This is a genomic window from Kribbella sp. NBC_00359 (genome assembly GCF_036097425.1).
Lineage (GTDB): Bacteria > Actinomycetota > Actinomycetes > Propionibacteriales > Kribbellaceae > Kribbella.
Genome location: NZ_CP107975.1, coordinates 2670831 through 2726223 on the forward strand (window position 1 = coordinate 2670831; position 55393 = coordinate 2726223).

The following is a 55393-nucleotide window of genomic DNA, read 5'->3' on the forward strand; positions in this document are numbered from 1 at the left end:
AAGCCCGCGAGCTGCTCCTTCGCCTCGCCGAACGGCCCGTCGGTGACGACTTGCGCGCCGTCGCGGATCTGCACGATCCGGCCCTCCTCGGGCGGCAGCAGGCCCTCGGAACTGACCAGCTCGCCGCTGGCCGCGAGCTCGCTCTCGAGCCGCATCAGCCGGCCGAGCGCCTGCTGGTCCTCGTCGGTCCAGGTGCGATCGATGCTCCGGAAGATCATCACGACGTACTTCATGGGCCTCACCGTAGCGACCCGGACCGACAGAAACCCCGTGGGCCGGAGTGGCCCACGGGGTTCTGGTGTCAGGTCGGACTAGGGGTGGATCAGTACCAGTGCCGGCGTCCGCCGACGGCCCGGCCTGTCGATCCGAGCAGGAAGAGCACCGCTCCGACCACCAGCAACACGATGCCGATGGTCCACAGGATCGGAATACTCAGCAAGAATCCCAGAATCAGCAGGATCAAACCGAGGATGAGCATGGAGCCTCCTTCTAAGAGCTGCCGGGCGGTCGCTCGCAGCCACAGAGCTCCGGTGCCCCGGACGCGCCGCTCCGAACCTCCAACAATCGTTTGATGTCACGACGCCACTGGCTCGAGCCGCGGTGAGCGCTTCCGATCGAGGAGGAGTGCGCAGCCTGCCAGACCCAGCGCGATGAACAACCACACCGCCATGAACGCAACCCGGTAGCCGTGGGTGAGCGCGGTCGCTGTGGCGCCCGTCGTATTGCCTGTGGCGACCGCGGAGAGTACGGCGATGCCGACTGCACCACCGATCTGGAAGCTGGCGTTCTGCAGGCCGGAGGCGACACCGGAGTCCGGTCCGGCCACGTCGCTGAGGGCGGCGATAGCCCCTGCGACCGTTCCGGCACCAAGTCCGGCGCCGAAGATCGTCAGACCCCAGAAGGCCAGCTCGAAATACCCGGAGTCCACGGTCAGCTGAGTCATCACGGTGGTTCCGACGCCGGCGAGCAGTAGCGAGACGAGCGCGACCCTGCGCATCCCCACTCGGGTGACGAGGTGCTGTCCGACCATGGAGCCGACCACTGCGGCAGCCGCGAGTACGGCGGACATGAGGCCGTAGCGGATCGCGGAGACGCCCAGCGCCAGTTGGGCGTACTGCGTGTAGATGAAGTTCAGCCCGAACGCCGCCAGCCCCCAAGCGATCGTGATCAGGTTGCCGCCGACCAGCGCGCGCGAGCGGAAGATCCGCAGCGGTACGAGCGGTGCGGCGGACCGCTTCTCCACGAGCACGAACAGTGCGAACAGACCGGCCGACAACAGCACCAGCAAGACGGTCCACCCGATCGCCGAGTCAGGCGCTTCGATGACGGCGTACACGAGCACGATGAGCGCACTGGTCACCGTGACAGCGCCGGCCACATCGAAACCGCGGCGGCCCGGTCCACGGCTGTCCAGCAGCAGAACGGGAGCCAGTACGGCGACCAGCAGGCAGACCGGCACGTTGATGAAGAAGATCCACTGCCAGCCGAGTCCGTCCGTGACGGGTCCTCCGATGAGGGACCCCGCCGTACCGCCGACTCCACTGGTCGCTCCCCAGATCCCGAGCGCCTTGTTGCGATCCGGACCCCCGGGGAACGTGGTCATCACGATCGACAGCGCACTCGGCGCCAGTACGGCGGCCGCCGCGCCCTGCAGCCCCCGCGCGAGGACCAGGGCGTCACCGCTCCACGCGAACCCGCAGAGCAGCGAAGACCCGGCGAACAGCAGCAGTCCGGTGATGAACACCCGCCGCCTACCCAGCAGGTCGGAGATGCGGCCCCCGAGCAGGAGCAGACCGCCGAACATCAGCGCGTAGCCGCTGGGCACCCACTGCACGCCACCGGTCGAGAAGGTCAGCTCACGCTCGATGGACGGTACGGCGACCAGCACGATCGACGCGTCCAGGATGATCATGAACCCGGTCAGGCAGAGCAGCGCCAGTGCGAACCAGCGCTTCGATTCGGTAACCATCTGACATCTCCAGTACGGCGGGGACGCCCGGGCTGAGCGTCACTCGGTGGAGACGTCGGGTTCACTGGGACCACTTCGACATTTCGGACTGTCGAACTTGGGCACCCCAGTTCCGACGTACCGGATGACAGGGGGTCACAGCGGCCTCCCCGAGGGACAGGATGGTGCCTGTGAAGTACATGCTGCTGATCTACAGCAACGCCGAGAGCTGGGCGAGCCTGTCCGCCGAGCAACGCGAGGGTCTGTCCCGGGCGCACGAATCGCTGTCGCGTGAGCTCACTGAGCAGGGCCTTCTGGTCAGTGCGGCCGGGCTGGCGGATCCCATCACCACGCGGACCGTGCAGGTGCGCGACGACACCGCGACGACCACGGACGGACCGTACGCCGAGGCCAAGGAGCACCTGGCCGGGTTCTATCTGGTCGAGTGCGACGACATCGACCAGGCGATCGGCTACGCGGCCCGGATGCCGGACGCGGAGTACGTCGCCGTGGAGGTGCGGCCGGTGATGGACGCGTCCGGGCTGGAGATGTGAGCGACCCCGCCGGCCGGTCCGAGTCCGGCGACTTCGAGCTGCTGCTGCGTGAGCAGGCGCCGCAGGTGCTGAGTGCGCTGGTCCGGCACTACGGGCATTTCGACCTGGCCGAGGAAGCGGTCCAGGAGGCGCTGCTCGCGGCGGCTCAGCAGTGGCCGAGTGAGGGTGTGCCGGACAACCCGCGCGGATGGCTGATCCGGGTCGGGTCGCGCCGGCTGACCGATCTGCTGCGCAGCGAGTCGGCCCGGCGACGGCGCGAGGAGAACGTGGCCCAGCTCGCCCCGCCCGAGGAATTCGTTGCCGCAGGCCCGGAAATCGACGATCCGGGTGGCAGGGACGACACGCTGACGCTGCTGTTCCTGTGCTGCCACCCGGCGCTGTCGCCGGCCTCGCAGATCGCGCTGACGCTGCGCGCGGTCGGTGGTCTCACCACCGCGCAGATCGCGGCCGCGTTCTTGGTGCCGGAGGCAACCATGGCGCAGCGGATCAGCCGGGCGAAACGCAGCATCAAGCAGGCGGGCAGTACGTTCGAGCTGCCGCCCGAGGCGGAGCGGGACGAGCGGATGGGCGCCGTACTGCACGTCCTCTACCTGATCTTCAACGAGGGCTACACCGCGTCGTCGGGTACGTCGTTACACAGCGCGGAGCTCACCACCGAGGCGATCCGGCTGGTGCGGGGCGTGCGCAAGCTGCTGCCCGATGACGGTGAGGTGGCGGGGTTGCTGGCGCTCATGCTGCTCACCGATGCGCGTCGGCCGGCGCGGACCGGTGCGGAAGGTTCGCTGATCCCGTTGGCCGAGCAGGACCGCTCCAAGTGGAACAAGGCGGTCATCGTCGAGGGTGAGGCGCTGGTGACAGATGCGCTGTCCCGTACGCAGCTCGGGCCGTATCAGGTGCAGGCCGCGATCGCCGCGGTACATGACACCGCCGAGCGGGCTGAGGACACCGACTGGCGGCAGATCGTCGCGTTGTACGACGTACTCGAGCAGATGGTCGACAACCCGATGGTGAAGCTCAACCACGCGGTCGCGGTGGCCATGGCCGTCGGTCCGAAGGAGGGGCTCGCCGTACTCGAACCACTCGAGTCCGACGATCGCATGACCGATCACCACCGGCTGGAGGCGGTCCGCGCGCACCTGCTGGAGATGTCGGGCGATCTGGCCGCCGCGCGCGAGAGTTACCTGCTGGCGGCCCGCCGTACGACGAGTGTCCCGGAACGCAACTACCTGCAGTCGAAGGCGGACCGGCTGACCTGACTCGCGGTGCTCCCGGACATGTGTCAGGTTTGAGCCGTGGATCTGACCAGGGCCTCACTCCTCCGGGAGATGCTGACCGGTACTGAGCTGGGCAGCCGGACGACCGAGTTCGCGCACTCACTGCGGCGGTTCACCACCCGGACCGGTGGGCTGATGCTGTTCGGCCCGGTCGACGACGAGCCATGGCACCTGACCGCGCACCTGGACGACGAACTGCACCGGGCCGGGGTCGACGACGTCCGGCCGTCGCTGGTCCGCTGGGCGCCGCCGCCGGACGCGCCGCCGCACCTGGCGATCGGACTGGACCGGTTGCGCGACGCCGGCCGGGGCGAGTCGCTGCTGGTGGTGGCCGAGGAGGATCCGGCGGAGACGCTGCTCGAGCGGATCAGCGACGTACGGCGCCGGGGTACGACGATCTTCAGCATCGGGAACGGGGACGAGGAGCTGACATCGCTCAGCCACGAGACGCTGGTGCCGGAGTTGCTGCTGCCGGACGGGTTCGGGTGGACGAGCCGGCGGATCGAGCTGGACCACGACGAGCCGCAGGCCGCTCTGACCGACGTGGAGCCACAGACCACGGAGGGGTTCGAGATGGCACAGCACCTGGTCAGCCTGGCCGCGGCCGACCAGGACGCCGGTCAGTCCGGGTGGCGCCGCCGGCTCCGCGCCGCCATCGAACGCCTGTCCGGCGAGCCCGCCTAACTCTCGAAACGCCCGCCCCGTGAGCCCGTCTAACCGCTACGCGTCGAGGTAGAGCGCGGCCAGCCGGGGCAGATGGGTCTCCAGGTCGTCCTCGTCGTCGAAGTCGATCTCCTTGCCGGCCGGCAGGTCCGGCGTGTCCGGCGCCTCCGCGTCGACCGCCTTCCAGTACGCCGCCTCGTCGCCGGTCACGTTCTTGTACGCGTGACTGCCGACATGCAGCAGGCCTTCACCGTCGAATCCCTCGAAGCCTTCCGGCCGGTCCTCGTCGACCACGTCGGCGAGCGAGTCCGGCTCGGCCAGCGCGGCCTCCCAGACCTCCCGCCCTTGCGCGACCAGCCAGCCCCGGAACGAGTCGAACCCGTCCTCCGAGGCCCCCGAGTTGATCAGGTACGCCGCCGCCCACAGATCCCACCGGAAAGACTCGACCTGCAACCGCGCGAGTTCGACCCCGAACCCCGCGATCTCGGCGGCCTCCAGCCCACCCAGCACCTTGGTCAGCGCGTCCGCAACCCCGTCCGGATCCGCCACGGTGTCGTCCACCCCACCGCGCGCATCCTCAACCAGCCCCCAGAATCCATCCCTGTCCACCCCCAAAGCGTCTCACCACCCCTAGGCCAAACGGGAGCGCTGATCGCAGGTGATTTACGACAGGTCGCGTTGGTACACCGTGACGGGGATGCCTTCGCCGAAGGTTTTGGACTGGGTTAGGTGCCACTTGGTCTTTTCGGGGGTTTCGGCGAAGAGGCGGCGGCCGGTGCCGAGGATGACGGGGAAGGTCATCAGGTGGATCTCGTCGACCAGGTCGGCGGCCAGGAGTGCTTGGACCAGACGGATGCTGCCGGGGACCTGGATCTCGCCGGTGACCTCGTTCTTGAGCTTGGTCACCTCCGCGACCACGTCGCCTGACAGCACTCGGGTGTTGTTCCAGGCGGGGTCGGTCAGCGTGGTGGAGACGACGTACTTCGGCATGCTGTTGTACTTGTCGGCCAGTTCGCCCTCGTAGTCCGGCCAGGCCGCCGCGAAGCCTTCGTACGTCGTCCGCCCGATCAGCAACGCCTCCGCGCCGAGCGCCTCGTCGTGCTTGAACCGCTCCCCGTCCTCACCACGGTCGAACGCGAAGCTCCACTCGGCGTACTTGAAATCTCCCCCGCCCGGCGCCTCGGCGACCCCGTCGAGCGAGATGAACGTGGTCACCACCAGAGTCCCCATGGCCGTCACGCCTCGTGTGCGAACTGGCGCAGGACGGGAGCGAGTACGGACGGCTCCGTGCTGTGGTTCTCACCCGGGACAGGCTTCAGCGTCGCAGTCCGGAGGTGAGCGGCCATTGCTTCCGCACCCGAGATCAGCCACGGTGCCGTCTTGTCGCCATGCATGACCAGGACGGGTACGTCGATCGCCGCCCAGCGGTCCGCGGGCAGTGGGTTGCCGGACATCGTGGTCCCCATGATGCGGCCGTCGTACGAGATCGTGGGCGCGATGTCCTCGATCGGCGCCCAGTACGGGCTCTGCCGGATTCCCGCGACGAACTCGGCCGGCATCCCGGCCGCGGCTGTCATGAACAGCTCCGCCGCCTTGTCCCGCTGACCGGCCGCGACGAACGCGTCGAGTTGCTCGACGTAGTCGGACGGCAGCGGCGGACGCGAGTCGTCGACCACCACCGGCGGCTCAAACAGAGCCAACGCGGAGATCGGCAGCCCGGCCGCCGCCGCGTCCAGAGCCAGAAGTGAACCGGAGGACCAGCCGAACACGATGGCCGGCTGCCCAGCGTCCCCGATCAGCGCGCCGATGTCCTCGATCTCCCGCTGGATCGCGTACGGCGCGGTGTCGGTGCTCTCACCGCGTCCGCGCCGGTCGTAGGCGTAGACCCGGAATTCGTCGCTCAGCAGCTTCGCCACCTCGGCATTCGCCGGGTTGACCGCGCGGTGGGCAGTGGCGCCGTCGACCAGGATCAGCGGCCGCCCCTCGCCCCACGCCTCGAAGGCGATCGTCGTGCCGTCGGCGGACTTCAGTGTGCTCATCGTCCTTCTCCTCTGTGGTCGTTGGGAACTGGACCGTACAGTACTCAGAAAAGAACTGGACTGTCTAGTATGATTTCCGTGACCGCAGAGGAGGACGTCGTGGAGTATCGACAGCGGGCCGCCGTCTGGCAGCCGGAGCAGGCCGTCACGATCGAGGGCGAGGGCCGGACGCCGCGCAAGCGCCGGGCGATCCTGGCCGCGGCGACCGAGGTCTTCCTCCAGCACGGGTACCTCGGCGCGAGCATGGACGAGGTCGCCGCGAAGGCCGGCGTCTCCAAGCAGACCGTCTACAAGCAGTTCGAGAACAAGGAACGCCTGTTCGCCGAGATCGTCCTCGGCACCAGCGATCAGCTGATGGACGGACTCGTCCAGGCGTACGCCGAGACCCTCGACGGGGCCGCGGACGCGCGTGAAGGCCTGCAGGCGCTGGCTCGCCGACTCCTCGACAGCCTCACCGCGGCCAGCGTCCTCCAGCTGCGCCGGCTCGTGATCGCCGAGGCCGATCGGTTCCCCGAGGTGTGCGGGGCGTGGTTCACCAGCGGTTTCGAGAAGTCACTGGAGGCGCTGGGCGAAGCGCTCACCCGACTTACCGACCGCGGCTTGCTGCGTGAACTCGAGGACCCGACGCTCGCGGCGTACCAGTTCGCGGGGCTGGTCATGTACAAGCCGATGAACCGGGCGATGTTCGCCGGCACCCGGGAGCGCCCGGCCCCCGGCGAGCTCGACAAGCTCGCGGACCAGGCGACCGAGGTGTTCCTCGCTGCCTACGGCGCTTGACCGCTACACGTCTTCCCCGGCGGGCGGGGGCGCCTCTGTTCTCGATGGATCGGTGACATGCCGGTGGATCCGCCAGCCCGCCCAGGCCAGCAGGCCCACCGGGATCGGCAGCCAGAAGGAGACGAGCCGGTACAGGAGCGTCCCGATGAGTGCGGTGTCCGCGCTGACTCCGATGAGGACGAGCAGCGCTGTCAGACCGGCGTCGACGAAGCCGAGACCGCCCGGCGTTATCGGGATCATCGCGAGGGCCTGAGCGACGACATAGGCCAGCAGCACCATGGAGGGGCGGGCATGCGCGTCGAGCGCCACCAGCGCGGCCACGAGCGCGGCGTAGTCGAACATGCGGTTCGCCGCCGCCGCTAAGGCAGCGGCCCACCAGCGGCCCTCGAACGCAGCGGCCACCCGGTCCCGCTGGGTGACCAGCAACGCAGCACAGCTGTCGGCGGTCACGCTGTGCTTCACGACGTGGATGATGCGACCGGTCGCACGACCGACCAGTACGACGAACCGCTTCCAGGTGAGTGCGGTGAGCCCGAGACCGACGATGACGATCGCCATGATCAGTGAGACCAGGAGGCCGAGCTCGAGCTGCCGAGCGGGTGGTGGACCGATCAGCACCGCGGGCACCGTGAGGACCGGCAGCAGCAAGAGCACGCCGGTGGTGATCAGGCCGATCGCGGTCAGGGCGGAGGCGACGACTGCGGCCGGCTGCCCGGCTTGGATCAGGAGCCTGGCCTGGAGGACCCCACCGGTGGCCGCGCCGCCGGGGACGACCTTGCTGGCCGCGTTCCCGGCCAGTTGCGCCGTCGCGATCGTGCCCCACCCCGCATGGACGGGTCGTGGCTCCTCGTCCGCGGCGTGCTGGGCCAACGCCAGTCTGGCGAGCCACCACAGTGCGGCGAAGCTGGCGAACTCCAGTACTACGAGGACCGGGAACCACCAGAACTCCACGTCCGCAAGGCGTGGCCAGGCTCCGAACAGGGACAGAATGCTCGGCGCCACGATGTACAGGCCGACGCCGGTAATCGCCAGGCCGACAGCACGGCCGCCCCATCGCCGCACCAAACCCCCGCCAGCGACGCGCATGTGTCACCTCGCCCAGTGGACCACTCGCCTCGCCACCATAGCGCGACCAGTGGAGTCCACCATCCGCCGCAAGCTCACACATCCCACCGGCCGGGGGATCAGAGGGTGCCGCGGGTCGAGGTCCGTACGACGAGCTCGGGGGTGAACGTGACCCGTTGGTGTTCGTGGTCCGGGTTGGATGACTCGTCCAGCAGCAGCTCCGCGGCGGTCCGGCCGAGTAGCTGCCGCGGCTGACGGACCGACGTCAGCGGTACGGCGGCCGCCTCGGCGAACTCGATGTCGTCGTACCCGACGATCGCGAGGTCCTCGGGAACGCGCAGGCCGAGGCTGACGCACTGCTGCAGCAGGCCGAGGGCGAGCAGGTCGTTCGCGCAGAACGCGGCGGTCGGGCGGCGGGCCGCCGGGAGCCCGGCGAGTCGTTGCCCTGCGCCCCTGCCTTCGGCGACGGTGAGGGCGCCGGTGGTCAGTTCGATCAGGTTCTCCGGCGGTCTGCCGGCCTTGCGTAGTGCGCTGCGGGCGCCGTCGCGGCGGTCGATGACCTGGCCGATCGTGTTCGGGCCGCCGACGTACGCGATCCGTTCGTGGCCGAGCTCGAGCAGGTGGGCGATGGCGAGCTCACCGCCGAGTACGTCGTTCACCGCGACCGAGCAGTGCTCGCCGTCGTCGATGGCGCGGTCCACCACGACCACCGGCGTACCGCGGGAGGGGAGTTTGCGCAGGCGGGAGGAGTTCTGGTCGATCGGGGTGATCAGGATGCCCTGCACGCGTTGCTGTTCGAGCAGGTCGAGGTAGTCGGCCTCGCGGTCGACGTCCTCGTTGCTGTTGCAGAGGAAGACCGACAGGCCGGCCGCGCGGGCCGCCTCCTCGACGCCCTTCGCGACGTCGGTGAAGAACGGGTTCCCGGCGTCGAGCATCAGGTAGGCGAGGATCCGGCTGCTGCCGGCGCGGAGCTGCCGCGCCGATTCGTTCCGCACGAACCCCAGCGAGGCCATCGCCGCCTCGACCTTCGCCCGCGTCAACGGACTGACCACCTCGGGCCGGTTGAGCACGTTGGACACAGTTCCCAGACTCACTCCCGCTGCCGCCGCCACTGCCTTGACGCCCGCGGCATGCCGCTTCGCGGCCCGCCGGCGCCGGCCTCCTATCCCGGAGGGGGAGGTCGTGGAGGAGGGGCCGGAGGCCTGCTCCGGCGCGCTGTCTGCCGGCATGCTCACCCTCCCCACGTCGAGAATCCTGCGACGGACCGGTTTGAAACGTCTTAGCTGGCGAAGCCTACCTGGTTGCGGGGTTGTTTCCGCAGTAATGGTCCGGGATCGGACGCCGACAGGTGGGCGAGGTCTTGACGGCTGGAGGGGCCCGCGCTTACGTTCGTGCAGTCCTCTTGAAACCTTTCAGCTACTGGCCGCCCCGAGTTGGAGGTGACTATGGCCGACGGGCTGTTGATCCGCCTCGGCGTGTCGGTCGACCCCGCCCGCGGCTCCCCGGTGTCGAGGATCGGCCCGAGTTCTCCGCCGCCGGCATCGACCAGTTCAACTTCTGAGGGCACCTTGTGAATCGCTACTGCTTCTGCCTCCAGGTCAGACCCGACCGCCTGGACGAGTACGCCGAACGCCACCGGAACGTCTGGCCGGACATGCAGGCCGCGCTGCGGGACTCCGGCTGGCACAACTACTCGCTGTTCCTCCGCGACGACGGCCTGCTGATCGGGTACGTCGAGTCCGCGGACCTGGAGGCGGCGCAGAAGGCGATGGCGGCGACCGAGGTCAACACCCGCTGGCAAGCCCAGATGACCGACTTCTTCACCGGCACAGACGGCCGGCCGCCGGACGAGTCGTTCCTGCTACTGCCTGAGATCTTCCACCTGACTGCGTTGGATATTGAAGGGGACTGAACCATGACGACCGAAGCCGTGAAGGCCGCCCTCAGCCGCCAGGAGATCGAACTGCCCTCGTGGGCGTTCGGGAACTCCGGCACCCGGTTCAAGGTGTTCAGCCAGCCGGGGGTGCCGCGCTCACCGGAGGAGAAGATCGCCGACGCCGCGGTCGTGCACAAGTACACCGGCGTCGCGCCGAGCGTCGCGCTGCACATCCCGTGGGACAAGGTGGACGACTACGCGCGGCTCTCGGCGTACGCGAAGGAGCAGGGCGTCCGGCTCGGCGCGATCAACAGCAACGTCTTCCAGGACGACGACTACAAGCTGGGCAGCGTCACCAATCCGGACCCCGCCGTACGGCGGAAGGCCACCGACCACCTGCTCGAGTGTGTCGACATTATGGACGCGACCGGGTCCCGTGACCTGAAGCTGTGGTTCTCGGACGGCACCAACTACCCCGGCCAGGACGACATCCAGGAGCGGCAGGACCGGCTCGCCACCGCGCTGAAGGAGGTGTACGACCGGCTCGGGGACGACCAGCGGATGCTGCTGGAGTACAAACTGTTCGAGCCCGCCTTCTACACCACGGACGTGCCGGACTGGGGTACGTCGTACGCGCACTGTCTCGAATTGGGGCCGAAGGCAACGGTCTGCATCGACACCGGGCACCACGCGCCGGGCACCAACATCGAGTTCATCGTCGCGTTCCTGCTGCGGGTCAAGAAGCTCGGCGCGTTCGACTTCAACAGCCGGTTCTACGCCGACGACGACCTGATGGTCGGGGCGGCGGACCCGTTCCAGCTGTTCCGGATCATGAACGAGATCGTCCGTGGCGACGCGCTCGACCCGGACCGCGGGATCGCGTTCATGCTCGACCAGTGCCACAACATCGAGGTGAAGATCCCGGCCATCATCCGCTCGGTGATGAATGTCCAGGAGGCCACCGCGAAGGCGCTGCTGGTCGACCGGGACGCGTTGCGCGCGGCCCAGCGATCAGGTGACGTGCTCGAGGCCAACGCCGCGCTGATGGATGCCTACAACACCGACGTCCGTCCGCTGCTCGCCGACCTGCGCGAGTCGCAGGGACTAGACCCGAACCCGGTCGCCGCCTACCAGCGCAGCGGGTACTTCGAGCAGATCGTGAAAGACCGCGCCGACGGCCAGCAAGCCGGATGGGGAGCCTGAAAAACCATGACCGACACTGCAGCCGAACTCGTTGCGCGCAGCAACCGACTCGGTGCCGATCCGCGCAACACCAACTACGCCGGCGGGAACACGTCGGCGAAGGGGACGGCGACCGACCCGGTGACGCAGCAACCGGTCGACCTGGTCTGGGTGAAGGGGTCCGGCGGCGACCTCGGCACGCTGACGGCGAAGGGTCTCGCCGTACTGCGGCTGGACCGGCTGAACTCGCTGGTCGACGTGTACCCCGGCGTCGACCGCGAGGACGAGATGGTTGCCGCGTTCGACTATTGCCTGCACGGCAAGGGCGGCGCGGCTCCGTCGATCGACACCGCGATGCACGGTCTGGTCGACGCTCCGCACGTCGACCACCTGCACCCGGACTCCGGGATCGCACTGGCGACCGCGGCCGACGGCGAGAAGCTGACCGCGGAGTGCTTCGGTGAGCGCGTGGTCTGGGTGCCGTGGCGGCGGCCCGGGTTCCAGCTCGGTCTCGACATCGCGGCCGTGAAGCGGGAGAACCCGGAGGCGATCGGCTGCATCCTCGGCGGTCACGGCATCACCGCGTGGGGCGCCACGTCGGCGGAGTGCGAGGCCAACTCGCTGGAGATCATCCGTACGGCGGAAGCCTTCCTGGCCGACCGTGGTGTCGCCGAACCCTTCGGCGCTGTGGTCGAAGGCTTCGAGGCACTACCTCCGGAAGAACGCCGTCAGCGCGCTGCGGCCCTCTCCCCGGTGATTCGCGGCCTGGCATCGACCGACAAGCCGCAGGTCGGTCACTACACCGACTCCGACGTCGTCCTGGAGTTCACCGCGCGGGAGAAGCTGGCCGAGCTGGCCGCGTTGGGCACCTCCTGCCCGGATCACTTCCTGCGCACGAAGGTCCGGCCGTTGGTGCTGGACCTGCCGGCAACGGCGCCGCTGGAGGATGCGGTGGCGCGGCTTCGCGAGTTGCACGCGGCCTACCGCGAGGACTACGCCGCCTACTACAACCGGCACGCGGAACCGGACAGCCCGGCGATGCGGGGTGCGGATCCGGCGATCGTACTGGTGCCCGGGGTCGGCATGTTCAGCTTCGGCAAGGACAAGCAGACCGCGCGGGTGGCCGGCGAGTTCTACGTGAACGCGATCAACGTGATGCGCGGCGCCGAGGCGGTGTCGACGTACGCGCCGATCGACGAGCGGGAGAAGTTCCGGATCGAGTACTGGGCGCTGGAAGAGGCAAAGCTGCAGCGGATGCCCAAGGCGAAGCCGCTGGCGACGCGGGTCGCGTTCGTCACCGGTGGCGGGTCGGGGATCGGGAAGGCGATCGCCCAGCGGCTGGCGGCCGAGGGCGCCTGCGTCGTGGTGGCGGACCTGGATCTGGCCGCGGCCGAGGCGGTGGCGAAGGAGATCGGGTCGTCCGACGTGGCCGTTGCCGTGGGCGCCGATGTCTCGTCGGGCGAGGCGGTGGAAGCGGCCCTGCGCGAGGCCGTACTCGCCTTCGGCGGCGTCGATCTGATTGTCAACAATGCCGGATTGTCGATCTCGAAGTCGTTGCTGGAGACCACCGAGCGCGACTGGGACCTGCAGCACGACGTGATGGCGAAGGGCTCGTTCCTGGTGTCCCGCGCCGCCGCGAAGGTGCTGATCGACCAAGGCCTCGGCGGCGACATCGTCTACATCTCCAGCAAGAACTCGGTGTTCGCCGGCCCGAACAACGTCGCGTACGGCGCGGCCAAGGCGGACCAGGCACACCAGGTTCGGCTGCTCGCGGCCGAGCTCGGCGGGTACGGGATCCGTGTCAACGGGGTGAACCCGGACGGCGTCGTCCGGGGATCCGGGATCTTCGCGAAGGGCTGGGGTGCGCAGCGCGCCGCGGTGTACGGCGTACCGGAGTCGGAGCTCGGCGCGTACTACGCGCAGCGGACACTGCTCAAGCGGGAGGTGCTGCCGGAACACGTGGCGGCCGCTGTGTTCGCGCTGACCGGTGGAGAGCTGACCCACACGACCGGTCTGCACGTGCCTGTCGATGCCGGCGTGGCCGCCGCGTTCCTGCGATAGGAGTCGCATGACCGAGTTGGATGTCCGCCGGGTGGCCCGATGAAGCGTGTTGCCGCAGTGGATCTGGGCGCGTCCAGCGGGCGGGTGATGCTGGGCGCGGTCGGCGACGGCCGCCTCCACCTGACGGAGGTCCATCGCTTCTGGAACGGCCCCGTCCGGGTGCGGGACACCTTGCACTGGGACGTCCTGCATCTCCACCGCTCGATGCTCGACGGCCTGCGCTCGACCGGTCCGGTGGACGGTGTCGGGATCGACTCGTGGGCAGTCGACTATGGCTTGCTCGACAATGCCAGTCGCCTCCTGGGCAACCCGGTCCACTACCGGGACGCCCGCACCGACGGCGTGATGGAACGCGTCCTGGAGTCTGTGCCGGCCGCCGACCTGTACGACATCACGGGCCTCCAGCAACTACCGTTCAACACGATCTACCAATTGGTGGTCGAGCCCTTTATCAGCCAGGCGAAAACCTTGCTGATGATCCCGGATCTCCTCGGGTACTGGCTGACCGGGGAGATCGGGGCCGAGCGGACGAACGCGTCCACCACGCAGTTGTACGACGTGCGCGCTCGGGAGTGGAGTGAGGAACTGGCGGCGCGGGTCGGGGTGCCGCTGGGGATTCTGCCGGAGTTGCGGGACCCGGGGGATGTGATCGGCACGTTGTTGCCGGCGGTGGCTGAGGAGACTGGGCTCGATCCCGCGACGCCGGTGATCGCGGTCGGGTCGCACGACACGGCCTCGGCCGTCGTGGCGGTGCCTGCGGAGGGCGAGCGGTTCGCGTACATCTCGTCGGGGACCTGGTCGTTGGTCGGTCTGGAGCTGGACCAGCCGGTACTGACGGACGAGGCCCGGGCGGCCAACTTCACGCACGAGGGCGGGGTCGACGGGCGGATCCGGTTCCTGCGGAACGTGATGGGCCTGTGGATCCTGCAGGAGTCCCTACGGGCCTGGGGCACCACCGAGTTGCCGCGGTTGCTGCGTGAGGCGGCTGAGCTGCCGCCGTTCGCCGTACTGATCGATCCGGACGCTCCCGAGTTCCTTGCCCCCGGCAACATGCCGCGGCGGATCGAGGAGCACTGCCGGGCGACCGGGCAGGAACCGCCGTCGTCGCGCGCCGCCCTCGTCCGTTGCGTGCTGGAGAGTCTCGCGCTCGCCTACCGCCGGACGTTGCGTCAGGCGCAGACGATCGCGGACCGGCAGGTCGACGTACTGCATGTCATCGGTGGCGGCTCGCAGAACGAACTGCTCTGCCAGTTGACCGCCGACGCGTGTGGGTTGCCTGTGCTGGCCGGGCCGGTCGAGGCCTCGGCGCTGGGCAACATTCTGGTTCAGGCTCGCGCGCTGGGCGAGCCGTTGCCGGACCTGGGCGCGATGCGCGCGCTGGTCCGGTCCACGCATCACCTGCGGCGCTACGAGCCGCAGGGCAAACCGGCCGACTGGGACGCCGCCGAGTCCCGGGTGTTCGGAACAGGGTGATCCGCATGACCGTCCTCCCCCAGGAATTCCGTCCCCTCGCTCGCCGGGTGCCACCCCGCGAGATCAGCCACGATGAACTGCAACTCCTCCGGCTGCTTGCCACCGGCCTTCCGGTCGACGGCGTGGCCCGGCGTCTCGATCTGTCCGAACGCACTGTCCGCCGCCGTACTCGCCTGATCTGCGACCGCCTGGGCTTCAGCACCGCCATCGAAGCCATCGTCTGGGCCGCCCGCCGCGGGCTGGTCTGACGCGTTAAGCCGCGGCGAGCCCGGGTACCGGGAGTTCTGGACATCGAGCCGAGGAGGAGCGATGGGTGGAATGACCATCCTGTGGATCGTCGTGGCGCTGGCGGTGCTGGTGATCGTGGTGGCGTTGGTTGCCGGGGCCATGTCGCGGGTGTCGACGCGGCGGGCCGAGCGGCAGCGGCAGGAAGCGCACGAGCACGAGCAACAGGCAAGGACATCGGCCATGCACGCCGAGAAGCAGCAGGCCGCGGCCGACGAGGTCGACGCGAGGGCGCGCAAGGCACAGGCTATTGCTGATGAGAAGGCGGCCGAGGCCCGTCGGCTCGCGGCCGGCGCCGACGAACGACGCGAGGCCGCGGCGGAGGCTCGGACGGAGTCCGACGAACACCTCACCCGGGCGCGGGACCTGCGGCCGGAGGAGACTCGTGCGCCGGAAGACGGGGCAGACGATTGGACGGATGGCAGCCATCCGCACGATCCCCGTCATCCGAGGCACTCGCCCCACTGAGGCGTTCAGATCAAGTAGCGGAACTCCGGTGAGTTGGGGTTGATGCGCTCGATGTCGAGCGGTGCGGCGTCCATGCGCGCCAGCAAACCCTCGAGGTCGTCCGGTCGGCTGATCTCGATGCCGACCAGGGCGACGCCGGTTTCGCGGTTGTTGCGTTTGACGTACTCGAAGAGCGTGATGTCGTCGTCGGGGCCGAGGGCCTCGTCGAGGAACTGGCGAAGGGCGCCGGGCTCCTGCGGGAACGTCACCAGGAAGTAGTGCTTCAGCCCTTCGTGGACGAGCGATCGCTCGAGGATCTCGCCGTACCGGCTGACGTCGTTGTTCCCACCGGACAGCAGGCAGACCACGGTCTCGCCGGGGCGCACGGTCAGACCGTTGCCCAAGGCACCTGGCGCCAGTGCGCCCGCCGGCTCGGCGATCAAACCGTCCGTCTGGTAGAGCTCGAGCATCTCCGAGCACACCAGACCCTCGGGCACCGACATCATCTCGACGCCGGTCCGCTCGACCAACGGCAGCGTCACCTCACCGACCCGCCGTACGGCGGCGCCGTCCACGAAGCTGTCCACATGCGGCAACGTCACCGGCTCACCCGCCGCCAACGCCGCGGCCATGCTCGCGGCGCCGGCCGGCTCGACACCGACGATGCGTACGCCGGGATGCCGCTGAGTCAGCCAGGTCGCGACACCTGCCACCAGGCCGCCACCGCCGACCGGAACCACCAGTACGTCGGGCGCCTGACCGAGCTGCTCGACCAGCTCGACGGCCACAGTCCCTTGCCCTGCAACGGTTCTGAGGTCGTCGAACGCCGGGACCATCGTCGCCCCGGTGGCCTCGCCTTCCGCGTGCGCCGCGGCGGCCGCGTCGTCGTACGTGTCGCCGGTGACGATCACCTTGATCTGCTTGCCGCCGAGGGCCGCGATCCGGTCCCGCTTCTGGCGCGGCGTCGTCCGCGGAACGTAGACCTTGCCCTGGACACCGAGGATGTGGCACGAGTACGCCAGCCCCTGGCCGTGGTTGCCCGCGCTCGCGCAGACGACACCGGCCGACTTGGCCGCGTCGTCGAGCTGGGCGATCAGGTTGTAAGCGCCGCGGAGCTTGTAGGAGCGGCCGATCTGCAGATCCTCGCGCTTCAGCCAGACCTGCGCGCGGGTGCGTTCGGAGAGCCGGAGGTTGCGCTGCAACGGCGTCCGTACGGCGACGCCGTCCAGTCGCTTGACTGCCGCCTCGATGGCTTCCGCGTCAAGGGATTGCGGGGTGGATCGAGCGACTGAACTACTGCCCTGCATGACGTTCCTTCCCGTGCATTTGCACGATCTTCGCAGTTTCGCTCGCAGCACAAGACAATCCGCGTCCACACTACGGACGCGCGGATACCTTTGCGCATCAGACTCTTGCACGATGCGTGAAACCGCTCTTCGATGGGGATTCTAGTTTTCATACGCTCACTCGGTGTAACGGCCAGGGGTCTGGACGGGATGAGCCGAGTAAAGCCGGTCAGAAGGACTGGAGGGGCAGGATGGAACTGATTCCGTTCAGTCTGTGGGGCGACGCCTTGTGGTGCGGTCAGGAAGTCGTGCGGGAGGCCCCGCACGAGCAGGCGATCCGTAGCCTGTTTCCCGACCCCATCCCGGCGCGCGGCGCAGACCTGGACACCGATGCGGACCTCGTCCCGGAACCGCACAACCGTTTCGATCCCCGATCAATCGCCGTACGGGTGCAGGGGAAGGTTGTCGGCTACTTGCCGAGGGACGACGCGCACCGGTACCACCCGGTGTTGTCAGAACTGGTGGCACAAGGCCTGCAACCGCAGGTTCCGTGCCACCTGTGGGTCAGTGAGTGGGAGCCGGCGGACTGGGACGGCAGGGGCGACCAGGGCACCGAGTTCCACGCCAGCGTGGCGGTCGCCCTCGGGCAGCCGCACATGCTCGTCCCGGTGAATCTGCCGCCACCCGGCAGCTATCACCTGCTACCGCCCGGCAGCGGCATCGTCGTACCGGGCAGTGAGGTTCACCCGGATGTCCTCGCGCCGTTCTTCCGGGCGGAAGGCGAGTGCTGGGCGTACGCCACCATGCACGCGATCGAGGAGGAGGACAGCTTCCAGGACCGGCACCGGATCGTGGTCGAGATCCGGCTGGACGACGAACCGGTCGGCCGGCTCAGTCCACGGCTGAGCGCCGAGTTCCTGCCCGCTCTCCACTACCTCACCGACATGCGTGCCGAGACCGCGGCCCGTGTCGCCGTTCGTGGCGACCGCATCGCATCGGAGGTGATCCTCTACGCGGCGCGAAGTCACGACCTCCCGGCAACCTGGCCGGACGGCCTGACCCGCTCCCCAGTCGCGTCCCCCCAATGGCACTACTGGGCTACGAAAGAGGCCAACTAGGCGGCTGCGCAGTACTCACCGGCCACACCCGGTCCCCTGGGTGGGTACTGCGGAGCTACTTGACCACCACCAGCCGAACGCCTCGGGCACTCACCACGATCCGCCAGGCTGCCGGCTCCCTCGACGCGGAGTGAAGCCGAGTACCTTGGCTGTATGGGAGCCGCTGTGATTGCGCCGGCCTGTCCGACCTGCGGGGATCGGGGAGTGCCGATCCTCTACGGTCTGCCTACTGCCAAGGCTCGGCGCGCGGCCTCGGCCGGACGCGTCAAGCTCGCGGGCTGCGTCATGTCGGCCCAACCCGACCAGTGGTGCTGCGCTGCCGCCCACCAGTGGCGAGCCGGTGACGAGCAGCTCCTGGTCGCCGCCATCGAAGCAGCCCTCGTCGGCTCCTGAGAGGTAGATCACGAGCTGGGAGGGTCACAGCGGCGCGGTAGTCCGTGTCCTGGGGTGCGTTGGCCTGCCCAGTGGGGGCGGCCTCAGCGCTCTGGAGAAGTGACGTGCGATACCTCATCACCCTGGTCGCCGCGGCCACGGCTGTCGGCGGGCTGGCCTTGCCCGCTCAGGCGGCCGATTGCGATGTCCAGTGCCAACTCGATCTGCAGCGGCAGAACGCCGTACCGCGGACGGCGTTCTACGATGCGCCGGTTCCGTTGCCCTGGGCCCCTGCGGGGGCGTTGATCCGGGAACAGGCGACGACTGACTACGCCGTCCCGGCGACCCGGATCCTGTATCACTCGCGAACGTCGGCCGGTCGCGACGTGGCTGCGTCGGCTGTCGTCATCGTCCCGGCGGGGAAGGCGCCGGCCGGGGGATGGCCGGTCGTGGTGGACGCGCACGGCGCAAGTGGGATCGGCCGGGACTGTGCGCCGTCGCTGATGCGCGACCTCTACCACGGGAACCAGATGCTGCGCTTCGTCGAGCGCGGGTTCGCGATCGTCGCGCCGGACTATGCGGGGCTCGGTACCGACGGTCGGCAGGAGATCGTGAACAAGACGGCCGAGTCCAACGACGTCATCTTTTCTCAGCGTGCTGCGCGGCGAGCCCGGCCGGATCTCTCTCCGCGGTGGGTCCTGTGGGCGCACTCGCAAGGTGGCGGGGCCGCGTTGGCGGTGGCTGAGCGGCAGCGCGTCGTACCGCAGCCCGGTTACCTCGGCACTGTCGTCACGTCCCCGGTCGCCGACTTGCCCACCCTCGCCGCCCACGTGGTCGACACTCCTGGGTACGGCGCCTTCGCGGCCTTGCTGGCACAGGGCGCGCACACCAGCGATCCGCGGATCCGACCGGACCGACTGCTCACTCCCGCGGCGTACTCCCGGTTGGGGATCACTGCCATCGGTTGTCTTGGAGCGGTGTCGGCGGCGTACGGCGATCTGACCGGATCGCAGTTGGTGAGTCCGGCGTACGCGACCGATCCCGCCTTTGTGCGGTATCTGCGGACCAACTCGACCGGCCACCTGCCGCTCGGCGGACCGGTCCTGCTGCTCCAGGGCGACGCGGACACCGTCGTACCGGTGAGCGTCACCGACCAGGTCGTCGCTTCACTGTGCCGGCTCGGCACGCGCCTGGAGTACCGGACCTACCCGGGCCTCGAGCACGACACCTACCCGTGGGTCCAAGGCATCGACGACGGCGCCATGCCCGACATCCTCGCCTGGACCACCGCCCGCTTCGCCAACCAACCCACCACCACAACCTGCTGAATTCCGTAGGCAGGGCAGAGGCCCAGGTCGGCTGGTGATCGATCTGGGCCTCGCTGCTTGTGTTACCGAAGAGGCGTTATGCGTGCCGCTCCGGAGTGGTTGGCCGGATGTTCTGGTTGAGCTGGAACAGGTTGGTCGGGTCGTAGGTGTTCTTGACCGCGACGAGCCGCTCGTAGGTCGCTGCCGGGTACGACGCCCGGACGATGTCCTCGTTCGTCTCGCCGGTGAAGTTCACGTACGACGCCGAGTTCGGTCCGAGCGCGGCCCCCGACGCCCGGGCCCACTGGACGGCGGTGTCGAAGCCATCCGCGTCGGGAGTCCGCGCGACCACGTTGAGAATGAACTCGCGGTCACGGGTCCCGAACGCGGTGGCGTCGGCCGGCACCCTGCCCATCGCACCCCCGAGGTGGTGGACATGGAGCTCGGACACACCGTTCGGCACCTGGGCGTGCGCCGAGACGATCGCGTCGACAGTCGCGGCATCGCCGAGGTCGTCGAAGAACGCCGAGCGGAAGTAGTTCCGCATCCCGCGCGGGAACAGCGGATCCAGCAACGTCTGCATCGCGACGTACGGCATCGGACCGAACAGGTCGGCCACGACCGGTGCGAGTTCGCGGAACGGCTTGGTGGCCGCATCGCCCTCCTCGGTCTGCCCTGACCACATGCCGAGTACGGCGACGATCGGCTTCCCGTGCACCTCTTCCGGCAGGAACGGCAACGGCGGTGCGGTCGTCAGGTTGATGGCCAGCGACAACTCGTCGGGTGCGCCGGCGGCCGCCGCACTGAAGCCGCGAAGGACGTTCGCCGCCTGGTCGCCCGGGTAGAAGACGAGACCGGCGAAGACCGTCGGGCCGACCTCGTGAGCCTTGAACTCGAACGACGTGACGACGCCGAAGTTGCCGCCACCGCCGCGCAACGCCCAGAGGAGCTCCGGGTTCTCGGTCTCGCTCGTGTGCAGGTACCGCCCGTCCGCGGTAACGATGTCGGCCCCGACGAGGTTGTCGCAGGCGAGTCCGGCCCGGCGGACGAGCCAGCCGATGCCGCCCCCGAGTGTGAAGCCCGCGACCCCCGTCGTGGACACCAGGCCACCGGTGACCGCCAGCCCGAACGCCTGTGCCTCGGCGTCGACGTCCCCCCAGACGCAGCCGCCCTGCGCCACGATCCGGCGCCGGTCCGGATCGACCCGAACCGCGTTCATCGGCGACAGGTCGATCACCATGCCGCCGTCCGTGGTCGAGAAACCGGGGATGCTGTGGCCACCGCCCCGCACGGCCAGCGTCAACCCCTCGCTCCGGGCGAACTCCACGGCCCGGATGACGTCGGCCACCCCGCGACACCGCACGATCAGCGCGGGTCTCTTGTCATGCGCGGCGTTCCAGATCGACCGCGCCTCGTCGTACGACGGGTCGGACGGGCGGACCAGCTCGCCACGAAGTCCCTCGGCCAGTTCACCGAGCGTGGCCTCCCCGAGCGTGTCCTGCCGTGCTTGCGTCGTTGTCATTCTCTGCTCCTGATTCGTCGTGACCAGGGGTTTTCCTGGACGGGCACGACATTAGGAAGGCTGCCTTCGCAATGACTTAGCGTGACTTAGCGTTCTTCTGGCCCGGGCCGTCAGGGGCGATGTGGCAGGGCGGCAGCCCGCGCCGTACCGATGCGGCAGCCCAGCCGGGCGAAGATCTCGGACGCTATCCGGCCGTGTCGGAAGAGTGCCTCCGTGTCACCGTCGTCGCGCGCGAGTTCGGCGGCGAGGAGCCGCGCCCACGCCTCGAGCCGCAGGTAACCCTGCGGGTGAAAGGCCTCCACCACCTGCTCGGCCAGCGCCCGGGCGGCCTGCCGTTGGCCGGCGAAGAGTTCGACGACGACGAGGTTCAGCAGCGCGCCCGCCGCGCCGGGCACATCGTCGACCGCCTCGCCGCGGTCGAAGGCGACACGGGTGAGCCGCCGGCCGGCCGCGGGGTCGCCGGCCGCCGCGGACAGCAGCCCGAGGTTGGCCAACGTCAGGTTCTCGCCACGACGATCGCCCAGCTGCTCCCGGATCCGCAGCGCGTCGCGGAGATGCTTCTCGGCCGGCTCGAACAATCCCTGGTCGCGCTCGATGCAGCCCAGATGGTTGAGCGCGTGGCCGAGTCCCGCCGCGTCGTCGACACGCTCGAACACCGCGACAGAACGCCGTACGGCGTCGAGTGCGCCGTCCAGATCTCCCGCGAGCCGATGGGCATCGGCGTACGCCGACAAGGCATAACCACGACCGCGGACGGCGCCGACACGTCGGCCGAGCAGGAAGGTCTCCTCGAAGACCGGCACCATCGAACCGTCGACGGGCGCGAGCGGCATGCACGCGGTCACGGCAGGGAAGAACGGGGCGGCGGTCGAGTCGATCAGGCTCAGTCGCTCGAGGCATTGGGCGAATCGTTGCTGTGCGGTCTCGACGTCTTCACGGAACAACGCGGCCATCGCGGCCAACTGTTGGGCGGCGGCGGCCACGGGCGCCGCTCCCAGTGAGTCGGCTTGGGCGAGCGCTGCCGTGGCGGTCCGGTCGATCTCGTCGAGGTCTCCGCTCCCGAGTAGCAGAGTGCCGCGCAGTACCCGAGCGGAGACGATGTCGGCCGGGTCGTCGGACTGCTCGGCGACAGCGACACCCTCGTCCCCGAGCCCTGGGAGTCGGTCGCTCAGGCCGCTGCGGGCGTCGAGGACCGCCAGTGCGAAGATCGCCCGAACCCGATCCCGGGACGGTGCGACGGCCACTTTGAGAATGCGTTCGAGCCAGCCGGCTCCTTCCACGAAATGACCTCGCGCGAGCCAGTACTGCGAGAGGTTTACGCCGAGCAGCAAGGCGCGTTGGTGATCGTGGCGGACCGCCCAGCCGAGCGCGGCGCGGAGGTTGTCGTGGTCGAGGTCGAGCGACTGCGGGCGCTCGACGGTAACGCTGGCCCGCTCCGGGTCCTGGTCGCAGGCCAGGTCGAGGAAGTGCTGGAAGTGCGCTGTCTCCAGCTGCTCGACTTCGTGCGCGGCGACGAGTCGCTCCCGCGCGAACTGCCGGATGGTCTCCAGGAGGCGGTAGCGGGAACGAGGACCATCGTGGTCGACCAGCAACAGGGACTTGTCGACCAGCCGGCCGAGGCAGTCCAGCACGTCCGCGGCGGGAATCCGCTCGTCCGAGCACACTTGCTCGGCCGACGGGAGCGAGAAGCTGCCGGCGAAGACCGCTAGCCGCCGCAGCAGGACCTGCTCGTCGTCCGACAGCAAGGCGTGGCTCCACTCGAGCGCGGCTCGCAATGTCGCATGCCGAGTGATCTCACCGTGCCGGCCGAGCAGGGGGAGCGCCTCGCTCAACCGCTCCGCGATCTCCGCCGACTCGAGGTGCGACGCGCGGGCGGCGGCCAGCTCCAGGGCGAGCGGGATGCCGTCGAGACGGCGACAGATCTCTACTATCGGCGCGGCATTGTCCGCATCGAGGACGAATCCGGGCCGGACGTCCTGCGCCCGGTCGACGAAGAGTCGTACCGACGCCAGAGTCCCCAGCCGGCCCAGGTCACCGGCATCCGCCGGCTCGGGGAGCTCGAGTGAGGGCACGCGGAAGGTCGCCTCGCCTGGAGTGTGCAGGGGTTCGCGGCTTGTCGCGAGCACGGTCACTCCGGGACAGCTTCGCAGTACTGCGCTGGCGAGACCGGCACAGGCGGCGAGGAGGTGTTCGCAGCTGTCGAGGACGAGGAGGAGGTTGCGTGGGGCCAGGCGGGTGATCAGTGTGCGCAGCGAGTCCGAGCCTGCTGCGGGGTCGAGTCCCAGTGCGGCGGCGACCGTGTCGGGGACGAGACGTGGGTCTGCCACTGGAACCAGGTCGGCGATCCAGATCCCGTCGGCGTACGAGTCGAGCAGGCGGCGAGCGGCCTCTTCGGCCAGCCGGGTCTTGCCGGCACCGCCGACCCCGGTGAGCGTGACCAGGCGGCCCCGCTCCAGCAATTTGTGGACGTCGGTGATCTCCCGTTCGCGCCCGACGAAGCTCGTCAGCGCTGGAACGAGGTTATGGCGGGGCTGGGCTGGTGGCTCCTCGACCTCGATGCTGCCGGTCAAGAGGTCGCGGTACAACCGTTGTGTCTCCGGGTCCGGATCGGTGCCGTACGTCGTACGCAGCTCTTGGCGTAGTCGTTCGTACTGCGCCAGCGCCTCCGACGAGCGGCCCATCGCCGCATGTCGCCGCATCAGGCTGCGGACAAGGCGCTCGTGGAGCGGGTCGATGGCCAGCGCGCGCTGCAGGGCATCCAGCGCCTCGACGTCGTGGCCCTTGTCGGCGGCCGTGTCCGCGAGGTCGACGAGGACGTCGCAGAAGCTCGCCCGGAGCTCCTCCCGCGGCCCGACGGCCCAGTCCTCGAAGCGATCCTCAGGGAGGAGGTCACCGGCGTACGCAGCGACCGCGGTGCGCAGGTCGGCGAGATCACCGCTGGTCCGGCCGAGCGCGGCCAGCCGCTCGAAGGTCCGTACGTCGACCTCGACGAGCCCGTCCGCGAGCAGCACCACGAAGTCGTCGCGCAACTCGAGCAACCCGTTGCTCGGCTCATCGCCGGCAAGCACCCGCCGCGCAACGTGCAGCGCCTGATGCAGATTGTTCACCGCGGACACCGGAGCCCGGTCAGGCCACAACGCCTCCAGCAGTACGTCGCGATGCAGCCGCTGACTCCGCGTCAACGCCAGCATCTTCACCAGCGTCCGCGCCTTCCGCAGCCGCCAGGCCCGCCCGTCGACAGGCAGCCCTGCGCGATCGACCCCGAACCCCCCAAGCAACCGAATCCGCACCATCGCCCTCCCCCGACGAGACTAGACACATCTCCCCCCACCGCAACCAACTTGAATACGACGGCCGCCCTTTCGGGGTTCACCCAGGCCCCGGCGGTGACGACCGCATGGCACCCGGAAGGATGCAGGCGTGGACAGGCCGGAGGCGATTCTGCTGGATTTCTACGGGACCGTTGTGGAAGAGGACGACCCCGTCATCGCGTCCGTACGCCAGACGATCTACGCATCCGCCACAGCTAACGACCCCGCAGATCCCAAGGTGGTCGGCGCCTACTGGTGGGCTCTCTTCTCCGACCTGTGCGCCACCTCCGCAGGCCGAACCTTCGCCACCCAGCGGGAACTGGAGCGACGCTCGCTTCAGGGCACCATCGAGTACTTCGGCTCAGACGCCGACGAGGACTCGCTGAGCAACCAGCTCTTCGAGTACTGGCGCCGGCCGCCGATCTTCCCCGACGCCAAGGAATTCCTGCACCAGATAGCCCTACCGGTGTGCATCGTCTCCAACATCGACCGCTCCGACATCGAGGCTGCAATCAACTACCACGGCCTCCCCATCGACCTATTGGTCACCAGCGAAGACGCCCGCGCCTACAAACCCCGTCCAGAACCCTTCCACCTAGCCCTAGAGCTTCTCGGGCTAGCGCCGGCTCAAGTGCTGCATGTCGGTGACTCACTGACTGCCGACGTAGGCGGAGCCAACGCTCTCGGCATCCCGGTCGCCTGGGTGAACCGAAAAGCCAAGACAACCCCACCCCAAACCCGCCTGCACTACGAAACCCCCGACCTGGAGTCCCTTGCGCATGTCCTGACTCGTCAGCGCTAACTCTTCTTGATCCGGTGCGAGCTCACCCCTCTCGGATGAGGACGGCGCTGCGCACGCCTTGCGAGATTGGCTGATCAAGAGCGTCGATTGCGAGTGGGGGCACGCCATGGTGAGTACGAGCCCAGCCGGGTCAGGGTTGTCGGCGGAGCAGATGGCGGCGGCGATCGCCCAGGTCTCGTCGGCCGCCACGGTGGACTCGCCGTTCGGACCGCTCGAGTTCTTCGACGGGGTGCCCCGACCGGACACGGTGTCGACGGCGTACGACGCGCTTGACCTGATGCGCGGCATCGACGTGTTCCTCAACGCGGTCCCGGGCGCGTCCCTGGTGGCGATGCGTCGTGGCCTGCGGTCCGCTGGTGTCACCTCGGCACGCATCATCGGCTTCACCGACCCTCGCGCCAACTCCCGGAGTCTCTTTCTGACCCCGAACACCGAAACCACCTACGGGACCACGTTCCTGGACCTCAAGGCGTGGGGCCCGACCGTGATCGAGGCGCCGACGGAGTCGCTCTGTGTCGTCGACGACTTCTGGTTCCGCTATGTCGCCGACATGGGCATCGCCGGCCCTGACCGGGGCCAGGGCGGGAAGTACCTGTTCCTGCCACCCGGGTTCGACGGTGAGGTCCCGGACGGGTACTTCGTCTACCGGTGCCCGACCTACACGAACTGGGTCGTACTCCGCGCGCTCGGCGGCGTCCCTGCCATGAAGCAGACCCGGATCTACCCGCTCTCGGAGGCCGCGGCGCCGGAGGACAACGAGTTCGTCAACCTGGCGGAGTCGATCTTCAACACGGTGCATGGCAACGACTTCTCCTTCTTCGAGGAGCTCGACGAGCTCGTGCAGGAGGAGCCGACGGACGCGCTCGATGCTGAGCGCGCCGGACAACTCGCGGCCATCGGCATTGTCCACGGTCAGCCGTTTGCGCCCGACGACCGGATGCGCGCCATCCTCTCCCGGGCCGCCGGGATCGGCGGCGGGCTGGCGCGCACCATCGCCTATGCGCCTCGTGACCCCGACGCCGTGCTCTACGGGTCGTGGAAGGTCGGGTTCGTCGGCGGGAGCTACGAGTTCCTCCGCAACGGCGCTCGCCTGCTCGATGCGCGCACCCAATTCCATTACCTCGCAACGGTCGTGACTCCCGCCATGGCGCACGCCCAGGTCGGTGCGGGTTCCGCCTACGCCTACACGATCCACGACAGCAACGGCGACCTCCTCGACGGATCCCGGACCTACCGGCTCCACATCGACCCGAACCCACCGGCGAAGAACTTCTGGGCCATCGACGTCTACGACACCCAGACCCGCTCCCTGCTGCAGGTGCCCTCCACAATCTGGCCCGCCCTGGCCAGCAACACCGGCACCCTCCAGGCCAACGACGACGGCTCCTACGACCTGTACTTCGGCCCCACCGCCCCGCCGGGCAAGGAGTCGAACTGGGTGGAGACGATCCCCAGCAAGTCCTGGTTCCAGCTGTTCAGGCTCTACGGCCCCCTCCAAGCCTGGTTCGACCAAACCTGGAAACTCAACGAGTTCGAACCCCTCGACTGAGACTCCTTAGACAAGAAGTGTCGCCAAGCGGTCGGCCCGTGCCGGCTGCGATGCCTGATCCTGCCGACGGGTGCCTGGTGGGCGCAGCTTCTCCTTCGCCCAGCTCGTCACTGAGGAGATTCCGGCCGGGAGCAGCGACGTACGGCGCATTTTCGCGCCTCGCGTTGGCAAACTGGGCGCGTGCTTGACCGACAAACGCTGATCCGTCCAGCTCGCATCGACGACGACGAACATGTCTGGCCCCTCGCTCGGGAGTTTGCGACCTCGTTCAGACCCGAACGCGCCGCATTCGACGCCGCCTGGCCTCAACTGGTCGACGCCCCGCACACACTCCTGCTGGTGGCAGAGACCCCGGAGGGCGAGATCGTCGGCTACCTCCTGGGCAACAGCCATCTCACCTTCCTCGCCAACGGACGCGTGGCCTGGGTCGAGGAACTCATGGTCGACGGACAGACGCGACGCTCCGGCATCGGACGCCGCCTGATGGAACACGCCGAGCAGTGGGCCCGATCCATCGGCGCCGCCTACCTCGCCCTAGCCAGCCGCCGAGCCGGCCCCTTCTACCAAGCACTCGACTACGAAGACTCCGCCGTCTTCTACAAGAAAACGCTGAGCTAGCTGTACTGACCAGGGAGGTTGGTTAGGCGGGTGATGGGTGGGAGTTGGCCGATTGCGGTGTGGGGTCGGTGGTGGTTGTAGTGGTGGAGCCAGGCGGGTAGTGCGTCGCGGCGGGTTTGTTCGGTGGGGTAGAGCTGTTTGAAGGCCCAGCCGTCGGCGAGGGTGCGGTGGAATCTCTCGATTTTGCCGTTGGTCTGGGGCCGGTATGGGCGGGTCTTCTTGGGTGTGATGCCGAGGGCTAGGCAGGTGTCGCGCCACAGGTGGGAGCGGTAGGCCGAGCCGTTGTCGGACAAGACCCGCTCGGTGGTGACGCCGCGGTCGGCGAACCAGGCGACGGCGTTACGCAGTACGGCGGTCGCGGTGGTGGCGGTTTCGTCGTCGTGGATTTCTGCGTAGGCGACGCGGGAGTGGTCGTCGAGGACGGTGTGGACGAACGCGGTGCCGATCTTGTTGTTGTAGTAGGCGTTGCGGGGCTTGCCACCGGTGGCGACCCGGTTCTTGTTGCCCTGGGCGCGGCCGAGGTAGCGCCAGCCGCCGCCGTCGGGGATGTTGCCGAGTTTCTTCACATCGACGTGGAGCAGGGCGCCGGGGTATGGGTGTTCGTAGCGGCGGATCGGCTCGCCGGAGTACCGGTCGAGGTGGGACAGCCGGTGCAGCCGGCACCGGGTCAGGACGGCGTGCACGGTCGAGGACGCCAGGCCGAGTCGATCGGCGAGTTGGACCGGCCCGAGCCGGTGACGGCGGCGCAGGCTGACGATCCGGCGGACCAGGTGTGGCGGGGTCCGGTTGGGTTGGTGGTGGGGCCGAGACGAGCGGTCACCCATGCCGGCCGGGCCGAGGTGACGGTACCTGCCGGCCCAGCGTTTCGCGGTCGGCCACGACACCTGGAACAACTCCGCGGCCCGCGCGATCGGCCAGCCGTCGTCCACCACCAGACGCGCCAGCCGTAAACGCGCGCGAGGAGTCAAGGCAGCGTTAGCGTGGGACACGAAGACCTCCTGAGTGCTGGAACTGGTTCCTAGACAGCTCCACTCCACGCCGGGAGGTCTTCACCCTTCAACAACACTCACCGCGTGTCGTCACACTTTCTCAACCAACGTGCCTGGTCAGTACAGCTAGATCCGTCACGAGCCGAGCCGAACTCACCACTACGAGTGCCGCCCCCCGGGGGCCTCAAGCAAGAAGCCCTGAACCCAAATGAGGTTCGGAGCTATGCCGATGTCCTGAGCCATCACATGGCGTGAGTCCCACGGAGTCCGTTTGTACAAGCCGCTCCGATGGCGACGGGAACGTCTTGACGTTGGCTTAGCGAGACAGCGCAGATATTATCTGATTAGATAATGGATCTAGAGGAGCCAGGATGGACAAGGACAGTCGGGCGGTCAGTGAACGGCTCAACCGCGCCCTCGCGGAGAGCGGGCTGTCTCAGGCTGCGTTCGCCGCTGCCCTCGGCACGTCCGCTTCGCGCTTCTCCACTTACCGTTCTGGCAGGACCAAGCCGACGGCGCAGTTCTTCCTGCGGGCTGGACGGATTGCTCATGCCCTCCATGCAGCGCGTGAGTACCGGATCATGACTGCCCCGGCTACCGCGATGGCTATCCGCGAGGCGAGTGATGAGGATTGGGCGTGGCGGATGCTGCTTCAGGGCCGCGACCACCTGCGCTTGCTGTTACAACGTCACGATGGCTCCGAAGCTGCCTGGGAGGCAGCGCCAACCACGACTGGTCACGCGGGCTTCGATACCTTGCTCGCCGTCCTGACCGCACATGAATTCAAGGCAGCAGGCGAAGACCCACCCGAATGGAGCAAGGTGAAGCCTCTCTCGGATCCATGGATTCCCGAGCATCCGTTCCTGGAGCGCGACGAGATCATCGAGCAAACTCCGGACTACCTGGCGCGGGCCAACATCTTTGTTCCTGCCCGCGACTTGGTAACTGCATGACCGACACGCGCAACGAATTCACGGCCGGCGAAATCGTCGATCTGCTCTCGGAGCTCGACAAGCGACTGAAAAGCGTGGCATCTCTGCATCGGTCTTTGTCGTCGGAGGTGCTGCGATTGCCGTCACCTCGAACGACAATCCCCGCCGGACGGAGGATATCGACGCCATCACGCGCGACGAGGCCGTGGTCGACGAAGCTCGCCGATGGCAAGCCAACGCAAGCTCCCCGAAGACTGGCTGAACACCCAAGCCGGCCCGTGGATGCCACCGCTGCCGGAAGGCGCATTGCAACGCAGGGACCCACCCGGTTTGCACATCACCTACGCCACCGACGAGTTCCTCTTGGCCACCAAGTTGGTCGCCCAGCGCCGCAAGGACGCTGCCGACATCGTCGCTCTCGCCGGGCGTCTCCAAATGGAGAACGCATCGGCTGATGACCTCGAACAACTGATTCACCGCTACTACACCGATGAGGATTCGCTCGAGTTCATTCTCGACGGCAATGACCTAGATCGCGAGATACGCCTACTCGCAGTCAGGGCCGAACGGCTGCTGGCAAAACATCATCCTGAATCGACCCGCGAGATACCACTTGAGGGAACTAAGCATCCAGCCAAACGTCCTCAGAACCGCGCAACCTCCCGTGAGCGGAGCTAGTCGGACGAACTCATCGATGCGGCGGTGACTGTATATCCGCACCCTGGTGGTGATCGGGTCTGTGGAGATGTGTGGCGGCGCTCGGCTTCCTGTTCGGGCAGCGGAGCAGAGTGTGGCGGGCATGCGCGGGATACGGAGAGGTGGCCGAGCAACCGACGTACTTAGGCCATGTCCGCGGAAACACGAAAGCCCAGGTCGGATGGGGTCGGCATGGGCTTCGGGTTTGCGCGCTCGGAGGGATTCGAACTCCCAACCTTCTGATCCGCAGTCGAGTTCGAAGCGTCCATCCGTGACCACTCCGCGCTTGGCTGCAGGTAGCGAGCTGGCGGATTGTCCACGTCCGTCCGACCCGATCCATGGCCGCTGTTGGCAAGGGCGTTAGCAGGCAGCCGCGATCACCTGGCACCATGCGGATCATGTCTATCGACTACGGACAACCGATTGGCCGGGTCTTGGGCGATGGGTTTCGAGTGCCCGAGCTGCTGCGAGGTTGGACCGCTCTGGAAGGCATCGTGCTGGTCAAGTGCCTGGATGCCGAAGGCCACCCAAGCTGGGCGTTCCGCGAGACCGAAGGTATGAACATCGAGGAGGTCGTCGGCGTTCTCACCATTCAACTGGACATGCTGCGCGAACGGGCTGTTGATGCATTTCGGGAGGACGAGGACGACGACTAGCGATCGGAACGTTCCCTCGCGCCGCTCGCCCCATGACTGAGCCACTGCCGGAGGGCGCACGCCCGATCCTTAGGAGCCAAATTCAGCAATAGTGGGACCAGCGGGGAGGCAGCGAACCGTCGTACCGGAAGGAACCGAGTCCATGTGTGATAGCGACGCGAGCTCGCACCCGAAGGCGGGTGTCAAGGTTCCGAGGGATCCTGGAGGCCTGGTCCCGGGGGAAGTTCAGCCAACGGCCGAAGAGGATGCGGCTGATGCAGTGATGCGGTGGCTCACCGAGAACCCCGACACCAACGCGGGCAGCGTTCGCATCATCGATGACCACAAGACCGTCGTGGTCTATTGGAAAGGCGATCCTCCGGCTGAGCTGCAGCAAGTCGTGGCAAGTCAGCCAGTGCCGGTGGCCATCCGCCAGGCGATCTACAGCAGGGCCGAGCTTGTGGCCGCCGCCCGATCCTTGATGGAGTCCAACAGAGGTGTCATGAGCTCGGCCGGGCCGAACGATGACTTCTCCGGAGTGGGGATCACGCTCTGGTCCAAGGCGCCGCAGACGGCGCTGGCGGCGGTGCGGGCGCAAAGCCCTGTGCCGATAGAGTTCCGCGGGGTTCTGGACATCACGTACGGGCGTGGCCGCACATCGCCGCGAACCTCCGATTAGCGAGTTCGGATCGGCAGGTTGCGCGTCTGTTCGGTGATCACCAAGTCAGCTTGCGTCTCGTGCCGGTCGGTCGCTTCACGCTGAAACAGTGCGCCGCACGGGTAGTCGCTCAGATCCAACGTCCTGACGTGGCGGAACCCGCGCTCCTCGCAGTACCGGCGGAGGCCGGCATCGTCGATCCATACGTCGTTGCGGACTAAGTCATTGCCAGGTTCCCCGCCTCGCTTGCACGCCCACTCGATCACGTCCGTACCCAGCTCTGAGTACTGCACCGGACGATAAGGCCGTGCAGGTACATGGACGGCTACCGTTGCTCCTCGGGCGTCTCGCCGGCACGGATGCTGCCGAGGATCCGTTCGGACTGTGCGTCGGGGCTTTCAAGTTGCTGAACCCCCGTAGACCGCCTACGACCACCGCGTAAGGGACGTAAAGGGCGCGGTCAGAGACTCAACGGGGAATGATGGTGCGATGCCTGAAAAACACTCACGCCCCGTACCTGGCGGCCGAGCTTTTTACCTGACCGAACGCCTTTGGGAGTTGGCGGCCGACCTTCCCGTTGAGTCGGTACCCATCGACACCATCAAGGCATTCGACGAGGATTGCTGGTTTGGCGGCGCGCCGGTCACCTGCCGAATGGTCGCCCGACATGCCGGTCTCATTCAGAAAGCCGATCTCAGCTACCCAGTGATCTTGTCGGCGGACGGGCGCTTGATGGACGGCGGGCACAGGATCTCAAAGGCCTGGCTCAGCGGTATGACGACGATCGATGCCGTCCGGTTTAGAGTCGACCCGAAGCCTGACTACTTCGAGTGGGACGCCGCCACCTGAGTCCGCTTGAGCTTGCCTTGCCAAGCCTGGAGTTACGCGAAGTTGCCTGTCGCCGGTGTCGCTAGAAGTTGCGCAAACCGGAGGCTAGATCGAGGTGTCGTGCTACGGAGTAGCGCCTGAGGGGTAGTCGGCGAGGTCGAGGGTGCGGACGTGTGCTTGCGGCGAACGATGAGGCGGAGCACTTACGCCAGGCTCACTACGGAAGGCTCGACGATGGCGAGTCGGCGATGCCACGGGGTAGTCGCGCGGGCGGCAGCCCGCACATCAAAGGGTGGGTGGGAGCGGCCGGCGTAGCACGCCACGACAGGAGCGCGCGGAGCGGGCGCGTTGGTGGACCACAGTTCCCCGGGACACACGAAAGCCCAGGTCAGAGGGGTCTGCCTGGGCTTTGTGGTGGCGCGCTCGGAGGGATTCGAACCCCCAACCTTCTGATCCGTAGTCAGATGCTCTATCCGTTGAGCTACGAGCGCTGGACAACGTCGAGTAACGATACATGGCGGGGGCGGGTGTGTGCCAATCGGCTCCTGGGTGGGGGCTCTCGCATCCGGCGCATGGGTATCGAGGACTTGCTGGGTGGGCGGGATCTGGGGGATGTGAGGAAGGCGGTCGGGTTCGTGATGGACAACTCGGACGACTTTCAGAAGGTGCTCCCGCTGGTGCGGGGGCTGCCGGATGGCGCGGTCGGGTTGCTCGGAAAGTTGCCGGACTTGCTGGCGACGATCGGGTCGGGGCTGGCTGACGCGGGGGAGCTCGCCACGGTCGGCGACGCGCTGAAGGGTCTCGGCACCAAGCTCAGCGAGTCCGGCGGTTCGGTCAAAACCCTCCTCGACTGAGACAACTGCGGGCACCTCGGCGAAGGCGATCGGGGCGGTGGCGTACGGCGGGTGCACAGAAACCCCACCCTGACCAGGTTGGGTGCCGACACCACAGGTGGCGGCAACCACGGGATGGTCGATAGCTGGCGACGAAGAGCCACGCGCGCGGTAGTGCGCACGAACAGGGTGGGTGGGAGTGGCCGGCGTAGCACGCGACGTAGGAGCGCGCGTAGCGGAAGCGTGGGTCGACAACGGTTGGTGGAACCGGGGTGGCGGCTGACGGGTGAGGGAGGACCTTCGCGTGGTTAAGGTCGCGGGCATGGCGAGTCGACTGGTGCGGGGTGCGGCGATCGGGTGTGGGGTGGCCGCGATCGCGGGGGCTGGGATCGGGTTCGCTGTCGGCGAGCCGGTGCAGCCGGAGGACATTCTGCCGGCGCGGTCGATGCCGGCCGATCTGTGTGCGCGGCTCGGCGACGTGTCCAGCCTGTTGCCCAAGGCATCGAACAGTACGGCGCCGGTCACGCTGGTCCAGGGTGGCAGTACGTCGATCACCTGCGAGGCTGGCAGCAGCCGCGCCAAGGTCGCCGCCTACACCGCGGCGACGCTGAAGGTGACGATCACCCCGAGCCCCGGGCAGGACGCCGGCGCCGGCAATCCGCCGTTCACGCCCGAGCAGGTCGCGAAGAAGACCTTCACCCGGTCGCCGATGAAGGCTGTCCCGAACAGCACGTACCCGACCAAGACCAGCCGGAGCACGAACGGCGTGGCCGGTGAGTCGTGGACCGTCCGCGCGCTCGTCCAGCGCGCGGACATCGTCGTACAGGTGGACTACACGGCCAATCCGATCGACGCGGACACGGCGGAGAAGGCAGCTGTCGCGCTCGCGGACCGGGCGATCTGGGAGACGAAGTGAGCAACAGTACGCCGGAGATCCCCGGCTACCAGTTCGACCAGCGACTGCTGCAGCACCCGCTGGCGGAGCTCTGGCACGGCCGCAGCTTCACCGGGATGGAGATCGTCGCGCTGGTGCTCAGCGAAGCCGGCGCGCGCGACGCGAGGGTGCGGGACCGGCTCGTCCGGGCCGGCCGCGGCGCCGCGCTCGAACCCGCGCGGCTCGAGACACCACTGTGGGCGGCCAACTTCAGCTCCGACCGCCCGTACGCGGTCACGCAACTGATCCCCGGCCAGTCCGGCGCCGAGCGCCTGATCGACCCACTCGACGGTGTCATCGGCAACGACGACGAGTCGCTGCAGGCGGTCCGCGCCCAGCTCAGCCAGTACGGCGCCAGGCCGCCGACGGCCGACCCGACGATCCCGTCGTACGCCGACCGCCCGCAAGCAACCAGCCAACCACCGAGCACCGCACCACAACCGCAGTCCAGGATCGAGGTCGCCCGCGAGTACAAGCGGAAGATCGGCGGCTGGATCTACGCGGTCGTCGCCTTCGTCGTGCTGCTCGTCTTCACCGTCACCTACTCCATCGGCGCCGCCGTCGGCAGTTCGGTGAAGTCCGACAAGCCGGTCGACGCCGCTCCCCAGGCCGCGGCGAGTCCGGAGGCGTACCCGTCGCCCGTCCTGCTGCCCGCGATCCAGAAGATCACCACCGCGCCGTACAAGCGGCCGGACGGATCCGCCGGCGTGTTCGGCGCGACGTACGCCGCCGGCACCGACCTGCAGGTGATCACGACGGCCGAGCTGCCGTTCGCGCTCGGCTGGCCGCGGCCGCCGCAGGTGACCTATCTCGGCGAGTCCTCCTCGGTCGTCTACCGGCGGATCGTGACGCGGTCCGACTTCTCGAACGGCGGACTGAAGCAGTCGCTCGACGCCCGGATCGCGCTGCACCCGTGCGCGAGCCTGGCCGCCTGCCGGGCCGATCGGGCCGCGTTCGACAAGCAGTGGGCGAAGATCTACAAGGCGACGGCGCCCGCGACGGCGAAGGACGCGCGGACGTGGCTGACGGTGCAGACAACGCCGTACGCCGTGTCGATGACGAGGGCCTATGTGAGCGGCGGCCAGTGGTGGCTGGTCGGCTCAGCGGTCACCGGCGCGCCCGGCGAGGAGGCGGACGTGCAACGCATTGTGAACGACATCTGGCGGCAGACCAGCTGATCCAGCGCAAGATCTGCAGGAACGGCCCGCGCGAGCAGCGTGGGCCGTTCTCATTTTCACAAGGTTCGCCGGAAAGCGATTGTCGCCAAAACTTTGTGACCGGGTTCACTTTCTAGGGGTTCTCAGCACTCGGGTCGTTCGCGTACCGTAGTACCACTTGCACACTGGTATACGTCCACTGGACGCACTGGTATGCGAGAGATCACACCGCCAGCCAGCTGAATCGAACCGCCGGAGACCCCGGCGGCCGGAGCCGTACCCCCCTCAGTGTCGAGGGATCGGGCGGCCGCCGGGCCCGACAGCCGAGAGGGAATGAGCCGCCGATGACGACAACCGCCAGCCCGACCCATACCGAGACCGCCACCCCAGCAGCCACCACGGACCCCCTCCCAGCCGCAGCCCCCGCGCCGTACCGCCTGACCGACGCCCCGACCCGCCACTCCGGCCTGCTGGCCTGGGTCGCCGAGGTCGCCGAACTGACGCAGCCCGACCGGATCCACTGGGTGGACGGCTCGGACGAGGAGTACGCCGGACTCACCGCGGAGCTGATCGAGGCCGGCACGATGGTCCGGCTGAACGAGGAGAAGAAGCCGAACTCGTTCTGGGTGCGGACCGACCCCTCGGACGTGGCGCGGGTCGAGCAGCGGACGTTCATCTGCTCGGTCGACGAGGCCGACGCCGGCCCGACCAACAACTGGATGGCGCCGGCCGAGATGAAGGCGCTGATGACCGAGCTGTACCGCGGCTCGATGCGCGGCCGGACGATGTACGTCGTCCCGTTCTGCATGGGCCCGCTGACCGCGGACAAGCCGATGTTCGGCGTCGAGATCACCGACTCGGCGTACGTGGTCGCGTCGATGCGGATCATGGCCCGTACCGGTTCCGCCGTCCTGGAGAAGCTGGGCACCGACGCGTTCTTCGTGCCCTGCCTGCACTCGGTCGGCGCTCCGCTCGCTCCCGGTCAGAAAGACGTGCCGTGGCCGTGCAACGACGAGAAGTACATCGTGCAGTTCCCGGAGGAGCGGACGATCTGGTCGTACGGCTCCGGGTACGGCGGCAACTCGCTGCTGGGCAAGAAGTGCTACTCGCTGCGGATCGCGTCGGCGATCGCGCGGGACGAGGGCTGGCTGGCCGAGCACATGCTGATCCTCAAGCTGATCTCGCCGGACAAGAAGGTCCACTACGTCGCGGCCGCGTTCCCGAGCGCGTGCGGCAAGACCAACCTGGCGATGCTCGACCCGACCCTGGAGGGCTGGGAGGTCGAGACGCTCGGCGACGACATCGCCTGGATGCGGTTCGGCCAGGACGGCCGGCTGTACGCCGTGAACCCGGAGTTCGGCCTGTTCGGCGTGGCCCCCGGCACCGGCTGGAAGACCAACCCGAACGCGATGCGCACGATCGAGAAGGGCAACTCGGTCTTCACCAACGTCGCGCTCACCGATGACGGCGACGTCTGGTGGGAGGGCTACTCGCCGACCCCGCCGAACCACCTAACCGACTGGAAGGGCCGGGAGTGGACGCCGGATTCGGACGAGCTGTCCAGTCACCCGAACAGCCGGTTCTGCACCCCGATCAAGCAGTGCCCGATCATCGCCGACGAGTACGACGACCCGAACGGCGTACCGATCTCGGCGATCATCTTCGGTGGCCGCCGCGCCACCACGGTGCCGCTCGTGACCGAGTCGCGGGACTGGGCGCACGGCGTGTTCATGGGCGCGACGCTGTCGTCGGAAACCACCGCGGCCGCGGTCGGCCAGGTCGGCGTCGTACGGCGGGACCCGATGGCGATGCTGCCGTTCCTCGGCTACGACGCGGGCAAGTACTTCGACCACTGGCTGACCGTCGGCAAGGAGCACGACGCGGCGCAGCTGCCGAAGATCTTCTACGTGAACTGGTTCCGCAAGGACGACGCAGGCAAGTTCGTCTGGCCCGGCTTCGGCGAGAACGGCCGGGTGCTGAAGTGGGTGATCGATCGGATCGAGGGCCAGGCCGACGCGGTTGAGACCCCGATCGGCCGGGTCCCGACGCCGGACTCGCTGGACGTGTCCGGGCTCGACCTGACCGCCGACGAGCTCGACATCGCGCTCGCCGTCGACGCCGAGGAGTGGAAGGCCGAGATCCCGCTGATCGAGGAGTGGTTCGCCAAACTCGGCGACACCGTGCCGGCCTCGCTGCGGGTCGAGCTCGACCACCTGAAGGCGCGGCTCGGCTGACGCCCCAGGACACCGGCCGCTGAATCGGAAGCCAGCGGTCGGGCAGGAAGCGCGGCGCCCCGGCTCACCGGCCGGGGCGCCGCGCTGTACTTTCGGCCAGCACCCGGCGGACCTCGTCGTCGCCGACCGGCGAGAAGTCGCGGTACGCCTGCCCGACGGCGGCGAAGCGGCGCGGGATCCACGCGCACACCACCTGGTCCGCGACCTGCCACAGCCATCGGCAGCTCTCCACGCCACCGACCGGTACGGCGACGATCACGCGGGCCGGCCGTTGTCGTCGTACCGCTTCCACCGCGGCGCGCATGGTCGAACCGGTGGCGAGACCGTCGTCGACCAGGATCACCACGCGGTCGTGGACGTCGATGGGCGGCCGGTCGCCGCGATACTCCCGCTCACGCCGGCGGAGCTCACGGACCTCGCGCTCACGGACCTGCTCCAGCGTCTGCTCGTCGATGCCCTTCAGTACCGGCTCGTTGCGGACGGTGTGCGTCGCGTCGCCGACGCCCGCGATCGCCCCCATCGCCAGCTCCGGCTGACCCGGCAGGCCGAGCTTGCGGACGATCAGTACGTCGAGATCCGCGTCCAACGCGTCCGCGATCGGAGCCGCCACGGGCACCCCGCCCCGCGCCAGCCCCAGCACCAGAACGGATCCGCCGACCTCGCCGAGCTCCTCGACCAATGCCCGGCCCGCAGCCGCCCGATCCAGGTACGGCCTCCTCATAACGCCATCATCCAACTACGTTGGCCGCATGCGAATCCCGGAGAGCGCGCGGGGCGTGCTCGAATCGAAGGCCCTCGGGCATCTGGTCACGATCAACCCCGACGGCAGTCCGCAGGTGTCGGTGATCTGGGTCGGCCTGGACGGGGACGAGATCATCGCCGCCCATGTCCCGAACAACCAGAAGGTGAAGAACATCCGGCGTGACGGCCGCGTGGTGTTGTCGATCGAGACCGACCGGATCAACGAGATGGGGCTGGCCGAGTACCTGGTGATCACCGGCACCGCCCGGATCACCGAGGGCGGGGCGGTCGACGTACTGCGGAAACTCGCCAAGACCTACATCGGTCCCGACGCGGAGTTCCTTCCCGGCTCCGATCTGCCGCCCGGCTACCTGACCCACATCACGGTGGACAAGATCGGAGGTGTCGGACCATGGGCCTGAAGATCGGCGTGATGCTTCCGCTGGGTGACGGAGACGGCCCCGGGGGTGGGATGCCGGGGTGGAAGGACCTCCGCGCGGTGGCCGAGGCGGCCGATCAGAACGGGCTGGACTCGGTGTGGCTCGCGGATCATTTCCTCTACCGCGACCCGGAGGGCCGGGTGTTCGGGATGCACGAATCGTGGACGCTGCTGAGCGCGGTGGCCGCGGTCACCACCAACGTCGAGGTGGGGAACATGGTGCTGTGCGCATCGTTCCGTGACCCCGGACTGACCGCCAAGATGGCCGCGACGCTGGACGAGGTGTCGGGTGGACGGCTGATCCTCGGCGTCGGAGCCGGGTGGCACGATCCGGAGTACGAGGCGTTCGGGCTGCCGACCGACCATCGGGTCGGGCGCTTCGAGGAGTGGCTCGAGATCGTGGCGCGGATGGTCCGTGGCGAGACGGTCACCTTCGACGGCACGTACTACCGGGTCAGCGAGGCGAACCTCGACCCGGCGCCGCCGCACCGGATCCCGATCCTGGTCGCCGGCCACCGCCCCCGGATGATGCGGCTTGTCGCCGAGTGGGCCGATGCCTGGAACACCGCCTGGTACGGCGCCGCGAACGAGAAGGTCGAGGAGAAGCTCAGCACCCTCCGCGAGGCGGTGAAAACAGCCGGCAAACCCGACGGCGCCGTAGCCGCCACAGTCGGCATCGTCATCCGCGACACCGACCAGCCGTCCGTGCTCGACCCCGATCCCCGCGCCATCGAAGGCACGATCCCGGAACTCGCCGAGGCGCTGAGCGCGTACCAGAAACTAGGCGTCGACCACCTGATCATCTCCCCGGAGCCGATGACCCCCCGCTCAGTCGAACGCATCGCCGAAGCCAAGCAATTACTGAGCAAATAGCCAACCCGCCAGGCACCCACTGAGCGAATAAACAACGCCAGCCAGGCACCCGCAGAGCGAATAGCCAACGCCCGCCAGGCACAACCCCGGGGGTCCGGGGGCGGAGCCCGCCGGGCGGGGCCCGGGGGTTGCACCCCCGAAAACACCCGGAGCTCCCATGTCCGCGCTATCTGCGGACAGGGAGCTCCCAGGAGCGGAGGCGGCGGGATTTGAACCCGCGAGAGGGGATTACCCTCAACCCGCTTAGCAGGCGGGCGCCATCGACCGGACTAGGCGACGCCTCCTCCGACGATCCCCCTGGGGGGACACGACGACGGCCAAGACTATCCGCTCGACCCTGTCGGCGGCAAAGCGGGTTCCGACCCTCCTGACCGACACTCTGCGTGCCGGGGGCGGCACCTTGGGAGAGTAGCCCGGGTCACCTGTACTGTGGCGGGCATCGACGGGGGTCGCCAGCTTCACGTCAACCAACCAGGTGTCGTGGGCGTCAGAAGTACCGTGGGCTGCTGTGCGCGGCCGACGGAGGGTCGCCACGTCGTCGATCAGGGAACGGAGCTATGTCGCGGAGTACTCGCGCAGCCGGACGCAGGTCCGCGCCACGGGCCAGCCGGTCCAGGCACCGCTCGCAGCGGGCCCGGACGACCTCGAAGGCGATCGGCCTGACTCTGCTCAGCGCCTTGATCCCGGGTTCTGGGTTGTTGATGGGTGGGCGGAAGAAGCTGGGTGCGTTCGTGCTGACGATCAGCGTCGGGTTGTTGCTGATCGCCGCGTACGTCGGCCTGACGCGGCGGGATTCGATTCTGGCGTTCGCGGTGTCGCCTCGGCAGTTGCTGATCGCGACCGCGGCGGTGGTGGTGCTGGGTGTGTGCTGGATCTGGATAGTGGTTGCCTCGCACAAGCTGCTGCGGCCGGTGAGCATGACTTACACCGGGCGGCTGGTGGGGTCGATGTTCGTCGGGTTGTTGTGTTTCGCGATCGCGGTGCCGACGACGGTGGCGGCGCAGACGGTGATGGCGCAGCGCGACCTGGTCGGGAGCGTGTTCCAGTCCGAGGGAAACTCCAAGAGCGCGACCCGTCCGAAGGTGGACAACAACAAGGACCCGTGGGCCAAGACGCCCCGCTTGAATCTGCTGCTGTTGGGTGCTGACGACGGCGTCGGGCGGACCGGGGTGCGGACCGACACGGTGATCGTGGCCAGTATCGACACCAGGACCGGTGACACGGCGTTGATCTCGTTGAGCCGGAACTGGATGCGGATGCCGTTCCCGGAGGACTCGCCGCTGCACAAGGTCTATCCGGACGGTTTCTGGGATCCGAGGCTGGGCAATGTCGAGCAGCCGGAGTATTACCTGGACTCGATGTACGACAACGTCCCGAAGCAGCATCCGGGGATCTTGGGTCAGACCGACAACGAGGGCGCCGACGTGGTGAAGCTGGCCGCGGGTGCCGCGTTGGGTCTGGACATCGACTACTACATGCAGGTCAACCTGGCCGGGTTCCGGCAGATCATCGACGCGGTCGGCGGGATCACGGTGAACGTGAACTACCGGGTGCCGATCGGCGGCGACTACGGTGACGGGCCGGGGTCGAACACGGCGAAGAAGCCGTCGGGCTACATCGAGCCGGGCCCGAACCAGAAGCTCGACGGGTACCACGCGTTGTGGTTCGCCCGGGGCCGCTACGGGCTGAGTGACCCGTCGCGGCAGGAGCGGCAGCGGTGCACGATCCATGCGCTGGTGAACAGCGTGAACCCGGCCACGTTGGTGACGAAGTATCAGCAGATCGCCTCGGCCGGTAAGCAGCTGCTGCGGACCGACATCCCGCAGGAGATCCTGCCGGCCTTCATCCAGCTCGGCTTGAAGGTGAAGAGCGCGAACGTCACCAACGTCGACCTGGACAAGACCAAGAACTTCCCGACCGGCAAGAACCCCGACTACACCGCGATGCAGGAGATCATCCAGAAGGCCATCGCCCCGAAGACCAAGCCGGCCGCCTCCACCCCGTCGACCACCACGACGAAGAAGCCGTCCAGCGGGTCGACCAAGAAGGCGACGCCGAAGCCCGCCGTGACGCCAGGCGCCACCGAGAACCTGAACGACGCCTGCGCCTACAACCCCAGCCAGACCGGGAACTGACAGCAACCGGGCTGGGTAACCCCTGACCCGGCAACGCCGCCACGTCGGACACCGACGCCTTCTGACCGGTGGCCCGACCCGCCGCCCGGGGGAACCGGCCGGGACCGCGAATGGGATCCTTGTGCGATGCGTAGTACGACGTACCGGATGCGGGCGGGGCGGTTTCTCGGGGTGCTGGCCGCCGGGCTGATCATCCTCGGCGTGGCCGCGATCCTGTGGGCACTCGGGCTGCCGTCCGTGGCGATCTCGGTGTTCGTCACCCTGGGTGGGCTGATCACACTGGCCGGGCTGTGGATCCTGATCTGGCCGCCCAAGGTCGCGAAGCTGCGGGACAACGGGATCGAGGTGCGCGGTGTCCGGACGCCCTGGACCGACGTGACCCAGGTCGGCCGGGTGGAGACCACGCACGGCGAGGCGATCGTGCTGCGCACCAAGCAGCCGGACCACTCGATCCTGCTGCCGATCGCGTGGCTGGCGCCCGGTCGCGCCGCGAACCTGGAGACCGCGCTGCGGGACCGGCTGAACGCGGCGCACGGTTACACGATCTGGGACGGCACTGCCCCGGACGACAACGATCGCGCAGAATGACTTGCGAGCCGATTCGACCTGAGGAGTCCGGGTGCTGTCCTTCGAGTTGTCGTACGACGAACTGATCGCCTACCAGGGCACCAACCCCAAGCCGGCGGACTTCGACCAGTATTGGGACAAGGCGCTGCTGGAGCTCGATGCCGTGGCCCCGGAGACCGAGTTCGCCGACGCGATCGACTTCCCGCTGACCACGGCGACCGCGCAGCACCTGTACTTCAACGGCACCGGCGGCTACCGGGTGCACGCCAAGGTGATCCGTCCGGCCGAGCCCACCGGCCCGGCCGTGCTGATCTTCCACGGGTACGGCGGCGAGCAGCCGAAGTGGGTCGATCTGCTGCCGTACGCCGCCCGCGGCTTCACTGTGGCCGCGCTGGACGTGCGTGAGCAGGTCGGATTCCGGACCGAGTCGCAGGCGGCGAACAGTTTCTCGCTGCACAACCACCTGGTCCACGGCCTCGACGACGGCCCGGACGGGTTGCTGTACCGGCACGTGTTCCTGGACACCCGGCGGCTCGCGGACATCATCGCCGGCCTGCCCGAGGTGGACGCCGCGCGGATCGCGACCACGGGCTGGAGCCAGGGCGGTGGACTCAGCCTGGTCGCCGCGGCGCTGACCCCGGGCATCAAGTACACCGCGAGCGTCTTCCCGTTCCTGTGCGACTACCAGCGGACCTGGGACCTGAACCTGGAGACCGGCCCGTACGACGAGATCGTCACCTGGTTCAAGAAGCGCGACCCCCGGCACCTGCGCCAGGACGAGGTGTTCACCACGCTCGGCTACATCGACGTCCAGCACCTCGCCCCCCGGATCCGCGCCGAGGTCACCCTCTTCACCGGCCTCGAGGACCAGGTCTGCCCGCCGTCCACCCAGTTCGCGGCGTACAACAAGATCACGTCCCCCAAAGACGTCCGCCTCTACCCCGACTTCGGCCACGACGACCTCCCCGGGGCCCACGACGACATCTACCAGTTGATCGGCGCCAAACTCTGACGCTCACCTACTGACCGAGGCCGGCGTCTCGGGCTCGGGCTATGGCTTCTGAGCGGCCGGCGACGTGGAGTTTGGTGAAGACGTTGGAGACGTGGTTGCGGATGGTTTTGTCGCTGAGGAAGAGGCGGCGGGCGATCGCGGCGTTGGTGAGGCCGCGGGCGACCAGGTCGAGGACCTCGCGTTCGCGGTCGGTGAGCTCGGGGAAGGGCGCGACTTCGGGCCCGGCGCGGCCGGCGGCGAAGTAGGCGAGGACCCGGCTCGCGATGGCGGCGGAGAACACGACCTCGCCGTGTGACACGCCGTCGAGGGCCCGGCCGATCTCGGCGCGGTCGGCCCCCTTCAGCAGATAGCCGCGCGCGCCGGCCCGGACCGCGGCGAACACCGACTCGTCGTTCTCCAGCATCGTCAGCACCAGTACGGCGATCGTCGGGTGCTGCTCAGTGACCTGCCGGGTCGCCTCGACGCCGTTCAGCACCGGCATGTGCAGGTCCATCACGACAACATCCGGGACGAGCTCGCCCGCCAGCCGGACCGCCTCCGCGCCGTCGCCCGCCTCGCCCACCACCTCCTTGCCCGGCATGGTCGAGATGGCAGTCACCAGCCCTTCGCGGTACAGCGGATGGTCGTCGACCACGAGCACCCGAACACTCATGACGCCCCCTTCGGCAGCAGCGCCGTCACCGTCGTACCCGCCGGACCGGAGTCGATCCGCAGCTGACCACCGAGCTCCTCAGCCCGCTCCCGCATCGACGACGTACCGACCCCGGGCCGCACCTGGTCAGGCAGCCCGCATCCGTCGTCGGCGACCTCGATGCACACGCACCCGTCGGCATCCCGGACCCGGACCGCGACGGTCCCGGCACCCGCGTGCCGGACTGCGTTCCCGGTCGCCTCACTGACGATGTGGTACGCCGCAACCTCCACAGCAGCAGGCAATCCGGCGATCTCGTCGGCCGACACCCGGACCCTCGTCGTACCCGTGGACAGCCGATCGCCCAGCTCGCGCACGGCCGCGGCCAGCCCGAGCTCGTCCAGCATCGGCGGCCTGAGCTCGTGCACCAACGCCCGTACGTCGGCCACCGACGCGTTGAGCCGTGGCACCAGCCGGTCGAGCAACTTCCGAGCCGCCTCCGGGTCATCCGCCGCGATGTCGCGCGCAGTCTCGACATGCAGCGCCAGTGCGGCGAGCGACGGGCCGATGCCGTCGTGCAGATCGCGACGAAGCCGGCGGCGTTCCTCCTCCCGCGCGACCACCACAGCCTCCCGGGCGCGCTGGGCCTCACGCGCCAGCAGGACGGTGTGCGCCGCGACCGCGGCCTGCGCGGCGAGCCGGTCCAGCGCTCGCACCTCATGGCCGTCGAACTCGGTCGACCGGGTGACGGTGAGCCGCCCGAAGTGTTCGCCGGCGTACTCCAGTTCCACGGTCATCCCGATCCCAGTCCCCTCGCCGTACGACGTCACCAGTCCGTCCCGCAGCACGATGGTCGCCTGTTGTGCGCGCAGGGATCGAGCCACCTGCTCGACCACCGACGGCAAGACCCGTTCGGACAGGTCGTCCGGAGTGGTCGCCGCGGCGAGCCTCGTGCCGAGCCGTGCGAGTACGGCGTACGGCTCCTCGACGTCACCATGGACCAGCCGGTTGACGTGCCGCTGCAGCCAGGACCGCAACGGCAGCGCAGCCAGGGCGACCACGGTTGTCGCGAGGATGGGCGCCCCGGTCGTGGCGCCCAGCCGGTCACCGGCCAGCCAGACCGTGACGGCGTACAAACCGATCACGAGCGTCGAGAGAGCGGCGTACACGAGAGCGCGGGAGATGACGATGTCGACGTCCCACAGCCCGTAGCGCATCACCGCGATGCCGATCGCGATCGGCAGAGGCAGCATGGCGAGTCCCGCGACGAGGCCCGTGATGCCCGCCGGGACCAGCCTCGCCACCGCGAACAGCACGATGGTGCAGGCGTAACCGACCAGCACCCACTTCAACTGCTGCCGTTCCAGGTCGGCCACCCGCCGCCACCTGATCACCAGGGAGGCGAACCCGACGATCACGGCCGCAAGCAGCAGCACACCGATGACGACCCCCGCGACCGGCCCGCCGGCAGCGGCAACGCCGACCGGATTCGTTGCGCCGCGCAACGCCTCCGGAAAGTCCTGCCCCTCGTACGGCGTCAACGCCCAGCTGACCGCGACGAGCACAACGGTCGCCCAGCTCAGCCATGAGATCCGGCGCCAGCCCGCGGACATCGGCCGGCCGTCGGGCAGCAGGATCGGCAGCAGTACGGCGATCGCCACGTAGCCGGGAGCCCAGAGCCACGCCCCGAGCCAGGTCAGCCAGTTGCCCGGCGTCGAGTCGGCCGTCAGCGCACCGACCTCGCTGGCAAGCAGGGCCACGCCCTGGCTGAGACCGATCGCCCCGAGCAACGGCCGGATCAGACGCGCGTCGGTCGCCCGGAGCAGCAGGCAGGCGAGACCGTACGCGACCGCGGCGGCCAGTTCCATCAACCAGAACGACGGACCGCTGCTCCGGCCGGCGGCCGCGTTGACCGCGTGCAGGCCGGCCCCCACCAGTCCACCGAGGACCGCGAGTACACCGATGACAACCCCCATGACCGCATCATCGCCGCCGGCCTGTCCCGGCGTCACGGGACAAGGAGTCCCGGATCGGATCGTGACGGCCGGCCGTGGCGGGCGGGACAGCCCGGTCGCGACCGTAGGGACACCGAATCCGATCGACAGGAGAAACACTGTGACCACCGCGACCACCACCCACTCCACCGCGACGCGCCGGCGGCCGGCGAGCGTGCTCGTCGCCGCGATCCTGCTCGGCCTGATCGCCGCGGCCGGCGGCTACGGCGCGATCTACTTCACCGGCCTCGAGGGCTGGACGGCGCTCGGCGTCTGCTTCGTCGTGGCCTACGAGTTCCTCACGCTGACCGGCCTGATCGCCGTCGTCGCGTTGCTCCGCAACCACCCCCTCGGCCGCCCGGGCGTCATCCTCTACGCGACGTGGCTGATCTACTTCACGCTCTTCAAGCTGATCGCGTTCCAGGAACTGCAGGCGATCCCGTTCGGCGTGATCGCCGCTGTCGCGCTGGTCTGCGTGACCCGGCGCTCAGCCCGCTGACGTCAGGTCGGAATCCACGTGGGCCACCACGGTGGGACGTTCCCCGGGCAGGTGCCCGGGGAACCGGCGGGCGTGCCTTGCCAGGAGAACAGGGCGAGATCGGCGATGGTGATCGCGATCGCGGCGGCGAGCAGCGAGAACAGGAACGCCTTGCCGGCGTAGCGGAAGACGGTCGTGAACAGGACGAGGTTCACGATCAGGGCGAGCGGCAGACCGAGGAACAGCAGGGTGAGGCCGTTGGGCACGCTGCCGGTGACGTCGACGTCACACGCCTTCCACGCCCGCGAGGTGATCACGATCAGCCCGAACGCCGCTCCGCCGCCGACGACCACCGCAAGGAACGACTCGCCCTTGCTCCCCTTCCCAGCTAACGCCATGGGGTTCACCGTAAGTGATCCGGGCGGCCACTTCAGCTCGCCCCGGCGGGGTGCGCCCGTACTCAATGCCGCCAGCCTCAGTACCGCCAGCGCAGCGCGCGGACCCGGTCCTCCAGCGACAACCCGCCCAGCGAGTCCGCGTCATGACGGCGTACGGCGAGGAACGGGTCGACGATCGCGTCACCCAGGGCCTCTCGCAGAACGTCCGAGCGCTCGAGGGCCGACAGCGCGTCCTCGAGGGTGAGCGGCAAGCGGCGCGGGCGTTCGTCGTCCGGGTACGTCGCCGGGTCGCGGTCGAGCCCGGGCGGCAGGACCGCCTTCCGCTCCAGCCCAGTCAACGCGGCGGCCAGCACGGCCGCGGCGGAGAGATACGCGTTGCCCGACGGATCGCCGATCTTGATCTCGCAGTTGGCCGAGTCCGGCCGGCTGGTCACGCTGCCCGGCACGTAGCGCAGCGCGGCCTCGCGATTCTCCTCGCCCCAGCACGCGAACGCACCGGCCCAGTTCCCGGGCACGCGGCGATCCGCGCTGACCACGCTCGGCGCCAGTACGCCGGTCAGTCCGTCGAGCTCGGCGAGCACTCCGGCGATCAGGTGCCGCGCATGCTCGGACGGACCGTCGTCACCACCGAACGGCACGCCGTCCAGCGACGCGGAGAAGTGGATATGCGCGCCATTGCCGACGAACCCGGCCACTGTGATCGGCGCGAATGACGCCAGCAGCCCGTGCGCACGAGCGACCCGATGGACGACGAGCCGCGCGAGCTGCGACTGGTCAGCGGCGGCCAACGGCGACGCGGGCGGCAGCGCGACCTCGACCTGGCCCTGCGCGTACTCCGGATGCAGTTGCTCCGCCGGAACCCCGGCCGCGTCGAGTGCTTCGAGCAGGTCGATCGCGAAGTCCTCCAGCTTCACCACGGCCAGCACGCCGTACGCCGGTCCGATGGTGCCGACCGCGGGATCGCCGGGATCACCGGTGAAGACCGTGAACTCCAGCTCGAACCCGAGCTTGATGTCGAGCCCGGCCGCAACCGCCCGCGCTTCCTGCCGCCGCAGCGCGGCACGCTGGCAGATGTCGACCGGCTCGTGGTCCTGCGTCAGCTGGTCGGCCGGCGCCCAGAACACGGTGTGGTCAGGCCCGAGCGGGGCGACCGCACCGAGATCCGGCATCAGCCGGTTGTCGCCGACCGGCCCGTTGACCAGCGGCGACGAGGTGATGGCGTCGTCGGTGCACATCAGCGCGAACACCGGTGAGAGCCCGATCCCGTCGCGGACCGCCGTACGCACGCGGGCCGCGGGCACCGTCTTCGCGCGGGTGATGCCGGCGTTGTCGACGATGGACGTGATCAGCATCCGCAGGCCGCTCTCGAGCAGCGCGTCGACGGGACTGTCGGTGACAGACATGCCGACCTTCGTACCACACGACCCGTCAACCGGCGGCGATCCGGATGATCACACCGCATAATCGGGACGTGAGCGATGGGTGGCCGGATGGTCCGTACCGGGTGGGGATCTCGGGGTGGCGCTACCCGCCCTGGCGGAAGGTGTACTACCCGGACGGCCTGCCGCAGCGGGCCGAGCTCGAGTACGCCTCCGGCCGGCTGAACTCGATCGAGCTGAACGGCTCGTTCTACTCGCTCCAGCGGCCGTCGTCGTACCAGCGCTGGCACGACGAGACGCCGGACGGATTCGTGTTCGCGGTCAAGGGCCCGCGGTTCGTCACGCACCTGAAGAAGCTGGCCGACGTGGACGCGCCGCTGGCCAACTTCTTCGCCTCCGGAGTCCTTGCTCTCGGCAACAAACTCGGCCCGGTGCTCTGGCAGCTCCCGCCGACCCTCGGGTACGACGAGGAGCGCTGCGCCGCGTTCTTCGCCTCGTTGCCGCGGACAACGGCGCAGGCGGCGGAAGTGGCCAAGGGCCACGACGAGCGGATGAAGGGCCGCTCGTTGCTGGAGTGCGCGGTCGACATCCCGCTCCGGCACGCGATCGAAGTACGGCACTCCAGCTTCCAGACGCCCGGCTTCATCCAGCTCTGCCGCGCCCATGACATCGCGCTGGTCTGTGCGGACACCGCCGGCAGGTGGCCGATGTTCGACGACATCACCTCCGACTTCGCCTACGTGCGGTTGCACGGCGCCGAGGAGCTCTACGTCAGCGGGTACGACGACGAGGCGCTGGACCGGTGGGCCGCGAAGATCCGGGCCTGGGGCGAGAACGCGTACGTGTACTTCGACAACGACGTCAAGGTCCGGGCGCCGTTCGACGCGGAAGGGCTGGCCCGCCGGCTCGGGATCACTTCGGCGGGTGCCGAAGTATCACAGGCTTAGCGTGAGCGGCATGACTGAGAACCCTGGAGAACTGGTGGAGCAGGCCGTCGGGCGTTCGCTCCGGTTGGTCACCACCTGGCCGGCCTGGCACGGCCGTCCGCGTACGTCGGACGACGGCCGCACCTTCACCCCGCACAAGGCCGTCCGCCGGATCGCGGACCACCTCGTCGATCACCTGGCCGAAGTGGAGGCGCTGCTGGCCGGCGTACCGACCCAGCCGGACGAATGGCACGCGAGCGCGCTCACCTCCGCCGCCGACCTCGCGCCGTTCACGGTGGAGGACGTGCGCGAGGCCGAGCAGCGGTTGAGCCGACTCGGCCGGACGTTCGCCCTGCGGTACGCCGCGGTCGACCCGGCCGAGTGGGACAAGGACCGCGGTGCCAACTGGACCCTCCGCCAGATCGCCGAACACCTGGTCGAGGTCGAGTGGTACGCCGAGCAGGTGGGCGACTTGTCCTAGAAGAGCCGCGCGTCCACCGGCTCCTCCAACTCGAGGAGGAACTGCTTGCGCTTGAGTCCGCCGGCGTACCCGGTCAGCGAGCCGTTCTTCCCGATCACCCGGTGGCACGGTACGACGATCGACAGCGGGTTCTGACCGACCGCCTTCCCGACCGCCTGGGCGTTGTCACCGAGTCGCGCCGCGATCTCGCCGTACGTCGTCGTCCCGCCGTACGGGATCTCCTCGAGGATCGACCAGACGCGGCGCTGGAACTCGTCACCGCGCAGGACGGTCGGGAGGTCGAACGTCGTCCGCTCGCCGATGAGGTACTCGTCCAGCTCGCGGGCCGCCTCGGCGATGACCGGATCGGTGGCTTCGACCAGGTCACCGAGCACGTCCGGCGACGGCTTCACCCAGTGATGCGGGAAGTAGACGCCGGCGAGCGCGTTGTCCGAGGCGACCAGCGTGAGGTCCCCGATCCGGGTGCTGACGATCGCATGCCTGTTCATGGGGATGGAACGCATCAGCACCCGGAGGTGTGAGGCCTCAGGAGCCGATGCGCTCCCGGGTCCGGCGCCGGAAGTCGCGGCCGACCTGGCTCACGTCCACCCGGTGCAGGTCGGTCACCGCGATCCCCGGCGTACTGTCCGATGGTCCCTGCACCGCCCAGACCCCGTGCGGATCGCTCACACCCGAATCCAGACCGGCCCCGGGATTGGCCGGCACGGCCAGACTGATCCAGTAGGTGTTGTTCGCGGCCGTCCCGCGGGTCTGGACCCCGATGTGCTCGTTCTGCCCGACGCCGGTGCTCGCGTACGACACGAGTACGGCGTCCACGTCGAGGCGGTCGTACTCCGTGAACAGTTCCGGGAAGAGCACGTCCAGCCCGAGCGCGAGGCCGAAGCGGTAGCCGTCGATCTCGAAGGTCACCGGCTCCCGGCCCGGGGTGTACATCCAGGTGATCTTCGTGGTCGACAGCGCGCGTTCGTCATACCTCGCGACCACCTTGCCCGCGGCCGAGACGACGTACATGCTGTTGTGCGGCCGGGCCTCGGGCAGTTGGTGCACGGACGGGATCACGGTCCAGATGTTCAGCTCACGCGAGAGCTTGGTGATCTGGTCCAGCTCGTCGTGCAGCACCGCCCAGTCGGTTTTGCTCCAGTCGGCCGGGCCGACCTCGTCCGGGCCGAGCTCGGACATCACGTGCTTGCTCGGGAAGCAGAGCGCGCCCTCGGTGAAGTGGACGAGGCGGGCGCCGGCCGCGGCCGCCTGCCGCATCAGGTCGCGGGCCTCGGTGCCGCTTGCGCGGAGCAGGGCGGCGTCGGTCGGGTCCTGGCGGACTGTCGACTGGGCGACGGCGATTCGCAGGGTGGTGTGTTCCGGCATGTCTTCTCCTGGGGGAGTCGGACGGAAGTGCCGGAGGGCAGCCGTGTAGGACTCGCCGGTCTTGGCGGCGCGGGCACGGACCCGCTGCTTGAAGTTCCTGTGCGCTGTCATCTGGCCTTCCACGCACTCGCACGCGATCCCCCAGCGATCCCGCCCGAGGCAGTTGACCAGGACGAGCGGTCCGAGACAGGAAGTCCCTTTGCCTTCTCAGCAGGACCAGGCTGGGGCCGGTCGGCGAAGGTGCGGCGCGGACCGCGCCGGGCTCATATCCTTCCCGACCCCATCCCCCCGGTCAAACGTCCACGCCGCCACGCCGTGGGTTACCCCCTGCGGCATAAAGTCGGACCCGGACGCGGTTGTCCACCGAGTACGAGCAGACGACGTTGGGAGCAGAGGGTGAGCATTCGAGTCGGGTACAAGGCTTCGGCGGAGCAGTTCGGGCCGCGGGAGCTGGTGGAGTACTCGGTCCGGGCCGAAGAGCTCGGGCTCGACAGTGTGACCGTGTCGGACCACTTCCTGCCGTGGCGGCACGAGGGTGGTCACGCGCCGTTCGCGCTCGCCTGGATGGCGGCGGTCGGCGAGCGGACCAACCGGGTGTTGCTCGGGACGTCGGTGCTCACGCCGACCTTCCGGTACAACCCGGCGGTGATCGCGCAGGCGTTCGCCACGCTCGGCGAGCTGTACCCGGGCCGTGTGATGCTCGGCGTCGGCACCGGCGAGGCGCTGAACGAGATCGCTGTCTCCGGGATGGAGTGGCCGGAGTTCAAGGAGCGGTTCGCCCGGCTGCGGGAGGCCGTGCAGCTGATCCGCGACCTGTGGACGAAGGACGGCGTCAACGCCGAGGGCCCGTACTACAAGACCGTCGACGCGTTCATCTACGACCGGCCCGAGACCCCGCTCAAGGTGTACGTCGCCGCCGGCGGACCGCTGGTCGCCAAGTACGCCGGTCGCGCCGGCGACGGGTTCATCGCGACGTCGGGCAAGGGCATGGAGCTCTACACCGAGAAGCTGATCCCGGCGGTGCGCGAAGGCGCCGAGAAGGCGGGCAAGACGTTCGAGGATCTCGACCGGATGCTCGAGGTCAAGGTCTCCTACGACCGCGACCCCGCCGCCGCGCTGGAGAACACCCGGTTCTGGGCGCCGCTGTCGCTGACGCCGGAGCAGAAGCACAGCGTCACGAGCGCGACCGAGATGGAGCGGCTGGCCGACGAGCTGCCGATCGAGCAGGTCGCGCAGCGCTGGATCGTCGCCTCCGATCCCGACGAGGTCGTCAAGCAGTTCCAGCCCTACCTGGACGCCGGCTTCAACCACTTCGTCGTGCACGGCCCCGGCCACGACCAGGAACGCTTCCTCACCCAGTTCACCGAGGACGTGCTTCCGCTACTGCGCAAGCTGGGCTGACGAGCGACAATCGCGAGATGGGCGACTACGTGATTGTGCAGGAAGGCGACCCGCGGTGTGCCGAGCTGGAAGCCGCCGGCTACCGCGTGGTCGCCGAGTCCTGGGCCGTCCGCCTGCACAATCCCGACCGCGAGCTGCTGGACTCCGCCGTACGCCGTGCGGTCGCCGGCGGACTCACCATTCGCGAAGTCGGCCCGGAGTCCGCCAAGGCACTCCATGCCCTCGAGAAGACCAACGAGGCCGACTACCCCTACACCCCCGCCACCCATCGGGTCGTCGGTGATCTGTCCGACACCCAGGGGCTTTGGCCGGTCCACCGGGTGTTCGGCGCGTTCGACGGCGCCCGCCTGGTCGGCGCCACGGTGATCCGCGTCCGCGATGGCTTCGGTGACACCAGGTTCACCTCGGTGCTGGCGGCGTACCGCAGACGCGGCGTCGGCCAGGCCGTGAAGGCGGCCTCGATCCTCGCCTTCCTCGACCTCGGCATCAAGAGCTTCAGCACCGGCGGCGCGGCCGCGAACCAGGCGAGCCTGCAGGTGAACCAATCCCTCGGCTACGTCCTCACCGAACGCTGGCGAACGTACGCGCCCTAGCCGCTGAATCAGCCCACCTCAGCGCAGGTCGTCGGACAGGGCTTTGGCGGCCTGGGTGAGGAGGGGGACTGCTCGCTCGACCAGATCCTCGGTCATGCGGCCGGCGGGGCCCGAGATGGACATGGCCAGTCGGGACGGAGCGTCGGGGACCGCCACCGCGACACAGCGGACGCCGACCTCCTGCTCGCCTTCGTCTGTGGCGTAGCCGGACTCCTCGGCCTTGTGCAACTGCGCGGTGAAGGCGTCCGGGGTGGTGATGGTGTTGTCGGTGTGCCTCGGCATACCGGTGCGGTGGAGGAGGTCGCGCACCTCGGATTCCGGGAGCTGGGCGAGCATCGCCTTGCCGACGGCGGTGCAGTGCGGGAGGACGCGGCGGCCGACCTCGGTGAACATGCGCATCGAGTGCCGGGACGGGACCTGGGCGAGGTAGACGACCTGGTCGCCGTCGAGCATGGCCATGTTGGCGGACTCGCCGAGCTCGTCGACCAGCCGCGCGAGGTGTGGGCGGGCCCAGACACTGAGCATGTGTGAGGAGCTCTCGCCGAGGCGGATCAGCTTCGGGCCGAGGACGTACTGGCGCGAGGGTTCTTGACGCAGGTAGCCGAGGTCGACCAAGGTGCGAACCAACCGGTGGATCGTCGGCAGCGGCAGGCCGGAGGCCGTGGCGAGCTGGGACAGGCCCATCATCCCGCCCGCGTCGGCCATGGTCTCGAGCAGCCCGAAGGCGCGTTCGATGGACTGCACACTGCCGGTGCGGCCCTTGCCGCCGTTCGCTTCCGCCATGGATCCAGCCTCTCGAGGGTTTCCGGATGACGGAAGTTTAGCGCCAGATTCCGGAAAGTGTGGACCTTGTGTATTCCGCAGAGTAGATATTAGTCTCCGCAATACGGAATTCAAGCGAGAGGTGGCCCCATGAGCCTGGAGGATCTGGTCGGCGAGCTGGATCGGCGGTTGGCGGACGCCGACGCGGCGCTGGCGGCGGACTACCCGGGGGACCGCGGCGTCCGGCAGCCTGTGCACACGGTCTACGTGCCGGCCGACAAGTACGACGTGAACACCGTCGGCACCTGGGGTGCGGAGGCAACGGCCGTGCTGAGCGAGTACGGCGGCTCGGCCGAGGTGCTCGCAGACGTGCTGGAGCTGCCGCCCGGGTCGATGGACGAGGTCTTCGAACGCGTCCGCGCCAAGCTGGGGCGGGAGCCGATCGAGGATCTCCGGATCGACTTCGAGGACGGCTACGGGACCAGATCCGACGAGGAAGAGGACGCGGCCGCCTTCGCCGCTGCCCGCGCCTTGACGCGGAGCGTGCGGGCCGGGGCGTCGGCGGACGGCGCCAGCGCGGTGGCGCCGTACCACGGCCTGCGGATCAAATCGCTCGAGGCGCCGACCCGGCGGCGTGGGGTGCGGACGCTGGATCTGTTCGTGCGTGAGCTGACGGCGGCGGGCGGCCTGACGGACGGTTTCGTGGTCACGTTGCCGAAGGTGACCTCGGTCGAGCAGGTCGAGGCGATGGTGGTGGTGCTGGAGGCGCTCGAGGTCGAGTACGGCGCATCTGAGCTGAAGTTCGAGATCCAGGTCGAGACTCCGCAGGCGATCCTCGGGTCGGACGGGACCGCGTTGATCGCGCGGATGATCAAGGCCGGCGCGGGCCGCGTCACCGGCCTGCACTACGGCACCTACGACTACTCGGCCTCGCTCGGTGTCGCCGCGGCGTACCAGAGCATGGAGCATCCTGTGGCCGACCACGCGAAGGACGTGATGCAGCTGGCCGCGGCCGGGACCGGTGTGTTCGTCTCGGACGGCTCCACGAACGTGCTTCCGGTCGGCGACGCAGTCAACACGGCCTGGCGCCTCCACTATCGGCTGGTACGACGTTCCCTCGCGCGCGGCATCTATCAGGGCTGGGACATGCACCCGGCTCAGCTGCCGACCCGCTTCGTGGCGACGTATCTCTTCTATCGCGAAGGTCTGGAGACAGCCGCCACCCGGCTGCGGGCGTACCTCGGCCACGGTGAGTCGGGGTACCTCGACGAGCCCGCGACCGCCGCGGCGCTGGCCGGCTTCGTCCTGCGCGGCCTCGACTGCGGGGCGGTGGACCCGGCGGAGGTCGACAAGCTCGTCGGGGTCGACATCGCGGGACTCGCGAAGCTGGCCCGTCGCCCGCTGCGATCGGAGCGCTAGCCTCACTAGATGCGACTGGTTGCGGAGTTCACCACCGAACCCTTCGATGTCGAAGGAACGCCACCCGCTCACGCCACCGAGGCTCTGCGAGCGGCGCAGGAAGCCGGTCTCGAGTGCGACTTCGGCCCGCTGGGCACGCAGGTCCGTGGCGAGCAGGAGCTGCTCCTGCCCGCGCTGCCCGACGTGCTGGCGGCCGCTTTCGCGGGTGGCGCGAGCCAGGTGACCTTGCAGGTACGCCGCGATGCCTGAGCCGGAGGTCCATCCGCTGATCACGGCGATCTCGCCGCTGATCGAGCGACTGGACGCCGAACTCGTCGGACCCGAGGAGGCGCGCGACGACGACGTACCACTTCTGTGGGAGGGCGAGCCGCTGG

General features: G+C 68.6%; 58 protein-coding genes and 2 tRNA genes (2 of these 60 only partly in view). 38 read left to right on the forward strand and 22 right to left on the reverse strand.

From position 1 onward, the window contains the following. From OG876_RS13100 to OG876_RS13110, 3 genes are all read right to left on the reverse strand, one after another. Positions 1–233: the 5' portion of a YciI family protein gene (locus OG876_RS13100; RefSeq protein ID WP_328525103.1), read on the reverse strand. The gene continues 109 nt to the left of window position 1, outside the view; the window shows 233 of its 342 coding nt (coding positions 1–233); its start codon is at positions 231–233; its stop codon lies beyond the left edge, outside the window. 89 nt (positions 234–322) lie between these two features. After that, positions 323–478 (reverse strand): DUF6131 family protein, encoded by a 156-nt coding sequence (locus tag OG876_RS13105; protein ID WP_166679556.1) that lies wholly within the window; start codon positions 476–478, stop codon positions 323–325. A gap of 96 nt (positions 479–574) precedes the next feature. Next, positions 575–1969, reverse strand: a complete 1395-nt coding sequence (locus tag OG876_RS13110) for an MFS transporter (protein WP_328525104.1) — start codon at positions 1967–1969, stop codon at positions 575–577. Positions 1970–2148: 179 nt separating this feature from the next. Here OG876_RS13110 and OG876_RS13115 point away from each other — a divergent pair, with 179 nt between their 5' ends. The 3 genes from OG876_RS13115 to OG876_RS13125 are packed head-to-tail and all read left to right on the forward strand — an operon-like array spanning position 2149 to position 4460. Next, positions 2149–2502 carry a YciI family protein gene (locus tag OG876_RS13115; protein ID WP_328526901.1) on the forward strand — a complete coding sequence of 118 codons (354 nt, stop codon included), beginning with the start codon at positions 2149–2151 and terminating at the stop codon, positions 2500–2502. Beyond that, positions 2499–3758 (forward strand): RNA polymerase sigma factor, encoded by a 1260-nt coding sequence (locus tag OG876_RS13120; protein ID WP_328525105.1) that lies wholly within the window; start codon positions 2499–2501, stop codon positions 3756–3758. The genes OG876_RS13115 and OG876_RS13120 overlap by 4 nt, the downstream gene beginning before the upstream one ends. Before the next feature lie 36 nt (positions 3759–3794). Continuing rightward, positions 3795–4460, forward strand: a complete 666-nt coding sequence (locus tag OG876_RS13125; RefSeq protein WP_328525106.1) for a hypothetical protein — start codon at positions 3795–3797, stop codon at positions 4458–4460. A gap of 36 nt (positions 4461–4496) precedes the next feature. Here the strand turns inward: OG876_RS13125 and OG876_RS13130 are convergent, their stop codons facing one another. From OG876_RS13130 to OG876_RS13140, 3 genes are read right to left on the reverse strand one after another with little or no spacing between them, the layout of a single operon-like run. Beyond that, on the reverse strand, positions 4497–5048 hold the full coding sequence (locus OG876_RS13130) for a DUF4240 domain-containing protein (RefSeq protein WP_328525107.1): 552 nt from the start codon (positions 5046–5048) through the stop codon (positions 4497–4499). Between the two features lie 54 nt (positions 5049–5102). Next, positions 5103–5669: a dihydrofolate reductase family protein gene (locus tag OG876_RS13135; protein ID WP_328525108.1), complete on the reverse strand. Its 567-nt coding sequence runs from the start codon at positions 5667–5669 to the stop codon at positions 5103–5105. A 5-nt stretch (positions 5670–5674) separates the two neighbouring features. Next, a complete protein-coding gene (locus tag OG876_RS13140; RefSeq protein ID WP_328525109.1) occupies positions 5675–6478 on the reverse strand; it encodes an alpha/beta fold hydrolase in 804 nt (267 codons plus the stop codon). Between the two features lie 78 nt (positions 6479–6556). Here OG876_RS13140 and OG876_RS13145 point away from each other — a divergent pair, with 78 nt between their 5' ends. Further along, positions 6557–7255 carry a TetR/AcrR family transcriptional regulator gene (locus OG876_RS13145; RefSeq protein ID WP_328525110.1) on the forward strand — a complete coding sequence of 233 codons (699 nt, stop codon included), beginning with the start codon at positions 6557–6559 and terminating at the stop codon, positions 7253–7255. A gap of 3 nt (positions 7256–7258) precedes the next feature. Here OG876_RS13145 and OG876_RS13150 read toward each other — a convergent pair whose 3' ends face one another. Together OG876_RS13150 and OG876_RS13155 are read right to left on the reverse strand one after the other, a co-directional pair. Further along, positions 7259–8341, reverse strand: a complete 1083-nt coding sequence (locus tag OG876_RS13150) for a lysylphosphatidylglycerol synthase transmembrane domain-containing protein (protein WP_328525111.1) — start codon at positions 8339–8341, stop codon at positions 7259–7261. Between the two features lie 98 nt (positions 8342–8439). Continuing rightward, positions 8440–9549 (reverse strand): LacI family DNA-binding transcriptional regulator, encoded by a 1110-nt coding sequence (locus OG876_RS13155; RefSeq protein ID WP_328525112.1) that lies wholly within the window; start codon positions 9547–9549, stop codon positions 8440–8442. A 341-nt stretch (positions 9550–9890) separates the two neighbouring features. Between OG876_RS13155 and OG876_RS13160 the strand changes: the two genes are divergently transcribed. The 6 genes from OG876_RS13160 to OG876_RS13185 all read left to right on the forward strand — a co-directional run bounded on the left by OG876_RS13160 (position 9891) and on the right by OG876_RS13185 (position 15665). Further along, the gene (locus OG876_RS13160; protein ID WP_328525113.1) at positions 9891–10232 is read left to right on the forward strand and encodes an L-rhamnose mutarotase; all 342 of its coding nucleotides are present in this window, start codon (positions 9891–9893) and stop codon (positions 10230–10232) included. Between the two features lie 3 nt (positions 10233–10235). Then, positions 10236–11399, forward strand: a complete 1164-nt coding sequence (gene rhaI / locus OG876_RS13165) for an L-rhamnose isomerase (RefSeq protein WP_328525114.1) — start codon at positions 10236–10238, stop codon at positions 11397–11399. Between the two features lie 6 nt (positions 11400–11405). Next, positions 11406–13439 carry a bifunctional aldolase/short-chain dehydrogenase gene (locus OG876_RS13170; protein WP_328525115.1) on the forward strand — a complete coding sequence of 678 codons (2034 nt, stop codon included), beginning with the start codon at positions 11406–11408 and terminating at the stop codon, positions 13437–13439. A gap of 39 nt (positions 13440–13478) precedes the next feature. After that, the gene (locus OG876_RS13175; RefSeq protein WP_328525116.1) at positions 13479–14912 is read left to right on the forward strand and encodes a rhamnulokinase; all 1434 of its coding nucleotides are present in this window, start codon (positions 13479–13481) and stop codon (positions 14910–14912) included. Positions 14913–14917: 5 nt separating this feature from the next. After that, complete coding sequence (locus tag OG876_RS13180) at positions 14918–15160, forward strand: LuxR C-terminal-related transcriptional regulator (RefSeq protein ID WP_328525117.1); 243 nt, start codon at positions 14918–14920, stop codon at positions 15158–15160. A gap of 61 nt (positions 15161–15221) precedes the next feature. Next, a complete protein-coding gene (locus OG876_RS13185) occupies positions 15222–15665 on the forward strand; it encodes a hypothetical protein (protein ID WP_328525118.1) in 444 nt (147 codons plus the stop codon). A 5-nt stretch (positions 15666–15670) separates the two neighbouring features. On the opposite strand, the gene ilvA is transcribed toward OG876_RS13185, so the two are convergent. Further along, positions 15671–16951: a threonine ammonia-lyase IlvA gene (gene ilvA / locus OG876_RS13190; protein WP_328525119.1), complete on the reverse strand. Its 1281-nt coding sequence runs from the start codon at positions 16949–16951 to the stop codon at positions 15671–15673. 230 nt (positions 16952–17181) lie between these two features. Here ilvA and OG876_RS13195 point away from each other — a divergent pair, with 230 nt between their 5' ends. From OG876_RS13195 to OG876_RS13205, 3 genes are all read left to right on the forward strand, one after another. Then, a complete protein-coding gene (locus tag OG876_RS13195; RefSeq protein WP_328525120.1) occupies positions 17182–18048 on the forward strand; it encodes an HIRAN domain-containing protein in 867 nt (288 codons plus the stop codon). Between the two features lie 204 nt (positions 18049–18252). Next, on the forward strand, positions 18253–18441 hold the full coding sequence (locus OG876_RS13200; protein WP_328525121.1) for a hypothetical protein: 189 nt from the start codon (positions 18253–18255) through the stop codon (positions 18439–18441). A gap of 104 nt (positions 18442–18545) precedes the next feature. Next, the gene (locus tag OG876_RS13205) at positions 18546–19748 is read left to right on the forward strand and encodes a lipase family protein (protein ID WP_328525122.1); all 1203 of its coding nucleotides are present in this window, start codon (positions 18546–18548) and stop codon (positions 19746–19748) included. Between the two features lie 76 nt (positions 19749–19824). On the opposite strand, the gene OG876_RS13210 is transcribed toward OG876_RS13205, so the two are convergent. Together OG876_RS13210 and OG876_RS13215 are read right to left on the reverse strand one after the other, a co-directional pair. Further along, the gene (locus OG876_RS13210; protein ID WP_328525123.1) at positions 19825–21249 is read right to left on the reverse strand and encodes an FAD-binding oxidoreductase; all 1425 of its coding nucleotides are present in this window, start codon (positions 21247–21249) and stop codon (positions 19825–19827) included. A 110-nt stretch (positions 21250–21359) separates the two neighbouring features. Next, a complete protein-coding gene (locus OG876_RS13215) occupies positions 21360–24542 on the reverse strand; it encodes a BTAD domain-containing putative transcriptional regulator (protein ID WP_328525124.1) in 3183 nt (1060 codons plus the stop codon). 127 nt (positions 24543–24669) lie between these two features. Between OG876_RS13215 and OG876_RS13220 the strand changes: the two genes are divergently transcribed. The 3 genes from OG876_RS13220 to OG876_RS13230 all read left to right on the forward strand — a co-directional run bounded on the left by OG876_RS13220 (position 24670) and on the right by OG876_RS13230 (position 27529). Beyond that, on the forward strand, positions 24670–25362 hold the full coding sequence (locus tag OG876_RS13220) for an HAD family hydrolase (RefSeq protein WP_328525125.1): 693 nt from the start codon (positions 24670–24672) through the stop codon (positions 25360–25362). Positions 25363–25468: 106 nt separating this feature from the next. Then, positions 25469–26911 (forward strand): DUF1254 domain-containing protein, encoded by a 1443-nt coding sequence (locus OG876_RS13225; protein ID WP_328525126.1) that lies wholly within the window; start codon positions 25469–25471, stop codon positions 26909–26911. Positions 26912–27091: 180 nt separating this feature from the next. Next, a complete protein-coding gene (locus OG876_RS13230; protein ID WP_328525127.1) occupies positions 27092–27529 on the forward strand; it encodes a GNAT family N-acetyltransferase in 438 nt (145 codons plus the stop codon). Here the strand turns inward: OG876_RS13230 and OG876_RS13235 are convergent. Then, complete coding sequence (locus tag OG876_RS13235) at positions 27526–28518, reverse strand: IS481 family transposase (protein WP_328523856.1); 993 nt, start codon at positions 28516–28518, stop codon at positions 27526–27528. The two genes, OG876_RS13230 and OG876_RS13235, sit on opposite strands and share 4 nt — an antisense overlap. Positions 28519–28889: 371 nt before the next feature. Here OG876_RS13235 and OG876_RS13240 point away from each other — a divergent pair, with 371 nt between their 5' ends. The 5 genes from OG876_RS13240 to OG876_RS13260 all read left to right on the forward strand — a co-directional run bounded on the left by OG876_RS13240 (position 28890) and on the right by OG876_RS13260 (position 32288). Beyond that, entirely contained in the window at positions 28890–29471 is a 582-nt protein-coding gene (locus OG876_RS13240) for a helix-turn-helix domain-containing protein (protein WP_328525128.1), read from the forward strand. Positions 29472–29675: 204 nt separating this feature from the next. Next, positions 29676–30128, forward strand: a complete 453-nt coding sequence (locus tag OG876_RS13245) for a hypothetical protein (protein ID WP_328525129.1) — start codon at positions 29676–29678, stop codon at positions 30126–30128. 416 nt (positions 30129–30544) lie between these two features. After that, positions 30545–30802, forward strand: coding sequence for a hypothetical protein (locus OG876_RS13250; RefSeq protein WP_328525130.1), 258 nt, complete (start codon positions 30545–30547; stop codon positions 30800–30802). A gap of 262 nt (positions 30803–31064) precedes the next feature. Then, positions 31065–31460, forward strand: coding sequence for a hypothetical protein (locus OG876_RS13255; protein ID WP_328525131.1), 396 nt, complete (start codon positions 31065–31067; stop codon positions 31458–31460). 468 nt (positions 31461–31928) lie between these two features. Next, on the forward strand, positions 31929–32288 hold the full coding sequence (locus tag OG876_RS13260; protein ID WP_328525132.1) for a hypothetical protein: 360 nt from the start codon (positions 31929–31931) through the stop codon (positions 32286–32288). Between the two features lie 394 nt (positions 32289–32682). Here the strand turns inward: OG876_RS13260 and OG876_RS13265 are convergent. Further along, positions 32683–32758: transfer RNA gene (locus OG876_RS13265), tRNA-Arg, on the reverse strand. Positions 32759–32839: 81 nt separating this feature from the next. Here OG876_RS13265 and OG876_RS13270 point away from each other — a divergent pair. The 4 genes from OG876_RS13270 to OG876_RS13285 all read left to right on the forward strand — a co-directional run bounded on the left by OG876_RS13270 (position 32840) and on the right by OG876_RS13285 (position 37425). After that, positions 32840–33121: a hypothetical protein gene (locus tag OG876_RS13270; protein ID WP_328525133.1), complete on the forward strand. Its 282-nt coding sequence runs from the start codon at positions 32840–32842 to the stop codon at positions 33119–33121. Positions 33122–33422: 301 nt separating this feature from the next. Further along, positions 33423–34016, forward strand: a complete 594-nt coding sequence (locus OG876_RS13275; RefSeq protein ID WP_328525134.1) for a hypothetical protein — start codon at positions 33423–33425, stop codon at positions 34014–34016. After that, complete coding sequence (locus OG876_RS13280) at positions 34013–35212, forward strand: hypothetical protein (RefSeq protein ID WP_328525135.1); 1200 nt, start codon at positions 34013–34015, stop codon at positions 35210–35212. The genes OG876_RS13275 and OG876_RS13280 overlap by 4 nt, the downstream gene beginning before the upstream one ends. 323 nt (positions 35213–35535) lie before the next feature. Next, positions 35536–37425: a phosphoenolpyruvate carboxykinase (GTP) gene (locus tag OG876_RS13285; protein ID WP_328525136.1), complete on the forward strand. Its 1890-nt coding sequence runs from the start codon at positions 35536–35538 to the stop codon at positions 37423–37425. Positions 37426–37489: 64 nt separating this feature from the next. Here OG876_RS13285 and OG876_RS13290 read toward each other — a convergent pair whose 3' ends face one another. Continuing rightward, on the reverse strand, positions 37490–38146 hold the full coding sequence (locus OG876_RS13290) for a phosphoribosyltransferase (RefSeq protein ID WP_328525137.1): 657 nt from the start codon (positions 38144–38146) through the stop codon (positions 37490–37492). Between the two features lie 28 nt (positions 38147–38174). On the opposite strand from OG876_RS13290, the gene OG876_RS13295 reads away from it, so the two are divergent. Together OG876_RS13295 and OG876_RS13300 are read left to right on the forward strand one after the other, a co-directional pair. Further along, the gene (locus OG876_RS13295; protein WP_328525138.1) at positions 38175–38588 is read left to right on the forward strand and encodes a PPOX class F420-dependent oxidoreductase; all 414 of its coding nucleotides are present in this window, start codon (positions 38175–38177) and stop codon (positions 38586–38588) included. Then, a complete protein-coding gene (locus OG876_RS13300; protein WP_328525139.1) occupies positions 38579–39478 on the forward strand; it encodes an LLM class flavin-dependent oxidoreductase in 900 nt (299 codons plus the stop codon). Before OG876_RS13295 ends, OG876_RS13300 begins: the two co-directional genes overlap by 10 nt. A 194-nt stretch (positions 39479–39672) precedes the next feature. Here the strand turns inward: OG876_RS13300 and OG876_RS13305 are convergent. Further along, positions 39673–39762: transfer RNA gene (locus OG876_RS13305), tRNA-Ser, on the reverse strand. Between the two features lie 273 nt (positions 39763–40035). Between OG876_RS13305 and OG876_RS13310 the strand changes: the two genes are divergently transcribed. The 3 genes from OG876_RS13310 (at position 40036) to OG876_RS13320 (ending at position 43192) form a co-directional block, all read left to right on the forward strand. Further along, the gene (locus OG876_RS13310; protein ID WP_328525140.1) at positions 40036–41613 is read left to right on the forward strand and encodes an LCP family protein; all 1578 of its coding nucleotides are present in this window, start codon (positions 40036–40038) and stop codon (positions 41611–41613) included. Positions 41614–41739: 126 nt separating this feature from the next. Continuing rightward, positions 41740–42201 (forward strand): hypothetical protein, encoded by a 462-nt coding sequence (locus OG876_RS13315; protein WP_328525141.1) that lies wholly within the window; start codon positions 41740–41742, stop codon positions 42199–42201. A 31-nt stretch (positions 42202–42232) separates the two neighbouring features. Continuing rightward, entirely contained in the window at positions 42233–43192 is a 960-nt protein-coding gene (locus OG876_RS13320) for an acetylxylan esterase (protein ID WP_328525142.1), read from the forward strand. A 7-nt stretch (positions 43193–43199) separates the two neighbouring features. On the opposite strand, the gene OG876_RS13325 is transcribed toward OG876_RS13320, so the two are convergent. Together OG876_RS13325 and OG876_RS13330 are read right to left on the reverse strand one after the other, a co-directional pair. Next, positions 43200–43844, reverse strand: a complete 645-nt coding sequence (locus OG876_RS13325) for a response regulator transcription factor (protein WP_328525143.1) — start codon at positions 43842–43844, stop codon at positions 43200–43202. Beyond that, positions 43841–45799 (reverse strand): sensor histidine kinase, encoded by a 1959-nt coding sequence (locus tag OG876_RS13330; RefSeq protein WP_328525144.1) that lies wholly within the window; start codon positions 45797–45799, stop codon positions 43841–43843. Before OG876_RS13330 ends, OG876_RS13325 begins: the two co-directional genes overlap by 4 nt. A 139-nt stretch (positions 45800–45938) precedes the next feature. On the opposite strand from OG876_RS13330, the gene OG876_RS13335 reads away from it, so the two are divergent. After that, positions 45939–46316, forward strand: coding sequence for a hypothetical protein (locus OG876_RS13335; RefSeq protein ID WP_328525145.1), 378 nt, complete (start codon positions 45939–45941; stop codon positions 46314–46316). A gap of 2 nt (positions 46317–46318) precedes the next feature. Here the strand turns inward: OG876_RS13335 and OG876_RS13340 are convergent, their stop codons facing one another. Next, complete coding sequence (locus OG876_RS13340) at positions 46319–46693, reverse strand: hypothetical protein (protein WP_328525146.1); 375 nt, start codon at positions 46691–46693, stop codon at positions 46319–46321. A 77-nt stretch (positions 46694–46770) separates the two neighbouring features. Beyond that, positions 46771–48096, reverse strand: a complete 1326-nt coding sequence (locus tag OG876_RS13345) for a glutamine synthetase family protein (protein ID WP_328525147.1) — start codon at positions 48094–48096, stop codon at positions 46771–46773. 68 nt (positions 48097–48164) lie between these two features. Here OG876_RS13345 and OG876_RS13350 point away from each other — a divergent pair, with 68 nt between their 5' ends. Both OG876_RS13350 and OG876_RS13355 read left to right on the forward strand, forming a co-directional pair. Continuing rightward, positions 48165–49019 (forward strand): DUF72 domain-containing protein, encoded by an 855-nt coding sequence (locus OG876_RS13350; protein WP_328525148.1) that lies wholly within the window; start codon positions 48165–48167, stop codon positions 49017–49019. 10 nt (positions 49020–49029) lie between these two features. Then, positions 49030–49479 carry a hypothetical protein gene (locus tag OG876_RS13355; protein ID WP_328525149.1) on the forward strand — a complete coding sequence of 150 codons (450 nt, stop codon included), beginning with the start codon at positions 49030–49032 and terminating at the stop codon, positions 49477–49479. Here the strand turns inward: OG876_RS13355 and OG876_RS13360 are convergent. Both OG876_RS13360 and OG876_RS13365 read right to left on the reverse strand, forming a co-directional pair. Next, positions 49476–49967: a methylated-DNA--[protein]-cysteine S-methyltransferase gene (locus OG876_RS13360; protein ID WP_328525150.1), complete on the reverse strand. Its 492-nt coding sequence runs from the start codon at positions 49965–49967 to the stop codon at positions 49476–49478. The genes OG876_RS13355 and OG876_RS13360 overlap by 4 nt on opposite strands. Positions 49968–50004: 37 nt before the next feature. Then, on the reverse strand, positions 50005–50955 hold the full coding sequence (locus OG876_RS13365) for a carbon-nitrogen hydrolase family protein (RefSeq protein WP_328525151.1): 951 nt from the start codon (positions 50953–50955) through the stop codon (positions 50005–50007). Between the two features lie 285 nt (positions 50956–51240). On the opposite strand from OG876_RS13365, the gene fgd reads away from it, so the two are divergent. Beyond that, positions 51241–52245, forward strand: a complete 1005-nt coding sequence (fgd, locus tag OG876_RS13370) for a glucose-6-phosphate dehydrogenase (coenzyme-F420) (protein ID WP_328525152.1) — start codon at positions 51241–51243, stop codon at positions 52243–52245. Between the two features lie 17 nt (positions 52246–52262). Continuing rightward, positions 52263–52838 (forward strand): GNAT family N-acetyltransferase, encoded by a 576-nt coding sequence (locus OG876_RS13375; protein WP_328525153.1) that lies wholly within the window; start codon positions 52263–52265, stop codon positions 52836–52838. A gap of 18 nt (positions 52839–52856) precedes the next feature. On the opposite strand, the gene OG876_RS13380 is transcribed toward OG876_RS13375, so the two are convergent. Then, positions 52857–53621: an IclR family transcriptional regulator gene (locus tag OG876_RS13380; RefSeq protein ID WP_328525154.1), complete on the reverse strand. Its 765-nt coding sequence runs from the start codon at positions 53619–53621 to the stop codon at positions 52857–52859. A 129-nt stretch (positions 53622–53750) separates the two neighbouring features. Here OG876_RS13380 and OG876_RS13385 point away from each other — a divergent pair, with 129 nt between their 5' ends. The 3 genes in view from OG876_RS13385 to OG876_RS13395 are tightly spaced (at most 9 nt apart) and all read left to right on the forward strand, a layout consistent with a single transcriptional unit that may run on beyond the window. Beyond that, complete coding sequence (locus tag OG876_RS13385) at positions 53751–55019, forward strand: DUF6986 family protein (protein ID WP_328525155.1); 1269 nt, start codon at positions 53751–53753, stop codon at positions 55017–55019. Positions 55020–55028: 9 nt separating this feature from the next. Further along, positions 55029–55268, forward strand: coding sequence for a hypothetical protein (locus OG876_RS13390; RefSeq protein WP_328525156.1), 240 nt, complete (start codon positions 55029–55031; stop codon positions 55266–55268). After that, positions 55261–55393 carry the 5' portion of a helix-turn-helix domain-containing protein gene (locus OG876_RS13395; protein ID WP_328525157.1) on the forward strand. 254 nt of this gene lie beyond the right edge of the window, so only the first 133 of its 387 coding nucleotides appear in the window; the start codon lies at positions 55261–55263; its stop codon lies beyond the right edge, outside the window. The genes OG876_RS13390 and OG876_RS13395 overlap by 8 nt, the downstream gene beginning before the upstream one ends.

Excerpts from the sequence above, each read along its gene's own strand:
- OG876_RS13105 (WP_166679556.1), bottom strand. The coding sequence starts at position 478 with ATGCTCATCCTCGGTTTGATCCTGCTGATTCTGGGATTCTTGCTGAGT.
- OG876_RS13110 (WP_328525104.1), bottom strand. The coding sequence starts at position 1,969 with ATGGTTACCGAATCGAAGCGCTGGTTCGCACTGGCGCTGCTCTGCCTG.
- OG876_RS13115 (WP_328526901.1), top strand. The coding sequence starts at position 2,149 with ATGCTGCTGATCTACAGCAACGCCGAGAGCTGGGCGAGCCTGTCCGCC.
- OG876_RS13135 (WP_328525108.1), bottom strand. The coding sequence starts at position 5,669 with ATGGGGACTCTGGTGGTGACCACGTTCATCTCGCTCGACGGGGTCGCC.
- OG876_RS13140 (WP_328525109.1), bottom strand. The coding sequence starts at position 6,478 with ATGAGCACACTGAAGTCCGCCGACGGCACGACGATCGCCTTCGAGGCG.
- OG876_RS13150 (WP_328525111.1), bottom strand. The coding sequence starts at position 8,341 with ATGCGCGTCGCTGGCGGGGGTTTGGTGCGGCGATGGGGCGGCCGTGCT.
- OG876_RS13155 (WP_328525112.1), bottom strand. The coding sequence starts at position 9,549 with ATGCCGGCAGACAGCGCGCCGGAGCAGGCCTCCGGCCCCTCCTCCACG.
- rhaI (WP_328525114.1), top strand. The coding sequence starts at position 10,236 with ATGACGACCGAAGCCGTGAAGGCCGCCCTCAGCCGCCAGGAGATCGAA.
- OG876_RS13170 (WP_328525115.1), top strand. The coding sequence starts at position 11,406 with ATGACCGACACTGCAGCCGAACTCGTTGCGCGCAGCAACCGACTCGGT.
- OG876_RS13175 (WP_328525116.1), top strand. The coding sequence starts at position 13,479 with ATGAAGCGTGTTGCCGCAGTGGATCTGGGCGCGTCCAGCGGGCGGGTG.
- OG876_RS13180 (WP_328525117.1), top strand. The coding sequence starts at position 14,918 with ATGACCGTCCTCCCCCAGGAATTCCGTCCCCTCGCTCGCCGGGTGCCA.
- OG876_RS13185 (WP_328525118.1), top strand. The coding sequence starts at position 15,222 with ATGGGTGGAATGACCATCCTGTGGATCGTCGTGGCGCTGGCGGTGCTG.
- ilvA (WP_328525119.1), bottom strand. The coding sequence starts at position 16,951 with ATGCAGGGCAGTAGTTCAGTCGCTCGATCCACCCCGCAATCCCTTGAC.
- OG876_RS13195 (WP_328525120.1), top strand. The coding sequence starts at position 17,182 with ATGGAACTGATTCCGTTCAGTCTGTGGGGCGACGCCTTGTGGTGCGGT.
- OG876_RS13210 (WP_328525123.1), bottom strand. The coding sequence starts at position 21,249 with ATGACAACGACGCAAGCACGGCAGGACACGCTCGGGGAGGCCACGCTC.
- OG876_RS13215 (WP_328525124.1), bottom strand. The coding sequence starts at position 24,542 with ATGGTGCGGATTCGGTTGCTTGGGGGGTTCGGGGTCGATCGCGCAGGG.
- OG876_RS13225 (WP_328525126.1), top strand. The coding sequence starts at position 25,469 with ATGGTGAGTACGAGCCCAGCCGGGTCAGGGTTGTCGGCGGAGCAGATG.
- OG876_RS13240 (WP_328525128.1), top strand. The coding sequence starts at position 28,890 with ATGGACAAGGACAGTCGGGCGGTCAGTGAACGGCTCAACCGCGCCCTC.
- OG876_RS13245 (WP_328525129.1), top strand. The coding sequence starts at position 29,676 with ATGGCAAGCCAACGCAAGCTCCCCGAAGACTGGCTGAACACCCAAGCC.
- OG876_RS13250 (WP_328525130.1), top strand. The coding sequence starts at position 30,545 with ATGTCTATCGACTACGGACAACCGATTGGCCGGGTCTTGGGCGATGGG.
- OG876_RS13255 (WP_328525131.1), top strand. The coding sequence starts at position 31,065 with ATGCGGTGGCTCACCGAGAACCCCGACACCAACGCGGGCAGCGTTCGC.
- OG876_RS13260 (WP_328525132.1), top strand. The coding sequence starts at position 31,929 with ATGCCTGAAAAACACTCACGCCCCGTACCTGGCGGCCGAGCTTTTTAC.
- OG876_RS13270 (WP_328525133.1), top strand. The coding sequence starts at position 32,840 with ATGGGTATCGAGGACTTGCTGGGTGGGCGGGATCTGGGGGATGTGAGG.
- OG876_RS13275 (WP_328525134.1), top strand. The coding sequence starts at position 33,423 with ATGGCGAGTCGACTGGTGCGGGGTGCGGCGATCGGGTGTGGGGTGGCC.
- OG876_RS13285 (WP_328525136.1), top strand. The coding sequence starts at position 35,536 with ATGACGACAACCGCCAGCCCGACCCATACCGAGACCGCCACCCCAGCA.
- OG876_RS13290 (WP_328525137.1), bottom strand. The coding sequence starts at position 38,146 with ATGAGGAGGCCGTACCTGGATCGGGCGGCTGCGGGCCGGGCATTGGTC.
- OG876_RS13295 (WP_328525138.1), top strand. The coding sequence starts at position 38,175 with ATGCGAATCCCGGAGAGCGCGCGGGGCGTGCTCGAATCGAAGGCCCTC.
- OG876_RS13300 (WP_328525139.1), top strand. The coding sequence starts at position 38,579 with ATGGGCCTGAAGATCGGCGTGATGCTTCCGCTGGGTGACGGAGACGGC.
- OG876_RS13310 (WP_328525140.1), top strand. The coding sequence starts at position 40,036 with ATGTCGCGGAGTACTCGCGCAGCCGGACGCAGGTCCGCGCCACGGGCC.
- OG876_RS13315 (WP_328525141.1), top strand. The coding sequence starts at position 41,740 with ATGCGTAGTACGACGTACCGGATGCGGGCGGGGCGGTTTCTCGGGGTG.
- OG876_RS13325 (WP_328525143.1), bottom strand. The coding sequence starts at position 43,844 with ATGAGTGTTCGGGTGCTCGTGGTCGACGACCATCCGCTGTACCGCGAA.
- OG876_RS13330 (WP_328525144.1), bottom strand. The coding sequence starts at position 45,799 with ATGGGGGTTGTCATCGGTGTACTCGCGGTCCTCGGTGGACTGGTGGGG.
- OG876_RS13340 (WP_328525146.1), bottom strand. The coding sequence starts at position 46,693 with ATGGCGTTAGCTGGGAAGGGGAGCAAGGGCGAGTCGTTCCTTGCGGTG.
- OG876_RS13345 (WP_328525147.1), bottom strand. The coding sequence starts at position 48,096 with ATGTCTGTCACCGACAGTCCCGTCGACGCGCTGCTCGAGAGCGGCCTG.
- OG876_RS13355 (WP_328525149.1), top strand. The coding sequence starts at position 49,030 with ATGACTGAGAACCCTGGAGAACTGGTGGAGCAGGCCGTCGGGCGTTCG.
- OG876_RS13360 (WP_328525150.1), bottom strand. The coding sequence starts at position 49,967 with ATGAACAGGCATGCGATCGTCAGCACCCGGATCGGGGACCTCACGCTG.
- OG876_RS13365 (WP_328525151.1), bottom strand. The coding sequence starts at position 50,955 with ATGACAGCGCACAGGAACTTCAAGCAGCGGGTCCGTGCCCGCGCCGCC.
- OG876_RS13375 (WP_328525153.1), top strand. The coding sequence starts at position 52,263 with ATGGGCGACTACGTGATTGTGCAGGAAGGCGACCCGCGGTGTGCCGAG.
- OG876_RS13380 (WP_328525154.1), bottom strand. The coding sequence starts at position 53,621 with ATGGCGGAAGCGAACGGCGGCAAGGGCCGCACCGGCAGTGTGCAGTCC.
- OG876_RS13385 (WP_328525155.1), top strand. The coding sequence starts at position 53,751 with ATGAGCCTGGAGGATCTGGTCGGCGAGCTGGATCGGCGGTTGGCGGAC.
- OG876_RS13390 (WP_328525156.1), top strand. The coding sequence starts at position 55,029 with ATGCGACTGGTTGCGGAGTTCACCACCGAACCCTTCGATGTCGAAGGA.